The sequence below is a fragment of the Hymenobacter pini genome, assembly GCF_020421205.1.
Taxonomy (GTDB): Bacteria; Bacteroidota; Bacteroidia; order Cytophagales; family Hymenobacteraceae; genus Hymenobacter; species Hymenobacter pini.
The window spans coordinates 225810-280818 of record NZ_JAIZZH010000002.1; the positions used below are offsets into that span (position 1 = coordinate 225810).

The following is a 55009-nucleotide window of genomic DNA, read 5'->3' on the forward strand; positions in this document are numbered from 1 at the left end:
AGCAGGTCGTGCTCGGCGGGGCGGCGGGTGAGGAACTGGCGGTGGTAGAAACGGTTGGCGTAGCTGAGCAGCACCTCCAGCTGAGCTACCAGCACATCCTGGCTAAACTCGTCGATGGGTTGGGCGTGCTCCCGCCGCAGCACGTCCAGCACACCATCCAACAGCTGCTCCTCCCGCTCCGAGAGGTGTAGGGCCTCGTGTACCTGGTAGGAAAAGAACCCGTAGCCGGCAATTTTGCTACCCAGCGGGTACTTGTGCAGCAAATCGGGGTGAAATACCAGCATCCAGCCGCTCAGCTCCGATACGTCGATGGACTCGTTGTTTTCGCAGAGCTGCCCTGGCGCGTAAAACGCCAGCACGCCCTCATTGAAATCGTACGAGCGGTGCCCGTATTGAATCCGGCCCTTCAGGTTCTTCTTGAGGGCAATGATGTAGAGCTGCCGCAGGGCCGGCCCCACCACCGGCGGGTGGCGGTGCTGCGCCAAGTCGATAACCGTGAGCAGCGGATGCGCCGGGGCCGGAAACCCAAAATGGTCGGTAAAGTCACTGACCGAGGCCAGGAGGCGGAAAGGCGGGGCGGCAGGTTTCATGGGCTAATAACAAAACTGTTTAGAAATTCGTCAAAAGTATTAGCACGTCATGCAGAGCGCAGCGAAGCATCTCGCGTGCTGACGTTGCCAAACTATGTGTCACGCTTCATCTGTCGTCCGCTTGTCGAAGCATCTTTACCGCTTCGTCCGGATTAGCCTGCAACCTCAGCACGCGAGACTCCTCGACTTCGCTCGGAATGACGTTCGATTACACTTTGCACAGCTTAACAGCTGAGTCAGATGGTTTGCCGGATGAACCGGAGAATTTCCGGATACAGCTCTTCGTGAAACTGGCTTCGATTGAAACCAGGCGGGTCCTGAGACGGCGGGAAGGCCGGACTGGTGCGCGCCGCCGGAAACGGGCTGAGAAAAGAGAAATGCCCGGCATCTTTGACTACTCGGTAGGTTACCTGGCCGGCGTCGGGCACCCCGCGTAGCACGGTTTCCACGTGCTGAGGCGGGATAAACTCGTCCTTCTCCCCGGCCAGCAGCAACACCGGCACCCGCACCTGTGCCAAGGAGCCAGCAACCCCAAACCACGGCACGGCCGGGGCCAGCAGCACCAGCGCCTTCACCCGGGCATCGGCCGGGGGCACCGGAATAAGCTGGGGCGGCGCGGCAGTAGGCTCCCGGGAAACCGACCAGGGCTGCCCCCCAACGGCGGCCAGCGCCGTGTAGCCGCCCAGGGAGTGGCCAATCAGCACCACGCTTTCCGGCTGTAAAACCGACGACACGCGCGCATCCTGGAGCAGGGCATCAAGCGCCAGCTGCAGGTGTCGGGGCCGGGCCGGGAGGTTTTGCGGGGTGTGGGCCCACGTGTCATCAGCGCGGTTATTGTGCGGGTGCTCCGGCAGGGCTACCACCACGCCGTGGCGGGCCAGGTAGTGCGCCAGGTTGCGGTGGGTAAGCCCCGAGCCCCCGGTGCCGTGCGAAATGAGCACCACCGGAAACCGGCCGGCCCGCACGGGCGCATCCGGGGCTACTTCCAGCTCATACAAGCCCACGGGGTGCAGCCGGGCGGGCGTATCGGTGGGGTACAGAACGGTCAACGGAAAGGTCAGGTCCAGCTCCGGGTCGGCCACTTCCGCCGCGCAATAGCCTACAAAATCGGGCATACAGGTCAGGGGGTTGAGGCCCGAAGTACGTCATTGCGCGGGGGAGTTGAGCCCGGCGCTGCCTTTAAAATCCTTCGGGGTACGCCGCGCCCACGGGGCCGCCCACGGGCACAATGGCGTCCAGCTCGGCTAACTCCTGCGGGCTGAGCGTGATGCTGGCGGCGGCTACATTCTGCTCCAGATACTTGCGGCGCTTGGTACCCGGAATGGCCACCACGCCCTGGGCCAGCACCCAGGCCAAAGCCAGCTGCGCCGACGTTACGCCTTTGGCAGCGGCCAGGGTTTCCAGCTTCCGCACCAGCTCCAGGTTCTTGTAGAAATTCTCGCCCTGGTAACGCGGAAAAAACCGGCGGGAATCGTTGGCCTCGAAGTCGTCGGGGCTCTTGATGTCGCCCGACAGAAAGCCCCGGCCCAGCGGCGAATAGGCCACGAAGCCAATGCCCAGCTCCCGGGCCGTTTGCAGCGCGCCGGTTTCTTCCACGCCCCTGTCGAACAGCGAATACTCGGTTTGCAGGGCAGTAAGGGGGTGCACGGCGTGGGCCCGGCGCAGCACGTCGGCCGGCGTTTCCGATACGCCCAGGTAGCGCACTTTGCCTTCCTCCACGAAGCGGCTCATCTCCCCGATGCTGTCCTCGATGGGCACCTGCGGGTCTTGGCGGTGCAGGTAATAGAGGTCCACGTACTCGGTGCGGAGGTTGCGCAGGGAGCGTTCCAGGCACTTGCGGGCGTAGGCCGGGTGGCCGTTGAGCTGGCCGGTAAACGTGCCGTTGTCGTCTACTTCAAAACCGAATTTAGTGGCCAGGATAACCTCCTGGCGGCGGCCGGCAATGGCCAGGCCCACCAGCTGCTCGTTCAGCAAGGGGCCGTAGAGGTCGGCAGTGTCCAGCAGGTTCACGCCCAGCTCCAGGGCCCGGTGCAGGGTGGCCAGGCTTTCCTGCTCGTCGGCCTCGCCGTACACGCTCATACCACCTACGCCGCTGGTCATGCCCATGCAGCCCAGACCTTCTACCGGAACTTCCAGACCCTGGCTGCCCAGGGGTACTCGTTTGAGGTTTGTCATGGTGCTGTATATCAGATAAGTGATTGAACAGCACAAAGGTGTGGCCCGGCTGGCCCGGCAGAGCTACACAAACCCGCGCATCTGCAATACAAACCGCCGGAAACTCACTGGTAGTAGCTGCTTGCTACCCCATTCCTTGTTTCTTTGCTACAGTGTTCCTCCTATCCTATTTACACATGTTCCTTTCCACCTCATTCCACCGTTTATCAGTTGGAGTAGTTCTACTCTCGCTCGGTACACTTTCCGCTTGCTCCGAAAAACCCGACGAACCCGCTCCGCTGCCGGGCCGCTGGAACCTGGTAACCCAACACAGCATCAACACCGACGTAACCACGGGTCAGGTAGTGGCTGAGCAGCACTTGGCCGGTACGGCAGCTGACTATCTGGTCATTTCCATCACCTCTTTCGACGAGTACCGGGACAACCAACTGCACTTCACGGCCCCCTACACCTACGCCGGCTCCACCATCAGCATGCAAAGCACCAACCCGCGCACCGATTTGTCGCGGGAAGTTCGGGAGTTGACCAGCAACAAGCTCGTGCTACACTACAAGCTTCCCGTTATCGTCAATAACCAGCAGGTTACGATTGACGCCACGTATTCGCGCTGATTGGCAGCTGCCTAACTTTCTACGCCCTAACTGATGATACTATCCATCTGTTAGGGCGTTCTTTATTATGAGGAACTCTGCATTTCCTCCACCGCCCCCCGCAACTCCGGCCAGAACTCCGCGAAATCCGCCTCGTAGGCGAGTAACTCCGCCAGGAACGCGGCGGCTCCGGTAGCCAGCACCCCGGCGGCGGGTACGCGGCGGCTCAGGCCCAGCAGGGCGCGGTGCAGGCCTTCGGGGCGGGCGTAACCGGTTAGCCAGTCGTGCTGGCGCATGTAGTGCAGCATGTGCTGCAGGCGCTCCGGCAACTCGTGGCGGCGCTGGTGCAGCAGCTGGTACTGGCGCTGGGCGAACTGCGGCAGCGGCTCCTCGGGGTGGTACTGGGCAAAGTCGCGGGCCAGCAGGTGGTCGAACCCCACATCCGACACCACCCCGGCCCACTTGCCCAGGCCGGCCTCCCGCAGACGGGCGGTGGTGCGGCGCACGGCTGGGTGCTGGTCGGTGAAGGAATCAATGAAGCGGTGCAGCCGGATGCCGCGCTGCACGGGCTCGGGGTAAGCCAGCAGGCCGGCGCGGCCCCGCACGGCCTCGGCCGCGAAGTTGCCTACCACCACATCGGCGTAATGGGGGTTGGTGGGAGAACCGGAAAGCAGCAGGTGGGCGAGAAAATTCATAGGGTGCGGAAGGTCGGCAAAATACGGCCGGCGGCCCGGTTGAGCTCAACCCGGGGCCGGGCCCGGCCGTACAGGCAACAGGCCAAGCCGGTTTTCGGCTGCCTTTCCGTTGATTTTCTATTCTTTCCCCACACTCGCTTCCCATGTCCACGCAACCCAACGTCACCAACGACCTCTCTACCCTGCTCGATAAAATCAAGGACGTGCGCATTGCCATGCTCACTACCCAGGACGAGGATGGCAGCCTGCGCAGCCGCCCCATGTTCACCCAAAAGCCCGATGGCAGCAGCGCCTTGGTGTTCCTGACCGATAAGGATTCGGCCAAAGTATACGAGGTAAAAAAAGACAGCCACGTAAACCTGAGCTACGGCAAACCCGACGACAACGTGTACGTGTCGGTATCGGGCCGCGCCAACGCCTACCGCGACCAGGCCGAAATCGACAAGCTCTGGAGTGAGCCCATGCGCGCCTGGTTCCCCAAAGGCAAAGACGACGAGAGCATCTACATCCTGAAAGTGGAGATTGAGAAAGGCGAATACTGGGACACGCCCAGCAGCCTCCTCACCCAAGCCGTAGCCTACGTGAAAGCCCTGGCCACCGGCGAGCGGAGCACCTCCGACGATGTGAATGAGCACGCCAAAGTAGAAGTGAAGTAAGTTTACCTCACTGAACCCGCAAGAAGGGCCGGAAGCAGTTCCGGCCCTTTTTTGTTTTCTTGAAGCCTCAGCAACTCTCACTGTGCCACTCACTACCCTTTCCATCCTTACTCTCCTTCCTAACCAGCGGCGCTGGGGCTTTGCGCAGATGGGCACGGCCCAGCGGCCGTTGCAGCACGTACCGGGCCTGCGGTTTCAGAAGCTGCTGGGCAGTGGTGCGGATGGCTTTGGGGCTTTGCCCAACCTGCGACGCTACGGGTTTATGGCCGTGTGGGACTCGGAAGAAGCCGCTCAGGAGTTCTTTACCAAGCACCCGCTGTGGCAGCAGTACCAGCAGCGCACCTGGGAAATCTGGACGGCCCGGCTGGCGCCTGTCAAGTCGCACGGATTATGGGACGGGGTAAATCCGTTTGACTACGAAACTGAGACGCAAGCAGCGGATGGGCCGATGCTGGTGCTTACCCGGGCTTCTATCCGCTGGCAGAAAACGCCCCGGTTCTGGCGCTACGTGGCTCCGGTAAGTGCCACCGTAGCCGATGCCCCCGGAGTACGGGCCGCCATTGGGCTGGGCGAGCTGCCCATTGTGCGCCAGGCCACCGTCAGCCTCTGGGAATCCCAGCAGGCCATGCAGGACTACGCCTACCGCAGCCCCAAACACAAAGAGGTGATTCGCCTCACCCGCCAGGAAAACTGGTATGGCGAGGAACTGTTTGCCCGGTTCCGCGTGCTGGATGCGGAAGGCACCTGGGACGGCCACAATCCCGCCGCGCAGTAGCCAGCAACAGGTATATCAAACAACGAGCTACTAGCCCGTCATTCCGAGCGAAGTCGAGGAATCTCGCGTGCTGACGTTGAATTACTAGCACCACATCAGCACGCGAGATTCCTCGACTTCGCTCGGAATGACGTTCAAAAAGTTACGCAAGAACCCGCCAACATACTTCAACCCTACCGCAACACCGGCTGCACCAGCAGCTGCACCCGGGGCTGATTGGTGCGCACGCGCAGCCACTCGCCTACCCGCTGCCGCTCGAGCCGGAGCAGGGAGTCGCGCACATCTAAGCTCACTACTAACACCGTGTCAGCTGGTAAGGAGTCGGCCAAAGCCGGGCGGGGCAGGCGCGTGAGAGCCAAGCGGCGCACGGCGGGGTGCTCTACCTGCACCTCGCGCAAGAGAGTGGAGGCAGCCGGCAGTCCGACCCCGGCAGTGGCGGCCAGCTGTTGCAAACGGGCCACTTCGGCAGCGGCTGGTGCCGGCTGCGGCGTCTGTCGGGCGCGCACGTCGTTTAGCAGGCTGCGGCGGAATGCTTCTGCATCCAGCGAATCATAGGCCTGTAGCCCTTGGCGCACTACCAGCGTGGTGGGTGCCAGGCGGTAGCGGCCCAGCTGCCGGCGCACCTGGCCCAGCCGGGCCGTGTCTACGGGGCGCCCCACCAGCAGCAGATTGATGCGGCGCTGGCGGGCGTCAATCTGGCGGGTAGCCACGTAGGCCCCCGGAAAGCTGAGCTGCTCCTCCACAAACTGCTGGGCCTGGTGCTCGTACACGGAGCGCTGCACAATGCCGTAACCCAGCCACACGCTGGGCGCGGCCACTACCACGGCGGCGGCCAGCATCAGGCGGCGCACCCGTCGGGCCCGGCTCTCATCCTCGAACTGGTGCGCGGGCAGCCGCAGAAACCGCATCACCAGAAACGCCGCCAGCGTGATAAACACGCAGTTGATGGCAAACAAGTAGAACGCCCCGGCCGCGTAGCGCCACTGGCCCGAGGCCAGCCCGTAGCCCACCGTGCACAGCGGCGGCATGAGGGCCGTGGCAATGGCTACGCCGGGAATCACGTTACTTTTCTCGCGGCGCGTGAGGCCCACGGCCCCGGCCAGCCCCCCAAACAGGGCAATGAGCACGTCCCAGATGGTGGGCTCGGTACGGGCCAGCAGCTCCGACTGTGCCTCGTTCAGGGGCGTGAGCCAGAAGTACAGGCCCGAGGTGAGCAGGCTGATGCCTACGGCCAGCAGCAGGCTCTTTAGGGCCCGGCGCAGCAGACCGGGGTGGTTGGTAGCCGCGCTGTAGCCCAGCGTCACCAGCGGCCCCATCAAGGGTGAAATCAGCATGGCCCCAATGATGACGGCCGTGGAGTTGACGTTGAGCCCCACCGAGGCAATGAGAATGGCGAAGATGAGCACCCACAGATTGGTACCCCGAAAGGTGGTGCTGGACTCCACGCTTTCGGCAATATCCTCGGGCGCGGCCATGTCATCCCGCAAATCAAAGCGCTGGCGCAGCCAGCGCAGCAGCAGGGCCGGGTACTCAGATAAAGGCATACTGTTCAGATTTAGCTCTTCTCCTACGGCTCAGCTGGCGGGGCGTTCGGCCGGCCCCAATGGCAGTTGGCATAAAAAAGCCGCCCCGCCCCCGTTTTTCCGTAATTTCGCCCGTTCCGATTAACCGTACCCCGACTGCCCATGCCCGGCTACCATCCCCAGGATATTGAGAAGAAGTGGCAAGCCCACTGGAAAGAGCACAATACCTTCAAGGCTGACAATCAGTCCGAAAAGCCCAAATACTACGTGCTGGATATGTTCCCGTACCCCTCGGGCGCGGGCCTGCACGTAGGGCACCCGCTGGGCTACATTGCCTCCGATATTGTGGCCCGCTACAAGCGCCTGCAGGGCTATAACGTGCTGCACCCCATGGGCTTCGACTCGTTTGGCCTGCCCGCCGAGCAGTACGCCATCCAGACCGGCCAGCACCCGGCCATTACCACGGAGCAGAACATCAGCACCTACATCAAGCAGCTGTCTTCCCTGGGTTTCAGCTACGACTGGAGCCGGGAAGTGCGCACCTCCGACCCGGAGTACTACAAGTGGACGCAGTGGATTTTCCTGAAGCTGTTCAACTCCTGGTACAACCTCGACACCGACCGGGCTGAGCCCCTCAAAACCCTGCTGGAGAAGTTCGAGCAGAACGGCAGTGAAGGCATCCGCGCGGCCGGTGACGAGGAGGAGCGCCACGCCTTCACGGCCGGCCAGTGGAAGATGTTCACGGAAAAGCAGAAGCTGCAGGCCGTGCACCCCTACCGCCTGGCCTACCAGCAGGATACCTACGTGAACTGGTGCCCCGGCCTGGGCACAGTGCTCAGCAACGATGAAGTAAAAGACGGCCTCTCGGAGCGGGGTGGATTCCCCGTGGAGCGCCGCCTGATGCCCCAGTGGAACCTGCGCATCACCGCCTACGCCGACCGCCTCCTCCAAGGCCTCGATACCATCGACTGGCCCGATGCGGTGAAGGAAATGCAGCGCAACTGGATTGGCAAGAGCATCGGAGCCGAGGTAACCTTCCAAGTACAGGGCCACGAGCAGGCGCACATCAAGGTGTACACCACCCGCGTGGACACCATTTACGGCGCTACCTTCTTAGTGCTGGCACCCGAGCACGAGCTGGTGCAGGAGTTGACCACGCCCGCGCAGCAGCAGGCCGTGCAGGACTACCAGGACGCCACCAAGCGCCGCTCGGAGCGGGACCGGATGGCTGATACTAAAACCGTATCGGGCGCTTTCACCGGGGCCTATGCTATCAACCCCTTCACCAACGAGCCCATCCAGATTTGGATTGCCGATTACGTGCTGGCCGGCTACGGTACCGGCGCCGTAATGGCCGTACCCTCCGGCGACCAGCGTGACTACGTGTTTGCCAAGCACTTCAACCTGCCCATCGTGCAGGTAGTGGATCAGCAGCAGATTGACGAGCAGGCCGACCCCACCAAGGAAGGCACCTACCTCCACGGCCTCATCCAGGGCCAGAACTACAAGCAGGCCACCCAAACCCTGATTCAGGAGCTGGAGCAGCGCGGCATTGGCAAGGGCAAAACCAACTTCCGCATCCGCGACGCCATCTTCGGCCGCCAGCGGTACTGGGGTGAGCCCATTCCGATTTATTACAAGGACGGCGTGGCCTACGGCGTGGCCGAAGCCGACCTGCCCCTAGTGCTGCCGGAAATCGACGAGTACAAGCCCACTGAAACCGGCGAGCCACCCCTAGGCCGCGCCAAGAACTGGAAATACAAGGGCCAGTACGAGTACGAGCTGAGCACCATGCCCGGCTGGGCCGGCTCCAGCTGGTACTACCTCCGCTACATGGACCCACACAACGCCGAGCGTTTCGTGGGCGAAGAGGCCGAGCAATATTGGCAGAACGTAGATTTATATCTCGGTGGCGCAGAGCATGCTACGGGCCACTTGCTCTACTCCCGCTTCTGGCACCTGTTCCTAAAAGACCTGGGCCTGGTAACCGCCAACGAGCCCTTCCAGAAGCTCATCAACCAAGGCATGATTCTGGGCCGCTCGAACTTTGTGTACCGCATCAACGGCACTAACACGTTCGTGACGCTGGGCAAGAAAGACCAATACGAAACCACCGCTTTGCACGTGGACGTGAACATCGTCAACAACGATGTGCTCGACACTGAGGCTTTCAAGAAGTGGCGGCCGGATTACAACTCGGCCGAATTCGTCTTAGAAGATAATGGCACCTATGTGTGCGGCTGGGAAGTTGAGAAAATGTCGAAAGGCAAATTCAACGTAGTGAGCCCCGACACGCTAGTGAGCCAATACGGCGCGGATGCGCTGCGCCTGTACGAAATGTTCTTGGGGCCGCTTGAGCAGTACAAGCCCTGGAATACCAACGGAATGAGCGGCGTGGCCGGCTTCCTCAAGAAGCTCTGGCGCCTCTACCACCCCCAGGATGGCGACTTCGCCGTGACGGATGAGGCTGCCAAACCCGCCGAGCTGAAGGCCCTGCACAAGGCCATCCGCAAGGTCGAAGAAGACATTGAGAAGTTCTCGTTCAACACCACCGTCAGCGCCCTGATGATTACCGTGAACGAGCTGACCGCCCTCGACTGCCACAAGCGCGCCATTCTGGAGCCGCTGGTGGTGCTGTTGTCGCCCTACGCCCCGCACCTCTCGGAGGAGCTGTGGCAGAAGCTGGGTCACGCGCCCGGCTCCATCAGCCAGGCCACCTACCCCGAGTTCCGGGAAGAATACCTGGTGGAAGACACCGTGAACTACCCGGTGGCCATCAACGGCAAGGTTCGCGAGCAGCTGCAGTTCCCGGCCACGGCTACGTCCCAGGAAATCGAGGCCGCCGTGCGCGCCACCGATATTCTGGCCCGCTTCGCCGAGGGCAAAGAAGCCAAGAAGGTGATTGTGGTGCCCGGCCGCATGGTGAACATTGTAGTGTAGAGAATTTGAGCTGTTAGCTGCTGGCTAGTAGCTGTTAGCGAAAAGGCCCGCCGGTTTATCCGTCGGGCCTTTTTCATTGTACGTCTTTCGTATCGAGCAGCACTTGTACAGACTGACACGCTGGACCTACCAGGGACTGATACCGGTTTCCGGGGCGTTATCGTCGCTGAAGAACTGGCTGGTGGGGCCATCGGGACCTAGTAGAGCGGCTTTCACTACGCGGGCAGCAGCATCGTGCACGGTGCCGGGGCCGCTGTGGTGGTTGAAGTCGGTGGCGGTGTAGCCGGGGTCCACGGCGTTTACTTTGAAGGGCGTGTCGCGCAGCTCGTAGGCCAGCATGATGGTGTAGGCGTTCAGGGCGGCTTTGGAGGGCTGGTAGGCAGCTCCTTTCACCGGGTAGTATTTCCAGGAAGGGTCGTTGTGCAGCGTGAGGGAGCCCAGGCCCGAGGTGACGTTCACAACGCGGGGCTCGGTGGAGGCTCGTAGCAGGTCGATAAACGCCTGGGTTACCTCAATTACCCCAAATACATTGGTTTCGAACACTTCCTTAATCACGCGTACATCGGTGCCCAGCGCCGGCTGCGACATGCCGCCCAGGATACCGGCATTGTTAATGAGCACATCCAGCACCGGCGTTTTCTGGCCCAGAGTCTGGCGGGCGGCAGCAATGGAGGCGCGGTCAGTTACATCAAGCTGCAGCGGCTCCACATGCAGGAAACCTTCGGCGTGAAGTTGGGCGGCGGCCTCCTGGCCTTTTTGTAAGTCGCGGCTGCCCAGGTACACGTAGTAGCCGTTTTGCAGGAGCTGGCGGGCGGCTTCAAAGCCAATGCTTTTATTGGCCCCGGTGATAAGTACGGTTTTCATGGTAGTGAAGTATCTGTAAGTGAACAGCACAAAACTACCGGGCCCCGTTTGCGCCGCTGGCACCCATTCCGCGGTATTACTGGTACATTTCCCGGATGGTGGTGCGGTAGGCGGCCGGCGTTACGCCGGTTTCGCGCTTAAAAAACCGGTTGAAGTACGAAGCGTCGGCAAAGCCCAGGTCGTAGGCAATTTCCTTGAGCGAGTGGTGCGAGTAGAACAACAGCCGCCGGGCCTCCAGCACCCGCCGCTCGTGGATGTGCTTAATGGCCGATTTACCGCTTTGCTCCTTCACTACCTCGCTCAGGTGGCCCGCCGAAATGTTCAGCAAAGCCGCGTAAGCACCCACCTCGTGCAGCTCCCGGAAGTTCTCCTCGATTTTGGCTTGGTACGCATTCAGCAAAAACTTGTCTACCGAAACCTCCTGGGCCGCAAACTGCTCGGTGTAGAGGCGGCTCAGGTAGGTCAGCAGCACGGCCAAATGGGCGCTGAGCATGCGGTGCTGCCACTCGCCGGGGCTGGCGTACTCGGCCTCAATCTTCCGCAGGGTTTCTTCCACAAAGGCCGCATCCGTGGCAGATAGCCGCAGCTCGTGCCCATTGTGCGGGTTCTGAATAAGCGGCAATTCCAGCAGTGCCGCGTTCTGCTGCAGGGCCAGAAACTCGGGAGTGAAGGAGAAATGGGTTCCCCAGAAAGGGGTAGGGTCCTCTTTCACCAGCACCTGCTGAGGCGTACTGAAGTAAAAGCTGTTGGGTGCGTGCTCGTAGGGAATCGTATCTACCCAGTGCCGCCCCACGTTGCGCTGCACAAACACCAGCAGGTAGAAATCCTTGCGGTGCGGCTGCAGCAAATCCGCCTCATACACAATGTCTCCCTCTGAGCGCGTAAGGCTGAAGAACTTGTTGCCGGGTTTGGCTCTCTGCTCAAATGCATGAACAGGAACGGATAGCGCACTGTATAGCGTGTACATAATTCCAAACAACCGTTTCCGACAAACAGCCCGCGTGCACCAGGGTAGTAGCGGCGGGTATGGCCCCTCTACCCCCATGATGAGCTGGCCCCTATCCTCGGGCAGTGCTTTCCCTTACAAACTTATTGCTCGGCTTCGGCCAGCTCCTCGCGCAGTTTCTTGGGCAAGGAGGCGCGCACCAGTTCATAGGAATGGTCGATGAGCTCCCGCAGTTGGCCGTTGGGCACGCCGGTGCCAATGAGCACGGTGTTCCAGTGCTTTTTGTTCATGTGGTAGCCGGGCAGCACGTAGTCGTGGGCCTCGCGCAGCTCCACGGCCCGCTCCGGGTCACACTTGAGGTTGATACTGCCGAACGTGTCGATATCGGTGAGGGCAAACACTTTGCCGCCCACCTTAAACACCAGCGTACTGGGTCCGAAAGGCGTTTCTTCGGTCACGCCGGCTTTCAGCAGGCAGTAGTCGCGGAAATCTTCAATGTTCATGGCAGCAACAACATTATGGCCAATCCAAGCTCAACAGTAACCGGCTGGTAACGGAGTAGGTATAGCAATTTATCTATTCTTCTTTTTCTCTTTTTCGCATGACTCGCCCCACCATTACCAAAACCCGTCTTCCGCTGGCTCTGCTGGGCCTTTTGCTTATCCTAGGGCTCAGCCGCTGCGGTATTTCCGAGCAGGTACAACAGGCCAAAGCCTTTAAAAACGCGCAGTTCCGACTGGCTTCCGTGCAACAGGCTACCGTGGCCGGCATTGATGTAACCGGCGTGCGCCAACCCGGCGACCTGAGCACCCTCGACAAAGCCCGGCTGGCTTCGGCCTACGCCACCGGCAACCTGCCCCTGCGCATGCTGGTGAACCTGGAAATCCGCAACCCCAACGACGAAACGGCCGCCCTCAACGAGCTGGACTACATTGCCCTCATCGACGGCAAGCAGGTAGCCACTGGCCGCACCACCCAGCGTATTGAGGTAGCCCCCAACGGCACCACCATTGCCCCCATAACTGTGGAAAGCAACCTGCGCGAAGCCATGGGCGAACGGTCGGCGGAAGCGTTGGCCGACCTAGTACTGGGCCTGGCCGATCGGGACCGGGAACCGCTGCGCCTGACCATGCGGGTGCGCCCCACCTTCATCACCAGCAACGGCCGCCGTATTGCGCCCGCCGGCTACGTTGACGTAAACAAGGAGTTTACCGCCGGGGAGGTGCTGGATGCCATTGACCGCCGCCGCGACTCCGTTAACGCCCGCCCCTAGCGCCAATTCCGCTTTCAGCCAAAAACGGCCCCGCATCTGTTACACGTCAGGTGCGGGGCCGTTTTTGGCTGAGCACGGGCTTAGCGCAGAAACCAGCGGTAGAGCAGCACCAACAGGGCCACCAGAAACATGGCCATGCTCAGCTTATTGATGAAGTGCATGGTGCGCAGGTTGAAATTGGTATGGCGCGCGGGGTCGTTTTTCCGAAAGAAATAGCCGAGGGCCGGGCCGAAATTAAACAGGTCTTTCCGCATGAGGCAAAGGAGCTTGGAGTTGTAAAAGTAACACCGTCGGCGGCAGAAAGATTTACGCGGCGCGCTATTTACCTTGGGGCCGCAACCCGCGCTCTGGGTGGCCGTCTTTTTTGCTCACCCTTCACTTCCTGCCCCTATGTCCAAATGCTACGCTCTGCTCGCGGCTACGCTCCTCTTCACGGCTGCCACAGCCCAAGCCCAAACCACCGCCTCCGAAACGGCCGCCGTGCAGGCTACTATCAACCGCTTTTTTGAGGGCATGCGCAAGGGCGACAGCACCGTAGTACGGTCTACGCTGGCTCCCGGCGCAGTGTTCCACGTAATTTCGGCCCGCCCCGGTCAGCCGGTCCGGCTGCTGCCCGAAAGCCCAGCGGCCTTTTTGAAGGCCGTGGGCACGCCGCACAAGGAAGTTTTTGATGAGCGCATCACCTTCGACAAGGTGCTGATTGATGCCAACCTGGCCAGCATGTGGACACCCTACGAGTTTTACCTGGGCAGCACCTTCAGCCACTGCGGCTACAACTCGTTTCAGCTGGTAAAGCTGGCCGAGGGCTGGCGCATTGCCCACATCATTGATACGCGGCGCAAGGAGAAGTGTAAGTAAGAACGGTGTAGAGACGCGAATACGCGTCTCGTCGTTGACCGACTGTAAGCGCAGCCGGTAAACAACATCAGCAACAACGCGACGCGAATACACGTCTCTACTCCTTTGCCGCTGCCACAACATCCGGCACTTCCAGTACCGGCTTGGAGTAGCCGCGTTGCGCTACGTGCAGCATGGCCTGGCCCAACTCCTTTAAGGTAGAAGCAAACTTGGGCGCTACGCCCCGCAGCACCGGGTACAGCCAGCCGAAATACTTGTAGTAGGACAGCACGTGCCGCTGGCCAGGAGTAGCGCGCAGAAAGCCCGGCCGGAACATAAACGCCTGCCGGAAACCCAGCTGCCGCAGCTCATTTTCGGTTTCGCCCTTCACGCGGGCCCACATCTGCCGGCTGCGTAGCGTGTCGTCGGTGCCGGAGCCCGACACGTAGCAGAACGTGAGGTCGGGGCCGTTGTGGGCCAGCAAGGTGCGGGCGAAGTGCAGCGTGAGGTCGTAGGTGAGGCGGCGGTATTCCGGCTCCTGCATCCCCACCGACGATACACCCAGGCAGAAAAAGCAGGCATTGTAGCCCGTAAGCTGATCGGCAATGGGCCCCAGGTTCTGAAAATCCTCGTGCAACAGCTCCCGCAGCTTGGGATGCTGGTGCCCACTAGGCCGCCGGCTGATGCTGAGCACCTGCTCCACCTCGGGGTTTTGCAAACATTCCAGCAGCACTCCTTCCCCCACCATGCCGGTCGTGCCGGTTAATATCACGCGTAGTTTCATGCTGGGGAGGACGGATGAGCGGCGCGGATGTTTTAACACTTAAAATTCAGCGGCGGATAGTCTAAACGTTGAATGTCGCACTTGCCGCACTCTATTCTTATCGACGGCAAATGGTCAATAGACAAAGTAACTGCCATTGCGCATCCCTGTTGAGAGGACGACTGTTTCACACACTTAAATTCATCTATCCGAAAACCCAAGCTATGCCGTGATGCTTTGGCAAGAGCCGCATTCACCGAATCTTGTATCCACTGGACCTTACTACCATTACTGATGCCGGATATAATTAACTGCCACCATGATATCCGCCTATCATCATTTTTCCAAATGACCACTTGAAGCCGGGCACGCCCAGGATGAAACAGAAACTGATCCACCACTGCGTCATGCAATGATGGATCAGTTTCTGAATTACGGAAGTCACGCATAGCACTACCTGGTGATAGTCAGAAAAACATCTTCTTCCAACTCGAAACCGTAACGCTGGATTTCATGAAGACTTGTGCTTTTTCGCTCAGTTGGGAGTTGCCATTGATTACCAGCCCAGCAGGTATGAAGCTCTACTGTGTCCTCCTGTGAGAGTGCAGAATCAATGAAGGCCAGCAAGGCATTTACTGAACTGGAATTCTTCGCGACTAACTCAGCATCTTCGAAATCAATGTCGTTGGCAAATCCGCAGGAGCATCCTTGCCAGGAGCCCAGATGGTATATGTTCTTTTTAGTGAAGTGCGGGGCTACTGCCGCATCAGAAGCAGCAATTGGCTGCACGCTAAAAACAGGTTCTTTAGCATCTAACGCCACCAAAGGCAAATCAGCATCTGCTCCGAGGTAAACGTAGTAGCACATATTAAAACGGTAATCAAGCCGCCTACCCCACCACTGGCTCTTCCAGCAGCACAGGCTCAATCCAGCGGCCGTCTTCGCGCATGAGCTCGATAAGTTCGTCCACGGCGCGTTCTTCGGGGACGGATTTCTTGATGACTTCCTGGCCGCGGTAGAGGGCAATTTTGCCTTTGCCCACGCCCACGTAGCCGTAGTCGGCGTCGGCCATTTCGCCGGGGCCGTTCACTATGCAGCCCATGATGCCGATTTTCACGCCCTTCAGGTGGTCGGTGCGCTTGCGGATCATGGCGGTGGTTTCCTGCAGGTCAAACAGGGTACGGCCGCAGCTGGGGCAGCTGATGTACTCGGTTTTGCTCATGCGGGTGCGGGCCGCCTGCAGAATGCCGAAGCTGAGTTGGTTGAGTTGGTCCAGCGTGGTCAGCCACTCCTCCTTGCTACGCTCGGGCAGCAGCTCGGTGCTCAGCACCACCCCGTCGCCGAGGCCGTCGAGCAAGAGGCCGCCCACGTCGGTGGCGGCGTAGAGCTGGGTTTGCTCGGGTGTGAGCTCCGGATACTGGCGGTTGACGATGACGGGGTTGGGCACGCCGTGGTTCAACAGCTCGAAAAACGCGCGCCGGATTTCGGGCATGGCGTGGGCGTTATCGGTATAGAGGATAATAACGGCCGTGGTATCCTCGCGCAACTGGGCCAGCGCGGAGGGCGTGAGGGAAGCCAGGTTCTGGAACACGAAGTTCAGCTCTGGGTGGCGGGGGCCAGCCGTGGCGTACTCCGTCGGGGTGAGCACCGGAAAGTGGTCGGGGCGCTGGCCGGCATCCAGCCAGGCGGTGTAGTCCACGGCTTCCTTGAGGCCGTTGGGCAGCATAAACGGAATGGGGCGCTGGCCCGAGTACACGTAGTCGGCCCCCAGGTCGTTCATCTGAAACTTGTCCAGGAACGCCGAGTACAGATGCCCCACGGCGCGCAAATCGGCGTATTCCAGACTGGGCAGCCGCGAGAGGTCGGCCATTACGCGGGGCACGTTCTGCCCGCCCAGGTTCAGCACCTCCCGCGTACTGCGGCGGTGGTACTGGAACGGGTCGATGGGGATACCTGCGGAGCTGTTAGCTGATGGCTGTTGGCTGTTGGCTTCGTTCGACGGAGAGCTATCAGCTAACAGCTCTGAGCTAATAGCTGAAATGGGGCTAATAGCTTTAATAGGCTTGGCCTCGGCGGCGCGGTTTGTATATCTATCAATCAACGCCTTGGCAACCGGCGCTTCGGCTTCGGGGGCTTCGGTGAGGGATACGCGCACGGTGTCGCCGAGGCCGTCTTCGAGCAGCGTGCCAATGCCCACGGCCGACTTGATGCGGCCGTCTTCGGCCTCGCCGGCTTCGGTTACGCCCAGGTGCAGCGGGTAGGGCTGCAGGCCTTCTTCATCGAGCTTCTGCACCAGCAGGCGGTAGGCCTGCACCATCACCTGGGTGTTGCTGGCCTTCATGCTCAACACCACGTCGTAGTAGTTTTCCTCTTCGCAGAGACGCAGGAATTCCAGCGCCGACTCCACCATGCCCAGGGGCGTATCCCCGTACCGGCTCAAAATCCGGTCGGACAGGGAGCCGTGGTTGGTGCCGATGCGCATGGCCGTGCCGTACTGCTTGCAGATTTGCACCAGCGGGCGGAACCGCTCCCGGATGCGCTCCACCTCGGCGGCGTAGCTGCTGTCGGTGTACTCGATAACGTCGAACTTCTTTTTGTCGGCGTAGTTGCCGGGGTTCACGCGCACCTTCTCCACGATTCGGGCGGCCAGTTCGGCAGCGTTGGGCGTGAAGTGGATGTCGGCAATGAGGGGCACGTTGCAGCCCCGCTTTCGCAGCTCCTTTTTGATTTCGAGCAGGTTCTGGGCCTCCTTCACGCTGGGGGCCGTGATGCGCACGTACTCGCAGCCGGCCTCCACCATGCGCAACGTCTGCTCCACCGAGCCCAGCGTGTCCATCGTGTCCACGGTAGTCATGCTCTGCACCCGGATGGGGTTGAGCCCGCCCACGGGCACGTCGCCGATTTTCACTTCACGGGAGAGGCGGCGCTTGTATTCGGTGAGGCTGGGGCAATAGATTTTGTTCATAACCCGGTTGGGAGGCGTTTTTCTAGAGGATAACAAAGGTACGCAAGGTTTGTGCTCTACGAAGTAGCGGCCGGAACGGTCCGGTTTCGCAACTTCGGGCGGCGTTCCGCTGTCTTATGCTGCATACCCCCTTTTCTGTTAACATGAAGTACCCCAAATTCATTGCCCTGCTGGTGGGCCTGTTGCTGGCCACTGCCGCCCAAGCTCAACAGGTACAGGTAATTAAGCTACCCGAGCTGCAGAAGCGCCTCGCCCGCCCCACCGATACTACCTACGTGGTGAACTTCTGGGCTACCTGGTGCGGACCCTGCGTGAAGGAGCTGCCCCACTTCGATAAGCTGACCACCACCTATAAAAATCAGAAAGTGAAAGTGCTGCTGGTGAGCATGGACTACGCCTCCCAGCTGGATAAAAAGGTGAAGCCCTTCGTTGCCAAAAATGCGCTAAAATCGGACGTGGTGCTGCTCAACGAAACCGACCCCAACCTGTACCTGGCCAAAATTGACCCCAAGTGGACCGGCTCCCTGCCCTTCACCCTGCTACTCAACAACGCCCGCCACAAACGCCAAACCTTCGAGCAGGAATTCACCGCCGAGGAGCTGCAGAAACAGCTGCAGGCGTTTATGCAATAATCGTCTGTTATTCCGACCGAAGTGAGGAATCTGAGTTTACTACCTGAATAGCTTAACCCAGATTCCTCTCGCTGCTCGGAATGACAAATTCCACTCACCTCTTTTCCTCTTCAATCCCATGAAAAAGCTACTTCCCTTGCTGGCGGCCTGCCTGGTGCTGGCTCTCAGCAGCTTCGTGTTTCTGCGCCCTGTGGCCGAGGCCGGTTACAAAATAGGCGACACAGCCGCCGACTTCAAGCTCAAAAACGTGGATGGCAAGCTCCTGTCCCTGGCCGATAACAAGGCCGCCAAGGGCTACATTGTGGTGTTCACCTGCAACACTTGCCCCTACGCTCAGGCCTACGAGCAGCGCATCATTGACCTGCACACCAAGTACGCGCCCCAGGGTTACCCGGTAGTGGCCATCAACCCCAACGACGCGGCCACCGTGCCCGGCGACTCCTTTGACGAGATGCAGAAGCGGGCCAAGGCGAAAAAGTACGCCTTCCCCTACCTCCAGGACGAGACCCAGCAGGTAGCCCGGCAGTTTGGCGCCACCCGCACGCCCCACCTCTACGTGCTTACCCGCCAGGGCAACAGCTTTGTGGTGAGCTACATCGGGGCCATCGACGACAACTCGGAAGATGCCAAGCTGGTAAAGACCAAGTACCTGGAAAACGCCATGACGGAACTTGTGGCGGGCAAGCCGGCCACCGTGAGCACCACTAAAGCCATTGGCTGCACCATCAAGTGGAAGAAGGCCTAGTATAAGGCCAAAGTAAGCTGCGCAATTAGGTAGCGTCTACCGTTGAGGTAGGCGCTTTTTTGTTGCCCGAAGTTTGGCAGCCCATGAGCAGAATCCGTACTTGCTCAGATAAAGAAATGCGCAAACTGAACAGTAAGCCTACTTTTTGCGCGGCCGTCCCGGATCTACCCGGCCAAAATTCATGCACCTGGCAGCCCCCTCGCGCATCTCTTTTTGCCCCCTTTTCTGCTGCCCGATGCTCCAAACTACCCCCCTTCCCGGCACTGCCTTTTCGGCTGCGCCTCCTCCCGAACTGCTGGCCGCGCTAACGGACGCCGCGCCCCTGGGCCTGGTACTGGTGCGCAGCGTGCGGAATGCGCAAGGCCAGATTATCGACTTTGAGTACCGCTGGCTGAATGCGCACAGCCAGCAGTTGGCCGGCGCCAACATCGTGGGCCAGCGGATGCTGGAACTGTACCCGCACGTGCAAGCCATTGGCTTGTTTGATGACTTTGTGGCGGGTGTGGAGCACGGCCAGGCCGTGGATGTAGAAGAAAACTACGCGGTGGCCGGGCGCTGGTTCCGCTGGCAGGCCAGCCGGTACGAGGATGGCCTGCTGATAGCCGTAGAGGAAATTACCGCCGGCAAGCTGGCCCAGCAGGAAGCTCTCCGGCAGGAAAGCCAGCAACCCCGCAACCAATACCGCGCCCTGTTCAACACGATGGAAGAGGGTTTTGCGGTTTGCGAAGTGGTACGCAATGAAGCCGGCGCGGTGACGGACTGGCGCTTTCTGGAAGTCAACCCCGCCACTGAAAAGCACGCTGGCATCCGCCCGGAGCAGGTATTGGGACGCCTATGCGGCGAGGTGCTGCCCGGCCTGAGTGCGGAGTGGTTTGAGCAGGTAGCGCGCGTTGTGGACACGCAGCAGGCCGAGCACATTGAGCAGTACGACAACGTATCGGACCGGTGGCACGAGCTGACAATGTTCCCGTTTGGGCCCGAGCGGTTTGCCGTGCTCTACCACGACATTACGGAGCGGCGGCGCAACGAGGCCCGGCAGGCATTCCGGCTGGGGCTGCGAGTGGCCCTGAGTACCGTGGTGCGGCCCGTGGAGGTAGAGGATGCCGTTACCCACGCTGCCCGCCTCCATTTCGAGGCCGACCGGTGCTACTACTGCGAAATTGAAGGCCCGGAGGCTATTATCCGCCGCGACGCTTCCGGCCCGGGCCTACCTTCCGTGGCGGGGGTGTACCCGCTCGAGCAGTTTACGGTGCTGAAAGCGGTTATTGAGGCCGGCCGGCCGTTTATTGTGCCCGATGTGCGCACCACCAATACTGTGGACGAGGAGCTTCGGCAAATCTGCCTGGCGTTGCAGGTCATATCTTACCTGAATGTGCCCGTGGTGCGTGCCGGGCAGGCCGTGGGCGTGTTGTGCCTGGTGCAGAGCACCCCGCGTGAGTGGACTACCGCCGAGGTAGAGCTGGCCCAGGAAACCGCCGAGCTGACCTGGACGGCCGTAGAGCGGGCCAAGGCGGAGGCCACCCTGCTAGAGAGCGAGGAGCGCCAACGGTTTTTGCTGCAGCTCTCCGACGCCCTCAAACCCCTGGCCTCGCCCGATGCCATTGCCAACTGCGTGTGCCAGCTGCTGGTGAGCCATTTACAGGCCAGCCGCGCGCAGTACACGCAGGTAGAGGGCGAGCCCGGAGACGAATTTGGTGTAGTCAGCGGAGAATTTATTCAAACGGGCCAGCCCATGCCGCGGCGGCACCGCTTTGCCGACTACGGCGAGTCGGTAGTGGCCGTGTTGCGGGCTGGTAAGTCGCTCGTTATTACGGATGTTGCCCAGGACGCCCGCCTGACCGCCGCGCAGCGGGCCGCGCACGTTGCCGTTGAATCATCGGCAGCCATTGCCATTCCCCTCCTGAAAGAGGGACGCCTAAGTGCCGTTTTCACCGTGCACCATGACGCTGCACGCCCGTGGACGCCCGCCGAGGTAACTACTGTAGAAGAGGTAGCTGAGCGCACCTGGGCCGCCGTGGAGCGGGCGAAGGCAGAAACTGCCCTGCGTGCCTCGGAGGAAAAGTACCGTACCCTGTTCAACTCCATAGATGAGGGCTATTGCATTATCCAGGTGCTGTTTGATGCCACTGATCAGCCCTATGACTGGCGCTTTCTAGAAGTCAACCCGGCGTTTGAGCAGAACAACGGGTTGCACAACGCGGCCGGCAAAACCATTCTGGAGCTTACGCCCGACATCGAGCCTAAATGGTTTATGCACTACGGACAAGTAGCCCGCACCGGCAAGCCAATCCGTTTTGAAGAACATTCATCCGCTCTTGGCCGGTGGTTTTCACTCTACGCCTTTCGGGTTGGAGCACCAGGAGACAACAGAGTAGCCGTCATCTTTACCGACATCAGCCTCCGGAAGCAGACGGAACAGTCGTTGCTGGAAAGCGAGGATAGATTCCGGAACCTGGTTGAGGCCAATGCCCAGGCGGTTTGGGAAACCTCCGCCGATGGTTTGATAGAGCAGGACAGTCCGAGCTGGCGGGCCTACACCGGCCAAACGCTGGCGGAATTTATGGGCCATGGCTGGATTACAGCCGTGCACCCCGACGACCGAGCCCGCGTGATGCAGTACTGGCGACAGGCGGTGGCGGCGGGCCATAATGCCAATACCGAGTTCCGCATGCGGCATGCCCTCACGGGCTACCGCTGGACGCACGTGCTGGCCACTCCCATCCGGGATGCGGCGGGCCACATTCGCAGGTGGGCCGGTATGAATATCGATATTGACGACCGGAAACAGGCCGAGCAAGCCTTGCGCACCTCCGAGCAGCAGCTACGCATTGCCCTGGATGCCGCCAAGCTGGGTACCTGGGACTGGGACCTGCCTACCAACACCATCCGCTGGAACGCCCGCCACTACGAGCAACTCGGCCTGGAGCCCAGCTCTGAACTGCGCCGCCCCGAAGACTTTCTCCAGTATATACACCCCGACCACCAGGCCGACGTGCAGCAACGCCTGCAGGCGGCCGTGGAGGTCCCACAGTTGTTTGAGGCCGAATTTCGGATTGTCACGGCCCAGGGCGAAGAGCGGTGGATGAGCGGGCACGGCCAGGCCACGGCCTCCGCCCCCGATGGCCGCACCCTGCGCATGAGCGGCGTGATGCTGGATATTACCGAGCAAAAACAAGTAGAGCAGCAACTCCAGGACCTGGCCAAAGCCCTGGAGCGCAAAGTAGAGCGCCGCACCCAGGCCCTGCAGCAAAGCCGCGACCTGCTGCAGTCGGTGTACGACACCAGCCTGGTGGGTATGAGCGTGCTGCACGCCGTGTGCAACGAGGCCGGCACCATCCAGGATTTCACCTTCGTATCCGTCAATCAGGAGCTTACCCGCATCATGGGCCGCCCCAACGTGGCCGGCCGGCGCTACCTGGAGGTTTTTCCGGAACTGCGGGGTTCGGCCCTGCTTGAAGCCATGCAACGCACCGTGGATACGGGCGTGCCGGAGCAGTTGGAGTACCTGTACCCGGGCGGGCCTACCCCGCTCTGGCTGGCCTGCATGTACGTGCGCCTCGATGATGGGCTGGTAGCCACGGTATTGGACGTTACGGCCCGTAAGCTGGCCGAGGAAGAGCGGCAAAAACACTTGGCACTGCTGCTGCAGGCCGAAGACGTGGCCGGGCTAGGTAGCTGGGAGTATAATCCCGCTACCGATACCTTCACCTGGTCGGCGGGGATGTACCAGCTTTTCAGCCGCCCCCCCCACAGCGCCGTGCCACCTGCCGTGTACCTGGAGCACGTGCTGACCGACGACCACGCCGTGGCCGAGCGCCTGACCGAGCAACTGCGCGCCGGTACTACGCACGTAGAGGAAACATTGCGCATCCGGGCTGGCAGCGCCGTAAAAACGCTGCGGGTGAAGGCCATCCGCCAGCCCAGCGTGGCCAGCCTGCCCGGCTTGCTCCTGGGCGTGGATCTGGATATCAGCCAGGTACGGCAGCTGGAAGAAGACAATCTGCAGCTTCGGCTGGCGCAGCAGCGGGCGTTGTTTGAAGCCGTGCAGCAAACCCAGGAAGCCGAGCGGCAACGGATTGCCGAGGCCCTGCACAACGGTGTGGGCCAGCTGCTGTACGCCATCAAGCTGCGCCTGAGTCAAGTGCAATCATCTCCCAATCAGCTGGCGCCGGTGGCTTATACCGAAGCCAGCCGGCTGATTACGGAGGCCATTGCCCAGACCCGCGCCCTCTCCCACGAGCTGGTGCCCTTGGTGCTTAAGGAATTCGGGTTGGAAGCCGCCCTGCAGGACATCTGCCGCAAGCTTAGCAGCCGGCAGATGTACATTCGTTGCCATGTTCAGCTGGATGACCCAAGGCCAACGCCTGCACTTCAGCTGGCGCTCTACCGTATGGCTCAGGAGCTGTGCCAGAACGTAGTAAAGCACGCCCCTACCGCCACAGAGGCGTATCTGGAAGTTGAAACTATGCCCGGATTTGTGCTGCTGCGGGTGGAAGACAACGGCCCCGGTTTTCCCGATAATCCGGGCGGCATACCCGGTTCGGGCCTGGGGTTGCGCACCATTCGTGACCGGGTTGCGTTACTGGGCGGAACACTGGAAACGGGCAACTCGCCCGAGTTCGGTGCTTACGTTCGAATCCGTATTCCCCTTATCTCCTCCCACCTATGATTCGAGTTGTTTTAGTTGATGATCATGCCGTGCTGCGCGACGGATTGCGGGCACTGCTAGCAAGTGAGCCCCTGCTGGAAGTGGTGGGCGAAGCCGAAAACGGCGAGAAGCTGCTGGAGCTGCTGCCCTCTGCCCCGGCCGATGTGGTGCTGCTGGATATGAACATGCCCGTGCTGGACGGCCTAGCCACGGCCCTGCGCCTGCGCGAGGAGTTCCCCACGGTTCGGGTCATTATGCTGTCGATGGTGGACAACGAGTTCAGTATTGGGCAGGCCCTAGACGCCGGGGTGGCCGGATACGTGCTGAAGAACGCCGACAAAGCCGAAATTCTGGTGGCTATTCAGATGGTTGCGGCCGGCAAGCGGTTCCTGTGCTCAGAACTGGGGCTGGTCATGCTGCAAAAGGTGCTGAGCGGCAACATGACCAGTACCCCTAAAGCCCCGGATGAACTCTCGCCCCGGGAGCGGCAAGTGCTGCGCCTGGTGGGCGAAGGCCTCACCACCGCCCAGATAGCCGACAAGCTGTTCACCAGCCCCCGCACTGTGGAAACCCACCGCCAGAACATCATGGAGAAAACCGGCGCCAAAAACACGGCGGCCCTGGTGCGCTACGCCATGGAGCGGGGCTGGCTAGACTAGGCAATACGCCTGCAGCCCACCAGGCAACTCACGGTAGCCACCTGGTTGCCTGCCGCTGTGGCCGCGCCTCAGGCCCCGGCCCGGGTAAATACGTCTTCCAGCGTATCGGTTTGCACACCGGGTGTTTCGTCGAGGGCGGCGTTTATCATGGCCTGGGCCACGGTACGGCCGTGAATGGGCCGGTACTGGTGCAACAACGGCAATGCCCCCGCAACGGTAGCCAGCAGAATGCCGGCCTTCTCGCCGAGCCGGGGCTCCTGCCGGTTGCCGGCCAGGATGCCAGGCTGGATAATGCGGATACGCTGAAACGGCAGCCGCTTCACGTCGCGCTCCAGTTCGCCCTTCATGCGGCTGTAAAATACCAGCGCATCGGCATCGGCTCCGGCTGAGGAAACCAGCACGTACACGGGCACGCCGTTTTCGGCCGCCGCTTTGGCCGCCTGGAACTGGTAGGTATAATCAACCTGGTACTGGGCCTGCTGGCCTCCCGCCTGCCGCAGCGTGGTGCCCAGCGACGAGAACAGCACGTCGCCGGTGAGTAGGTGGCTCCACCTACGGGGCTGGTCAAAATCGACAATGTGCTCCTCCAGCTTGGGGTTCTGGTAGCCGGTGGGCCGGCGCGTAAAAACTTTCAGGTGCGTAAATCGGTCGTCGAGCAGCAATTGGCCGAGCAGGTAGTTACCTACCAGGCCAGTGGCGCCCACTAGAAGTGCCGTATACATACGTTGAGCAGAACAAGAGAAAGGAAGGAACAGACCTCAGAACCGGCAGGAGCTGCCGCCTCCGAGGATGGCTGGGCTTTATAACCAAGCAAGACGTATTTCGTTACCAGAAATTGTACAGTCCTGCCGGAATATTCTGATAATGACCAAGATTAAGCCATTTCAGAAAACGCACAACTGACCTGACACCTCTGGTTTAGCCCACAGTAAGTACCAGCTTGCCAATGTGGGCGCTGCTTTCCAGCAGCTCGTGCGTCTCGCGGGCCTGGGCCAGCGGCAGCGTGGCGTGCACCACCGGGCGCACGGCCCCGCTGGCCAGCAACGGCCACACGTGCTGCTCCACGGCCCGAGCCAGCGCGGCTTTGAACTCGGCGGAGCGGGGCCGCAATGTGCTACCCGTAATGGTCAGGCGGCGGCTCATCACCTCCAGGGCATTAAACTCGGCCGGGCCGCCCAGCATGGCATTGATGAACACTAGGCGGCCATCCTCGCGCAGCAGGCGCAGGTTTTTAAGGGTGTAGGGGCCACCCACCATATCCAGTATCACATCTACCCCACCGCTGGCCTGCAGTACGGCCTCAAAGTCCTCGGTGCGGTAGTTGATAACGGGCTCAGCCCCCAGGGCGCGTACGGCGGCGGCCTTTTCCTCGGAGCCTACGGTGGCGGCCACGGTGCTGCCCAAGGCCCGAGCCAGCTGCACGGCCAGCACCCCAATGCCACTGCTGCCCCCGTGCACCAGCAGCCGCTCCTGGGGCTGCAGCTGCCCCCGCTGAAACACGTTGTGCCACACGGTAAAGGCCGTTTCGGGGAGGCTAGCCGCTTCCGCCATGCTCAGGCCCGCCGGTTTGGGCAGGCAGTGCCGGGCATCTACGGCCACATACTCGGCATAGCCGCCCTGGCTGAGCAGGGCGCACACTACGTCGCCGGGGTGCCAGCGCACTACCTCGGCCCCGCACTTCACCACGGTACCGGCTATTTCCAGCCCCGGCACCAAACCGGTTACGTCGCCGCTGCCGCGGTATTTGCCCTGGCGCAGCAGCACATCGGGGCGGTTTACGCCGGCGGCGGCTACCTGAATGAGCACTTCGTGCGCGGCGGGCTCCGGGGTGGCCAGCTGGCGCAGCTCCAGCACTTCGGGGCCGCCGGGCTGGCGTATAGTAATGGCGTTCATGTGGTAGAGAGGAAAAGAAGTACTGTTCAGCAACAAAGGGCCCTACCCAAGCGTAGAGCGCAACAGAACCATACGCACAGGTTTCGCAAAAGTATAGCGCTCCGCGTACTGCGTTGGTTGCCCTCTATCATGAAGTCCCTGTCCCGCCTACCTCGCTTTCTTCGTACCGCTGGCCAGCTCACGGGCCTAGCGGCCTGGCAAACCGGGCGCCTGTTTCGGCAAGCGGCCCGCGCCGCCCTGGACTCAGTGCAGGATGTACTGCGCGCGGAGGTAGAAAAGGGCAACCTGCGGCAGGTGCGGGAGTTTCTGGCCGATAAGGCGCTGCCCGCCGCCCGGGCTCTGTTGCTGGAGCGCATGGCCGCCCGCTTGCTGGTTCGCCTGGGCCTGCGTGGCGCGCTGGCCAGCAACGTGGTGGGCTGGGTGCTGCCCGTTGTGCTGGAGCAGGTGCTGAAAGCTGCCCACAAATCGGGGCTGCTCGATAAAATCCGTACTCACGCCACGGTGCAGGATACCCTGCAGCGCCTCGATGAGCTAAAACTGGCCGCTTGGAAGCGGCTGGCACCCGACCACGGCACCGGGGCCGAGGTGCTGCCCGACGATACCCAACTGCCCCCGCAGCTTTCGGCCTAAACTGGCGGTAAACCCACTTTTCTTCGTAAAAATTCCCGTTTCACCCGTTCATTTTTTTTATTGTTTGTGCGGTACCGCTTCACAATCCAACCATTAAAAAGGCCACGTACATGGGGCCAATGAAACAAACCCCTGAGCGGCCGTTGGGCGAAAATCCTGCTTTCCCACCGGCCCGAACCGCTTTGCGCGACCTGTACCGCTCGGTTCGTTGCTTGTCTTCCACCGACCCCTACGCCCCGGCCCGTTTGGCCCGGGTTGCCGACCAAGCCGAGTATTTCCTGCTGGCCTGGCCGGCCGAGGAGTGGCCCGCTTCGCTTCACTCCAGCCAGCCCTTACCTACCCGTCAGACCTTACTCACGTGGGTACTCACGGCCCGTCACGAAATCAGCCAGTTGGGTACTACGCCCACCGTTGCCTGGACGTACCCCTCCTGGCACCGGATTTTTACCTTGCTGCTGGCAGCCCTGGTGCATTTTGCCTGACGCGTATTTCCGGCTCCTTTCTTTACCTGCGCCCTGCCCACCCGGTAGGGCGCTCTTTTTTAGTCCGCGCTGATACCGGATGATTGGGAGCTACCGTTTATTTCCCGCATCTTCCTCCGCTCCACTCCATTTCCTAGCCGCAATATGTACGCCCCCCGCCCCGATGCCCGCGCGCTGGCTCAGCAGCGCCAAGCCGCTGAGTACGCCCGCATGGCTGCTATGGCTCAGAAAGGCCGCTGGCTAAACCGCGCGGCCGTGCTTTTTTGCTTGGTACTGGCGCTGGACTGGGCCCTGCCGCTGCAGCAGTTTGTGGATGAGCCAGTACTGGAGCGGCGGCCCGTATCGGTGGGTGCTTACCTCTCCAACCCGCAGATGGCGTACCGAATCCGCACGCCGCACACCACGTTTGAACTCCACACCAGCCAGGCCTACAAAATCCAGGACGCCCCGCGCGTGACGGTGTGGCGCACTCCCCTGCTTCACGTGGTGCGGCTGGTGAAGGCCCCCACGGTGCTGGAGGGCCGGGAGCCGTTTGCACCCTACGGGGGCGGGGTGTACAAACCTACCACGGCCATCTTCCCAATTGCGCTGTTACTGGTGGCGGGCGTGGGCCTGCTACTGCCCTTCGAGCCCGAAACCCGCCTGAACACGTCCATTGTCAGCGGGCTGCTCTGGCTGATTACGCTGGTTATTATGGTGCTGTTCTAACCCAAGGCAGCTGTAATGAATAGTCTGTGTACTGATAGCTCAGGCTAGTGGGCATGTACCCAGGGCAAATCTGCCCACTGCGTGGTATACGCCGGGGTGCGCCAACGGCAGCGGCCCGCCCAGGGTGGCGTAGCCACCTGCGGGGCCGACACAGCGGCGGCAAAGCGAATCATACCGGCCCCGTAGCGCCCGTTCAGGCGGTCTAGCTCCTGCATCAGTCGGGTCCGGCGGGCCGTGTCCTGCGGCGGGGGCGCAAACAGATGCTGCTGTTGCTGGCCCGCCGGCTCCAGCCCGCTAAGCACCACACCCGCTTTTTTGTACACGCCACCGGCCGTCATCATTGGTTGCAGCGCGGCCAGGGCCTGCAGCAGCAGCACCGTGGTATCGGCCGTGGCCATAAGCAGGGTGTGCGTGGCGGATTGCGTGTGCGGCGGCGGGGCCACCCCGTACCGGTCCTGGCTGATAAACACCGTTAGCACGTTGGCCACCTGGCCCTGCTGCCGCAACTTCTCGGCTGCCCGCGAAACAAAGTGCGCCACCGCTACCTGCAAATCGGCCAGCGTGGTGAGCGGCTGCCCAAAACTGCGCGAGTACGTAATGCTTTTTCGGGCATTTTCCTCCCCCAGCTCGCTAATGGACAAGCACGGTATGCCCCGCAACTCCCGCACCAGCCGCACCCCCGTTACGCCGCCCAGGTAGCGCCGGGCCCAGGCCTCGCTCTGGGCCGCCAACTCGGCGGCCGTGGTAATGCCCAGTTCAGCCAGCTTTTGCCCGTAGCGCCGCCCGATGCCCCATACCTCATTTACGGGCGTGTTCTTAAGAGCCCACTGCTGTTGGGCATCGGTATCCAGCAGCAGCACACCCGAGGGCACACCTAGTTGCTTGCTGAGGCGGTTGGCCAGCTTAGCCAGTGTTTTGGTAGGGCCTAGCCCAATAGTTACCGGAATGTGAGTACGCTTCCTGATGGTATCCCGCCAGTGGGCCGCCAGCTCCGGCAAGCTCTGCCCGGGCTTGTAATAGGGTTTGAGGCCGTGCAAATCCAGGAAGCACTCATCAATGGAATACACCTCTACGGCGGGTGCCACCGAGGCCAGGTAGCGCATCACCCGCCCCGACATGTCGCCGTACAGGGCGTAGTTGCTGGAAAACACCCGCACATGGTGGCGCTCCAGCTCCTGCCGTACCTGAAAGTGCGCCGCCCCCATGCGTATGCCCAAGGCCTTGGCCTCGGCAGACCGGGAAATAATGCAGCCGTCGTTGTTGCTGAGCACTACCACGGGCTGCTTTTCCAGATCGGGCCGAAAAACCCGCTCGCAGCTCACGTAGAAGTTGTTGCAATCAACTAACGCGTACATGGCTGGAGAGGCGGCTGCGCCGCGTTTCGGTTACCACGTGCGTTACCACGCCCCACACGCTGAACAAATCCGGCTCGTCAATGGCCAGCTCCGGAAAGCAGGGGTTATCGGGTACCAGAAACCAACGGTCACCGGCGCGCTTCACGAGGCGCTTCACCGTAAATTGCCCCTCCACCACGGCAATAACTACGTCGTTGTGGTCGGCGCGCAACTGGCAGTCAACGGCCAGCAGGGCCCCGTCCCGAATGCCCGACTCCCCGCCCGTCATGGAGTCGCCCATCACCCGCACCAGGTAGCTGGAATCGGGGTTAGGCAGCAGCAGCTTGTTCAGGTCCAGCTTCATACCGCGGTGATCTTCCGCGGGCGAAGGAAAGCCCGCTGGCACGCACGAATCAAAGAAAGTCAGCCAGATTGGCTCCCGCACCACTGGCACAAATAGCACTTCACACATAGCCCGTCAGGTTTGGTATACGTGCAAGTATACGATTTACTAATTTATTTAGTTAGTATATCTAAATAAATTAGTAGTTAATATTCGCTATAAAATTATGCAGGCATCAACTCCTAGCACTACCCCTGCAAACCAACTAATGGTGTACTGTACGTAGCTATATCTGTACCTGAATTATCTAGCAGCAGAACTATAGAAGCTTCTGGCCGTACGTGTACGGCTGTAGCATCAGGAGTTGTCACCCCGTCAAGCTACCAGTTTATCCTATTTCTAGTCCGATCTTATAGGCGCCTTTGCCCTCTGCCCCGATGGTACATCTTGCCTCTTTCCCGTTTGTTACCTTCTACCTGCACGATATTGGCTGCAAGGCCCTGGAAGCCGTGTGGAACGATTACGTGAGCAGCGCCTTCTTTCGTGAGGCCGTGCTGCAGGCCGTCGCGTTTGTGCAGCAGCATCAGGTCACGGCCTGGATAGCCGACGACCGACGCCTGGGTCCCATGGAACGCGACGACCTGGCCTGGATTGGCACCACTATTCTGCCGACGCTGGCGGCTAGTGGCCTACGTCGGCTGGCCTTGGTTGAGTCAGATGATTGGCTGAACCGCGCCCTGATTCAGGAGGAATACACTTTCCCCGTGTCGAGCCTCACGCTTGAACTCCGGCATTTTGCCGATGTGCCGACCGCCCGCGCCTGGGCCTGCAGCCCACTGGGCATCCAGGAGTGAACACCAAAGCTACCTCCAATAGACCGTCAGCTATAACCTTCACACAAAAGCCCCGTTGCCAGGGGCAACGGGGCTTGTACGCACACGCAAATTACCTGTGCAGGAGCTTATTTGCAGAAGCCGGAGTAGTTCCAAGTCAGGTTCCGGGAGTTGAGTTCATTGCCCCAGAATTCAGAGTACATTCCCCCCTTAATCTGTACGTAGTTGATGCAGTCTGCTGGCAGGTAGACGTTGCTTACCAGCGTGTTATTGCCCCAGGTGGTTTTGTAGGTGCCGAAGTTGGCCTGGCCGGGACCACCACTGCCGAAAACAGTGAAGGAGCTGCGCCAGGAAATGCTCATGGGAGCCATTTCCTTGTAGCAGTTCGTACTCTCAATTTCCCAGGTATCCGGACCGAAGGTGCGCTTCTTCAGGTACTCAAACTTGTTGCGGGCTTCCACCACCAGGAACCACCGGTCCTGCCAGCCTATCACTTCATGAACCAGCTTGCGGTTGCGGCCCTGGTAGGAGAATTGCTTTTGCACATTGTAGTTGCCGCGCTGCTGCACGGTAGGGTCTGACTCATAACCCTCGCCTTCCGGCTGGAACGGAGCGGCGACCAGTTCCATGCTGGGCAAGCCCTCTACCTTGCCCGAGTAACGAATCTCCTCGTATTCGTTGGCATTAGCAACGAACTCGCGGCCTTTCTGGTAAATGGCTACTTCGTCACCAACCTGGAAGGCACCCTCCTTATTGAGCACGCGGTTGTAGGCCAGCGGCAACTCAAAGGTTGAATCCTGGATTACGTAGCTGGTAAACTCTCCGCCGCTAACAGATTTCAACCAGCCCTGGAATTCCTCCTCATTCATCTCGCCGATTTGACTCAACGCTTTAGCGGCGGATTCACGGTTTTCAAAAATGAAGCGGCCGTTGTCTACTTTGACACCTTCGATGGAACCGATTTCCTCATTGTTACTTTTCTGCTGGGCGGCTGAGGCACTGCCGGGCTGGATAGATGCTTCCTTCTCGCAGGAGGCCAGCAGTACAAGGGCACTGAGAGCGGAAAGCACGAGTTGCTTTTTCATAAACGGGGTACTGAAAGGGATGTAGGATTGTGGTGAATACTGCTGCAAACCTACCAGCCCCTTTGAGCTGGTCACAAGCCCTAACTGCTGAGCTTTGTGACATGTGTTTAACCCATATTCCCTTGTCTTTCCAGCCCTGCACCGATGGTTGCTATTGAGCTATGTAAATGCTCTAAGCTGCTGCCTGAGGCCTTCATTTCGCACCAGATCTTTACTCTTGTGCCCATAAATCAGCCGGGTAGGTTTAGCTAAATGCGGTGGATCATTCTGTAACAGCATTACGCAGTAACGCCTTATTCACCTCATGATAATTAGAGTGTTATACAGCGCTGAATTATTCGTCCAACTAGGCCATTGCTTACACAGCCATTGGAAACACTACCACTCTTTGAAGAGTACACTTCGATTTATCCTGCTAATCCGGTGACGTGCTAATCGAAAACTGCAGTGTTTGCATACTAGGGTTGCCTAGCACCTTCGGTAATTCGGTTTCAGTATGGAAAGCCCGTTTTGTGACGAGTCAGTAACGTTACCATTCTGTTATCAGCCATTCGCACCAACCAAAATCAGTAATTGACTTTCCTTAGTACACAACTACTTGTTACGCCATATTGCTGGATGCAGGGATGCACCTACCTCCTTGCCCAATGCCGCAATACAGAATTGGTGGCTACACAGGGCACGAGAAGGCCTTTATATGCTGCCCCTGAGTCAGATGAAGGCCCGCCGTTTTATTACAAAGCCCTGACGCATGGGCTATATGTTCAAAACAACAGCCCGGTTACAGGAGAGAAAAAGCGCAGGACCTTTTCTCTCCTGTAATCGGGCTGTTGCCTACGAATAAGAAATACTTACAGGGGTAGGCGCACTCGAAACGTAGTGCCAACGCCCAAGGTACTCTCCACCTGGATAGTCCCGCCTTGATTTTCAATCAGGCGCTTGATGGAGTACAACCCGACGCCTGAGCCCTCCACGTGGTCGTGCAGGCGGGTGAACAGCCCGAAGAGCTTTTTCTGCTGGCTGCCGGACAGGCCCAGCCCGTTATCCTCAACGCGTAACTCCACCCACTGCGCGTCGCAGGTGGCGGTAAGCCTCACCCGCGCCGGCCGGTCGGGAGCCCGGTATTTGATGGCGTTGCTCAGCAGGTTGAAGAGAATACTGCGGATGTCTTTGGGCGTGCCGCGCACCACGGGGCAGGTAGCCACGTCAATCAGTAATTCTACCGGGCCGTTGGCCAGCAGCGGGGCCAAATCCAGCCGCACATCTTCCACCAGCGCCGCCAGTTCTATCGGTTGGCGGCCTTCACCGGTGCGCTGCTCTAGACGTACAATGTTGGTCAGGTGCGAAATGGTTGTCTGGAAACGCTTGACAGCCTGGTCAATCAGACTGAGCATGTACTCCACATCCGCCTTGGCCACTGGCTCATCGAACAGCTCCTGCCGCAAGGCTGCCACCAACCCCTCGATGTTCAGCACAGGGGCGCGCAAATCGTGCGAGGCGGTGTAGATGAACGTGTCCAGGTCCACATTCACGCGGGTGAGCTGCGCATTCACCTCGGTGAGTTCCTGATTGGAGCGCAGCAGCTCCTGGTTCACAGCGGCCAGGGCGTCGTTCAGCTTCTGCACCTGCTGCCGGCTTACCACGGAGGCCGTCACGTCAAAGCCAAACACCACAATCCCATCAATGGTGCCCGCGGCATCGTAGCGGGCCTGGTACACGAAATCAAAGTAGCGGTTGTGCTCCCGCCCATCTGGCCCCATGAAGGGAATCGGGTACTCGCGCCCCTCAAATGAAATGCCCGTCCGGTACACGTCCTGCAGAATGCCCACCAGCGGCGTTTGCCGCAGTTCGGGCACCGCGTCCAGCATTGACCGGCCCAGCAGCTCCCGTTCCGGAAACAGGGCCTGGTAGCTGGCATTCAGCAGCTCGAATACAAAGTTGGGGCCATTCAGCAGGGCAATGGCCGCGGGAGCTTGCTCCACCAAGCGCAGCAGGCGCTGGCTTTGCTGCCACACCTCCTGCGTACGCTGCTGCACGCGCGCTTCCAACTCCTGGTTCAGCTGCTCCAGCTGCCGGCGGGCCAGTACCTGGGCGGTTACTTCGTTGGCCACCACCATTGCCCCGTTGATAATGCCGTCCTCGGCGTACATGGGCACGTACACGAAGTCCCAGTACACCGTCTCGCGCCGGCCGTTCCGGTCATGCTGGGCTTCCATTGCGTGGGCTATGTGCGGCTCCCCAGTGGCCATCACGTGGTCCAGCAGTTGCTCGTAGCCCATGCCGGCTACTTCGGGTAGCGCCTCAAACAGCCCTTTCCCGAGCAATTGCTCCTGGGTGCGCCCCCACAGGCGGGCCACCGTGGCGTTGGCCAGCTCAATAACGTAGTGGGGCCCCCGGTACACGGCAATAGCCGCCGGGGCTTGTTCAAAAACGCGCTGCAGCTCGCCGCGCTGCCGTTCGGCTTCGGCGCGGGCCGCTTCCAGCTCACGGGTGCGGCGCTCCACCCGTGCTTCCAGGCCCTCGTTCAGCTGGGCCAGCTGCCGGGTGCGCTGCTCCACCCGCGCTTCCAGCTGTTGGTTCAGCTCCTGCAGGGCCTGCCGGGCCCGAACTTGCTCACTCACGTCCACGGCCACATCAATAACGCCCAGCACGGTTCCCTGGGCATCCACCAGGGGCTGATACACAAAGTTGTAGTAGGTGGTCTGCAGCCGACCGTCGCGCAGCAGGGTAGCCGGCGTTTCCGTGCCCGTTACCGGCACCTTCGTTTCCCGCACGTGCTGGAGCATGTGGTCAAATCCCTGGCCTTGCAATTCAGGTACCGCCTCCAGCAGAGGCCGGGCAAAGACCTGTTCCGGGGTGCGCCCCCACATGGTGGCCATTTGCTCGTTGGCCGCGGTTATACGCAGCTCTTCGCCCTGAAACAAGGCCAGGGCAACCGGTGCCTGCGCAAGTAAGGCCTGCAGCAGGCTGCGTTCCTGCTCGGCCTCGGCGCGGGCCTGCCGCTCCCGGGCCTGGCTTTCCCGCAGCATTTGCTCCACGGGGGTGCGGGGCTGCTCGTTGGTATCGGTAAAATTGACAACCAGCAGGTTTTCGTGGCGCTGGGCTACGAGCAGAAAATAGCCATCCAGCCCATCGGCCTGATAGTTGGTCTGATGGCGCTGCTGCTCACCGGTTTTGTAGGCGGCGCAACATTTGGCAAACACACCATCTTGCTGGGCCGTGGGAAACAACGACAGCAGCGAAAGAGGTGGCTGCTCCGGCTGCTGCAGCATACGCTGGCCCGCCGGATTAAGGTACACCCAGGCAAAATCCCGAATATGGATCTGATCCGCATCAAAGAGCGGTTTCAGAACAGCCACTGCCGTTAGCGACATGGTGAGCAGCGTGTCCAACAGTTCCGCTGGCGGACCTAGCTCGGCCGGCAATACGGGTTCAGAAGCAGTAGACATGCAAAATGTGGAACGGAGCAAGCGTGTAATTCCCCCGCAAGATAGTCTCTTCCAGGTGCGCTGTCTCCTACGGCTGCCGTACCAGGATGTTCAGGAAAGAATGCACAGCCTCCCGCCGGCCCGCCCGAAGTTTACGAGGCGCTTATGGCTTCGCAATAACCCCGGTACACTTCTTATACGCAAAGCACTGACCATAATAACCTTCGCATAGCGCGTGAGCGGCATAGAGAAGGTCACAAGGCCCAAATCAAAACATTTTAGGAGCTGGACCGTTCAGGCGCTAGCAATGGCATTCCCGTACCAATTGCGCATCATTCAGCGCCAGCAGCAGCTGGTGAGTACCATTACCCAGGGCTCGGAGCTGGAAAGGCGGGCGCTGGGCATGTATGTACGCGAGTGGCAGCAACATCTGCAGGAGGTCTGCTGGCAACGCACCGGCCTGAGCCGGCACCAGCTACCCCGGATAGAGCAGGCGCTGGCCCAGTTGGAGGGCCTGCGCCAGGAAGCCCACCTGCTGGCTTGGCAACAGGTGCAGGCGCGGCTCCTGACCGCCGCCGCACTGCTAGGCTAACTCAGGCAGCAGGCAGCCTTTGATAACCACGCCCAGCAGTTGGCTCAGGCGGACTCACCCACCCCGCCAAGGACGTTCTGGCTTACAGTGAAGTACCGCAATGCCTTGCAAATCAACATCTTTAGGACTGTATTCTTGTTTTTATGGCATGCTCCCAAGGAGTAGATTTAAGGCAAATAAACATTTCCTCGTCCGATGGTAGCCCCTGCCCTTCTTCTTGAACTTCAGACCTTGGGACAACGCCTGGCCGAAGCCACGGAAGCAGAAGAACTCGGCGGCCAGGGGCCCTTGGATGCGGCGCAGCGGTTTTTATTTACTTATCTGCCACAGGAACCGGCAGTACCGCACCGCGCCGATGAGCTGCTGGAACTGCTGGCCCCCTCACCCCACGTGTACCACTCGTGGGCGGGGCAGCGGCAGCTGGTACTGGAGGGGCTCACGCTGCTGCAGCAGGTGTGGCTGCGGTAAGCTGCCTCTGCTTCTTCCCGTCTGTTTCCCCCGTAAACCTACCAGAGCCGCTTCTGCCTGACATCATCCACCTGGATGAGCACTATCTCATCCCGCCTTATTCTTGCCCAACATGTCAGAGCGGCTCTCTTTGCCAGGATATAGAAAAACCAGAATATGGAAGAATAGTGTTTGCGCCAAGCCTGATTCCTAAATACACCAGAAGCCCTTAGGATGGCACGTGCTGGCCCCCTGCCCGAAATCGGGCGCATATTTTTCCGGGGCTTTCCCGTAGTCGGCAGAGCTTGCGCAGTAAATTGATAGTACAGCAGAGGCTTCTTATTCGGAACAGTTTTTCTACTTTAAGAAGCTCCGCTTAGAACTCGGTTAGTTAGGCTTTCTACGTAGTGGCAGGTCCAACGGTCCTGAATTTTATTGCTATACTTTTACATTCTAGCCAACACTGCAGTAAAAATTATTACAAAATAATCTATATTTGTTGCACTTTTTTTTAAATCATCTCCCAAGAATTTCTTGAGTCATTCTTGGTTCCTCTCTGTTTTTTGTGATTGAAGTCACTACTAGTTTTTTGCCTCCGCTTGAGGAATATACGGAATGGCTTTCGGCTATCTGGAATAGCAATCGAATAACCAACAACGGCCCTCTTGTTCAACAACTGGAACGGGAGTTGTCTGCCACTCTGGACGGATTGTACGTGCAGTTAACCACGAACGGCACTACAGCCCTGCAGCTGGCCTTGCAGGCCCTGCAGATTACGGGGGAAGTTATTACCACTCCGTTCTCGTTTGTTGCTACTACTACCTCAATATTGTGGGAGGCCTGTACTCCTGTATTCGTCGATATTGATCCGGATACACTTTGTATTGATGCCCGGTTGATTGAGGCGGCCATCACCCCACGCACCCAGGCTATTCTTGCCACGCATGTGTATGGTTATCCGTGCGATGTAGAGACCATTGCGGCCGTTGCCCGGCGGTATAACCTGAAGGTGTTGTATGACGGCGCACATGCTTTTGGAGCCAGGTACAACGGCCGTTCACTTCTCAGCTACGGTGACCTGACGGCCTGCAGTTTTCACGCTACCAAGCTCTTTCACATGGGAGAAGGCGGGGCCGTGGTCACGCAATATTCGGAACTTGCGGAAAAAATCGGGCTCCTGAAGTCGTTTGGCTACAATCAGGACGAACATCACCTTGCCGGCATCAATGGCAAGGCTTCTGAGATTCATGCAGCGCTGGGCCTGTGCCTGCTGCCACGAGTTCCGGCCTTTATACATGCCCGGTCCCACTTGTATGCTCTCTACCGGGAAGAATTAGCCGGCTTGCCGCTGGCCTACCCTCACTTACCCGATTCGCTGGCGTATAACTACGCGTATTTCCCCGTCATCTTTGCCACGCATGAGATGCTCGTACACACGCAGCAGGCGCTTGCCCGGCAGGATATCGAAACCCGACGCTATTTTTTCCCCTCCCTCAATACTTTACCCTATTTGCCCAACTATACTCCGTGCCCGGTATCCGAAGCCATGTCGATGCGGGTGCTGTGCTTACCCTTCTACCAACAGTTGCAGCCTGAGCAGGTGCGTTTAATAACCACGTGTATACGGTTGGCACTTTCTGAGCAACCTACCACTGCCGCCTGAGATGCCCCACCTGCCGTTGGTGAGCGTGCTCATGCTCACCTATAACCACGCCGCTTTTATCGAGCAGGCAATTGAGAGCGTGCTCACGCAGCAGACCGACTTTGCGTACGAGTTGATTATTGGGGAAGATTGCTCCACCGATCAAACCCGTCGCATCATCGAGTCGTATGCGCGCAAGTATCCCGACCGGATTTTACCGCTATACCACGCTCATAACCAAGGCATGGGCCTTAATTTAAAGGCCTGCCTGGCCGTTGCGAAAGGTCGGTTTGTGGCTCCACTGGAAGGCGATGATTATTGGCTTGATCCGCGCAAGCTGCAAAAGCAGGTGGATTATTTGCTTGCCCATCCTGAGGTGGCGTTGTGCTTTCACGAAGTGCAGATTGTAGAAGGAGCCCATGCTCACATTCTGCGCGTTACCAGCAACCGGGAAAACTATACTATGCAGGAGCTGGTTACCTACGGCCGAACTATTCCGATGACCTGCTCCATGCTGCTACGCCGTGAGCAATTGCAGTTGCCCGAGTGGCTGTTTACCGTAGCGCTGCTTGACTACCCGATTGTTATCATGCAGGCAGCCCACGGTGTAATCAGCAGGCTGCCAGAAGTTATGGCTGCGTACCGCCGCCATGCCGGTGGGGTGTGGTCAGGTGCATCACCCACTACCAACCAGCGCCGCTTTATTCACATGTTTGAGCAGTTGGCCAAGCATTTTGCACCAACCGCTCACGCTGCTCTGGTTCGCCAAGCGCTGTACACACATGCCCTCTCTCTGGCCGATGGCCTAGTACGTGAAGGCTCTCCACGGGAGGCTACCTATTTTCTGGTACGGGCGTTGCGTGCGCGGCCTGGAGTGCGCTTCCAGAACCTAAAGAGCCTGGTTGGTGTGGTCAGCCGTTGGGCCGGCAGCCAGGTACTCGCCCGCAAGAAGCGCCCTGTTCTCACTTCATATTCCGATTGGTAAATCACAGATCATGAACATTGTCATCTATGGTACTGGTACGCAGGCAGAGCTTGCGTATTACTTTCTCGCTCAGGACACGGAGCACGAAGTAGTAGCGTTTTGTGTGGATGCTGCCTACATCGACCCACATAAGCCTACCTTATTCCACTTACCTATCATCAGCGTGGAGGACCTGCCCTCGTTATTTCCGCCTCTGGCATACCAGGTTCACATTGCCCTAGGGCATAACCTGCGGCGTGCTCAGGCCTTTTCCCTTATTAAAACATTCGGCTATACGTGCTTCACCTACATCGGCTCCAGGGCATTAACCTGGCCCAATGTGGTGATTGGCGAGAATGTGTTCATTGACCCTTCTACCGAGCTTCATCCATTTGTGCAGATTGGAGATAATTCGATTATCGGCGGCACGCAAATTGGTCATCACGCACGGGTTGGCTCTAATATTATGGCAACCAGCTGCCTTGTCGGAGCCAAATGCACAATCGGTGATGGCACCTATCTGGGCCTGAACTGCGTTATTCGGGAGGGTGTCACTATTGGCAAAAACAACCTGATTGGTGCCTGTGCCTACATAGACCATGATACGGAGGATGATGCCGTATACTCTGGGCCCAAAAGCACGAAAAGAGCTGTTCCCTCAAGCAGGGTATCATTTTTTAATGTTTAACGCGGCAATGAACTCATAACTCCCGGACATCAATACCTGCCCAGTTAACACACTGAAAAGCCCCTGAAATCAATAGCTCGGGGGCTTTTTCAGTGCAGGTAAAGGTAAGCGCGCATCGTCCGACTTCTGCACAGGTAACCTGCATCCTCTGCTGCCCGAAGCCGAATGAATAGGCCACCGAAAGCTCAAAGGTATGGCTGTAGCAAGTGGGTAGTTCCAAGTTTGTGCGACCAGGCGCGTACTTGGAGCCAGAATAATCAGCATCCTGCTTAGCTATCAGCAAGGAGGACATCCTATGTAGAAACTGAAAAGCAGGCACAAAAAAAGCCGTCCCCACCCGGACTTTTAATAGAGCAGTAAAACCCGCTTCAAAATCATTTGAGGCGGGTTTTAATAAAAAGTGGTGGCGGATACGGTGTCGGCAACGCCCTAGTGCCTATACCCTTTTCTCTACCTAATATCGAGGCTCATCGCTCGCCTTTTCGGTAAGTAAAGTAATACCAGCGGCCATGCACACGACGCCATCTTTGGTAGAAACGCGGCCGGGGTACTTCGACTCCAGTGTTTGGCGTGGCTACCTGCGTCACGCGCACCTGCTCAGGAGCAGGTGCTTCGGCAGAATGATCCACCGGTGAGAACTTGCGCTCCTGGTAGAAGTAGTCCACCGGTGCCGGCACCACTGGGGGCGGCGCTGGCCCGCCACAGACCGTAGCCAGGATAAAGCAAAGGCTGCCGAACAGCAGAACGATGTAACATCTCATAAGCTGAGGGTTTGGTTTTGGGTTGATTGAGGCCCAAAACTGCCACCCCCTGCCTCGGTCAAAAAGGACAGTAAACCTGATGTATTTTCTACAGATGTGCTAACTGATCTGATAGCTTTGCTAGTGTAGTTTCCCCCTGTGCATAGGATTCAAGCAAGGCTGTTTGCTGCTCCGTAACGGGTTCAGCATATTGACCGGATAGGGTTATCAGGAGTGCTACAAACTCGATACGAGCTTGTTCTGTAGTAGGAGGAAATGGATGCTCCGCTGCCCAAGTAGAGAGATGGTTATTCATCCTACTAAAATATCGCAGGGTGAAAACGGAAGCTATCCTGATAAAATGGTATTTGACTCAAATAAATACTGAAACTCAACTCGTAATAGTACTGACCTGAATCACGAGCAAGGCTCTGATAGCAGCTTGCCTACAGTGGTCGGTGAAAGCCCCAGGGCGGTGGCAATGGCCCGATTGCTTATACCGGTGGCCTTGAGCCGCAGCACGTGCTCACGATGACCATCAGCTGATGGCCGGCCCAGCACTTTGCCATTGGCCACTGCTTTGGCTAGGCCTGTTTTTGTTCGCTCCCCCTGCCGCACCCGTTCCTGCTTGGCAATCGTGGCCAAGATACCGATGATGGCATCCTTGAAAATGCCGGTGCTGTCCAGATACTGCTCGGTAAAGGATAGAAATTGTACGCCGGCAGCCGAGAGCTTCTGCAGGTAGTTGAGTGTCTCGACCACGCCCTCACGGCTGAAGCGGTCCAGAGCCCAGAATATCACCACGTCGAAGCGGCGCTGGTGCGCATCCAGGAAGAGCCGCTGAAACTGCGGCCGTTCCGCTTTGCCACCCGACTCCTGGTCGGTGTACTCCTTGTAGATAGTGTAACCCTTGCGCTCCGCGAAGGCCCGCAGCTCACGTAGCTGGTTCTCGTTATCCTGACCTTTGTCCCGAGTGCTCACCCGGGCGTAGATAGCGGCTGTCATATCCCAAATCTACCAAACATCTAGTCAGCAACTGGCTACTTACTCGCATCTCCCTCCAACTTTCACACACCAAAATGTGTAGTTTTGTTAGTCAATCATTTCTAGTATCGTTCAAAGTATGAGGCTTTTTACTTATTGGTTATCGTGTGTTGTTGCTATACTACTGCTCAGCTGTACCAGTGTGGCATTCGGGCAAAGCTGGCAATGGGTTGCGGCAGCACCCGCAACAGATACCCGTGGCAGTTCCGTGCGGGTGACGGCCTTGGATAGAGACGGCAACATTGTAGTTGCCGGTACGTTTTCGGGTACGCTTACGCTGGGCAGCAGCACCCTCACCTCAACGGGGGAGGTAGAAGGATTTGTGGCCCGTATGAGCCCGGCGGGCGCGTGGCTGCAGGCCAATGTCATCCACGCCCAAAAAGGTGGATCAGTCTTTCCGCGAGCTATAGCGGTGGATGCCAGTAATACAGTTGTGGTGGGGGGAGACTTCAGCGGGCCATCCATCACCTTTGATACTCGTAAGCTTTCCAACACGGATCTGGCCATCGGCTCCGTTTCCACGGATATTTTTGTCGCCCGACTGAGCCCCGCTGGAGTCTGGACGCAAGTAGTGCAAGCCGGCGGAGTTAAGGCAGATTACCTTACTGAGCTCACTTTGGATAGAGCCGGAAACGTGGCCGTGGCGGGAAACTTCTTTAGTATTCCCTGCCGGTTTGGTTCCCTAAGCGTCACGAACATTGACGATTCCAAGTACCCTACAGGGGATTTCTACGTGGCCCGGTTAAACGCGGCTGGCACATGGACGCAAGCAGTCAGCGCCGGCAGTAGTGGCTCAGAATTAGCAGTCGGTCTTACTGTTGAACCAGATGGAACCCTGAATGTACTCGGCTATTTTACTAGCTATTACCTGCAGCTGGGAAACACCAACATGATGTCTAATATCGGCACCTTCTTTGGCAGCCCGGGTACGTTTCCTACCCCGTTTATGGCAAAACTAAGTACAGCGGGAACGTGGACCCAATCCTTTGCCGTACTGGGCACGAATAGCATCGTACCCACTGCCATGGTGGCGGATACTAACGGAGACCTGCTAATTACGGGCCTTTTCTACGGTACGGCCCGCTTTATGGAACCGCCCCTGTCCAATGTAAATGCTCCGTACGGCACATCTACTACGGCTGACGTGTTTGTCGCACGTTACAGCAAATCGGAGGGCTGGAATATGGCCGTACGGGGCGGCGGCCGTGGACATGAAAGTGCTAGCAGCATTGCGCTGGATGCCCAGGGCAACATTCTCATCGCCGGTACTTTTCAGGGAGCTACGACAACTTTTGGGGCTTTCACCCTCACGAATTCAATGGCCCCGGCTGGGACAGACCTGAGCGGTTCGGCTGATATCTACGTGGCCCGCCTCAGCCGAGCCGGTCAATGGACGCAGGTATTAGCGGCCGGTGGGCAAGGTTCGGACACAAATTCAAGCATCCTGACTGATCCTACTGGTGCGGTAGTCATTGTTGGAGGTGATTTTGCCCCTCCGGCCTCGTTTGGCTCACTTATCCTTACTTCCGCCTCATCTGTTTCGGGCGTGGGCTACGTTGCCCGCGTAGGCGGACTCCCACTCCGGTCTTCAGGCCAGCAGGCTACGGCATCGGTACGCCTTGCCCCAAACCCAACACAGCGGTACACGACGCTCACTTTACCAGCCGCAGCAACCACCCAGCGCATCGAGGTATTGGATGCCCTGGGCCGGTTGGTACGCACCCAAACAGTGCCTGCCCTGGAAACAAGCACGCAGCTGGATGTGCTGGGCCTGAAAGTAGGCGTGTACTTCGTACGCTCTGGTAGCTCCACTGCCAGATTGCTGGTAGAGTAAATGGCTTGTGCTAATGCGTCCGCGTAGTCCTGCCCGAATAGTGGCCGTTTTCCAAAAAAGGCTCGGCTTCTGAGTACGAATGACTGTCCAGAAAAGGGTATCAAAAACGCCCCCGAAAAACCGCGTTTTCGGGGGCGTTTTCATGTCCGGTCAGACTGTCCGTAAACCGTCCGTTTTCTGGACATGTTGACTGAACCCTCATATAGGTAGTAAATGATGTCACAATTTGGCAGACAGTAGCCTTGCTCTTCCTTTCAGTTGCGTGGATCTTGGATTGCTCATCCACCTCTTTTCCACTGCTATGAAAAAGCTTTCTTTCTCAGTCCTGGCCGCCTTGCTTCTGCTTGGAGCAACTACTCACCTGCAGGCCGCTGAAGCCACTGGCCGCACGGAGCAGGCCGCAAGCAATGCCGACTATCATCGTGGGGTGATTTATGGTGGGTACGTGCGGTCCGCCGCCGTTACCAACGATGATTTGATCGGTCCCTATGAAACGGCGCAAGCCGAACGTACGGCAGCCGCTCAGGCTGGGGATTGGAATGCATTTGACTACTGGAGCGGTTACATTGATGGCCTAGGCCCGGTACTGCTACCCTAACGCAGCAGCCGCCTACTCACCAAAAAGCCCCCTGCCCCGGTTATCTACTCCGGGCAGGGGACTTTTTGGCGGATAGTGACACCTAGAGGGATGCACGCCCCTAGGATGAGCACTTCTTCAACAATCGCCACAGGTGATATACTGGAACTACCTACGTAGCACTGGCAAAGGCTAAACATCGCCCCCGCTTTGTGGCAGCAGCACGGCAGCTGGCGAAGAACACCTCGTTGTACGAGCAGCCAGACTGCGTCAGCCTGGCTCACTTGTGTTTCCGAATTGTTATCATCCCATAGCCCGTTCTGGCGCAACTGCAAAATCTAGCTAGCTTTAAGGCTGCGAAACACTTGTTCTTCGCTAAGTTCTTTCCTTTCAGTCTAGTTGATGCACTCCTCTACGCTCCCCCGGGCCCTCGGCATCCCCCTGCTGCTGGCCTTGACCGGATGGCTGGCCCCGAACGCCCGGGCCCAGACGACCACCACGGAATCATTTGATTCCGGCACGAAAACCACCTACCCGGCCGCCGCCGTCACGCTGGGCACCGGCTCCTGGATCTTCGACGACGCCGTACTCGGTGCCGAAGCTCAGGACCACCGGGCCGGCACCCAGGCGGCCCGCCTCCAGCAGCGCGGTACGCTTACGATGGACTTTTTCCTGCCCGATGGGGCTAGTACCGTCACCGTGCAGCACGCCGCCTACGGCACGGATGCCACCGCCGCCTTTGAGCTCTGGTACCAGACGCAGGGCTGTCCCGACTGGGTGCGGGTAGGCCAGCCGGTGGTGGCCACCGGCTACGCCCTGCAGACGGCTTCCTTCGCCGTGGATGTGCCCGGTAGCTTACGCTTCCAGTTGCGAAAAGTCAGTGGGGGAGCCGCCCGCCTCAACCTGGACAACTTTACGGTCGCCGGCTACGCGACTTCGCCCCCGCCCGTGGCCACGGGGGATGATCAGCACCTGACCATGGGCAACCCCAGCGGGGCCGTAGCGGATGTGAACCAGCCGACCAACTACCTGTTGGAAAAGCCCCAGTACGCGCTCAGCTATCACCGCGACCAGGGCAAGCCCAACTGGGTCAGCTGGTACCTAGCCCCCAAGTGGATTGGCTCCACTGCCCGCCAAGACAACTTCCGCAACGACCCGACGCTGCCCGCCGGTTGGTACCAGGTCGGGGGCAGCAGCTATTCGGGCTCCGGTTTCGACCGGGGCCACAACTGCCCCTCGGCTGACCGTACCAGTTCCGTGGCGGACAACTCGGCCACGTTCCTAATGACCAACATGATTCCCCAATCGCCCACTAACAACCAGCAGACCTGGGCGGCGCTGGAAAACTACGGCCGCACGCTCATCAACGCCGGCAATGAGCTCTACATCATTATGGGCTCCTACGGCAAGGGGGGCAGCGGCGTCATCCGCGTGAGCGGCCAGCCGGACCGGCCGGTGTACGCCGAAACCATCGACCAGGGCCGCATTCAGGTGCCCAAGCGCGTCTGGAAAGTGATTGTGGTGCTGCCCATGGGTACCAACGACATCAGCCGGGTAAACGCCGGCACCCGCATCATTGCCATTGACACGCCCAACGATAACGGCATGACTTCCAACTGGGGCCAGTACCGCACCACGGTCGATGCCATCGAGGCGGCCACCGGCCTTGACCTGCTTTCGGCCCTGCCCGTGAGTGTGCAGCAGGCAGTGGAGGCCCAGGTTGATAATGGTCCCACCAACTAAGGCCGCGGCTATTTCCCGTCCCGTTTTTCTGACTTTCCCATGCGGTCTTCTACCTTTCGCTTTCTCTTCCTGACCCTCTGGCTGCTGGGGCAGCTGGGCCTGAGTGCCCGCGCCCAGACGCCCTACGCGCTAAGTAACGGCGCGTACTCCGAAAACTTCGACCAGATCGGCAACTGGACCACCAATTTTGCTTCCGGCACCGGGGCGGCCACGTTCGGCGTGGCCACCCCCAGCCCGACGCTACCCAACCAGAACACCGTCTTTAGCACCGGCAACGGCGGCGGCGTGCAGAAACTCACCGGCTCCATCGTGCTGCTGGCCACCGGCTCCACCGACAATAGCGCCGCGGCGGCGTTCGATCTGAGCCTGGACTTTAGCAACACCACCGCTGGCACGCTGACTGTGGACTGGGCCAGCGTGGCCAACTCAACCGGTAACCGCCAGTCCACTTTCAAGCTCCAGACCAACACCGGCACCAGCGGGGCCTGGGTGGATCTGCCCGGCTCCAGCGTGGTGCTCACCAACAATGTGGCCACCAACGGGCAGCTTACGGCCCTGGCCCTGCCGGCGGCCTTTGACAACAAGCCCACGGCCAAAATTCGCTTCTATCTGCAGAACACGGCCGGCGGCACGGGTACCATTACCGGCTCCCGTCCCAAGGTCAGCCTGGATAACCTTAAGATTACGGCCACCGCAACTGGCATCCCGGCCGCGCCCACCATCACGACCGGTACCATCGCCGGCAGCCCCTTCTGCGTGAGCGGCAGCGGCGCAGCCGTTTCCGTACCATTCACCGTTACCGGCGGGCTCACCGGCTCGTTTGCCGCCCAGCTTTCCGATGCCAGCGGCGCCTTTTCCGCCGACCTGACTCGGAACCTGCTCGGCACTGGCTCGGCCTCCCCCATCGCGGCGACCATCCCGGCCGGCACGGCCGCGGGTACGGGCTACCGCATCCGCGTGGTGCACGCGGCCTCTTCTACCCTGGGTACCGCCAACACCACGGACCTGATCCTGACGGCCCCGCCCGCCAGCATTACCGTTACGCTACAGCCGGACGGGCCGCAGAGCCTGACTACTACCGGCGCGGGCACAAGCATTGATGCTTCGGCCACTGCGGCCTCCACCTTTACCTGGGCGTACAGCACTAGCAGCACGGGTCCCTTTACCACCACGATCAGCGGGGCCACCGCGGCCAGCTATACGCCCAAGGGCGCGGACTTCGGCGCGGTGGCCGGCACCTATTACCTCGTCGCCCGGGCCACGAGCACCTGCGGGAGCGTGACCGGCACCAGCACCCCGGTTACCATTACCGTAAGCGCGCCCCCACCCACAGTTTCCGCTACGCCTAACCCGGTACCGGACTTCGGCAACGTAGCCGTGGGCGCCGCTTCGCCCCCCAAGACCATAACCTTGACGGGCAGCAACCTATCCGGCAGTGTAACGCTGAGCCCACCCGCCGGCTTCCAGCTGCGTGCCGGCTCGACCGCCTTCAGCTGTGCCACCCTCTCGCTCGCACCCACCGGCGGCAGCCTCTCGGCCACGGTTGAAGTGCGGTTCGTGCCGGCGCTGGCGCAGGCCACCACCGGCAGCATCACCGTCGCAACGTCGGGGGCCAGCTCCCTGCCCGGTATTCAGGTATCCGGGACGGGCATTGCCCCGGTTTATCCGCCCAGCCTGCGCACCGCAGCGACTACCGCCGTGACGGCGACCACCGCCACCAGCGGCGGGGAAGTGCTCGAAGACGGTGGCAGTCCGGTTACCGTGCGCGGGGTGGTGTACGCCACCACCGAAGCCCCCACTACCCAGGACGAGTTCACCCAGGAGGGTAGCGGAACGGGTTCCTTTACCAGCCAGCTGACCGGCCTGCAGCCCAGTACCACTTACTACCTGCGCGCCTACGCCACCAATGCCCAGGGCACCAGCTACGGCGAACAGGTCAGCGTGACCACGCCGGCCGTGGTCCTGGCCGTGGAGCCGACCCAGGCCAGCACGCTCACGGCCACTACCGTGGCGCCCACCAGCGTGACGCTCAGCATCAGCGGGGGCAACGGGGCCAAGCAGCTGCTGGTGGTCACGCCCGGCCCAGCCCTGTCGTTCCAGCCCACGGACGGGACCACCTACGCCGCCGATCCCGCTTTCGGTCAGGGGGACCAGCCTACGCCCGGTACCTACGTCGTGCTGGCCGGCAACGCCTCCACGCTAACGGTGACCGGCCTTGCGGCCGATACGGAATACACGTTTGCCGTCTTCGACTACAACGATAACGCGACCAGCGGGGCGGAGAATTACCTACTCACTCCTCACGGCGAGCTGACGCTCTCCACCCCGGCCCCGCCGGCCGGCCTGCTCCTGGCCGACAACTTTGACTACCCGGCCGGGGACCGGCTGACCGACCATGGCTGGACGGCCCACAGCGTCCCGGGCACCAATGCCATCCTGGTTGCCGCACCGGGTCTGAGCCAGACCAGTTACACGTCGACGGCCGCCAACCGTCCCGCCGCCGCCAATGCCGCCGCTGCCCTAACGGCTTCGGGTGAGGACGTGAACCGGACCTTTGCCAGCCAGGGGGCTGGCACGGCCGTGTACGCCTCCGTCCTGGTCAACGTGAGCAGCGCCTCCACTGCGGACTATTTCCTGCACCTGAGCCCCGACCCGGTGGCCAGCACCTTCCGGGCCCGGTTGTTTGTGCGCGCGGCGACTGGGGGCAAGGTCCAGTTCGGCGTATCCGGCAGCGGCACTACGACCCAGTGGGACCCGGCCTTCTACGAGCTGGGCACTACTTACCTGCTGACCTTGCGCTACACGTTCGGGCCCTCTGGCACTGAAACCCGCCTGTACGTGAATCCCGGGCAGAGCGAGCCCGCGACTGCCAACGCTACCAGCACGGAAGCGGCCAGCTCGGCTCCGGCCAGCATCGGGGCTGTCGCCCTGCGCCAGGGCTCCAACACGTCGCCTCTGCAGCTGGACGGCCTGCGCGTGGCCAACAGCTACGCAGCGGCCCGGGCCTTTGTGGCCCCCGCCGGCCCGCTACCCGTCACCCTGACCCGCTTCGACGTCCAGCGGCAGGCCGGGGGAACCGTGCAGGTAACGTGGGCGACGGCCCAGGAGGTGGGTGCCCAAAGCTTCCAGGTGCAGCGCAGCCTGGACGGCCGCACTTTCTCGACCGTCCTGACCCGGGCGGCAGCCGGCACCAGCAGCCAGGCCCGCCAGTACCAGGCCCTGGACGCATCGGCCCCAGTGAGCCAGCTTTATTACCGCTTGGAGCAGCAGGACCAGGATGGCAGCCGGCACTACAGCCGCGTTGTTGCCGTGGGCCCGCTGGGTAGCAGCGCGACGGCCGCGCTTACCGTAGCTCCCAATCCCGCGAGTCCGGACCAGCCCCTGACGCTAACTGTTACCGGCCGCGCTGGACAACGCCTGGCCCTGCAGGTGCTAGACAATGCGGGCCGGCAGCTCGCTACCCAGCCGCTGCTTCCCGCTACAGATCAGGCGCAGCTACCCGTGCGGCTGCCTGTTACCCTGCCCGCGGGCACGTATGTGCTGCGCCTAATCGGCCCCGGTGCTACCCCGCTGCACACCCGCCTGGTACTGGTCCGGTAGGCTGACAGGAAATCCGCTTTCACGAGAACGGCTACCCAGATTGGGTAGCCGTTCTACGTTTTGCGCTAACCCGAAACTCGCCCGGATGCCATTAAGGCTAAAAGCCGGGCAAAGACCCGTCCTTGCACTTGCTCCCCTGGCATCCTTCAGAGAATGCCTGCGCCATCGGTCTGCCGTCATCCATTGCCATTGAAAAGGCACAGTAGCGAACTCAAACGTCTGAGCAGCGCATCCACATTCGCTCCGCCGAATTCCTTTATTGCCTAACGGCCTCGTCCTCCCCGTTACCGGCGCCGGTAACGGGGAGGACGAGGCCGTTAGGCAGAGAGGCTGCCCAGTCCTCTGTTTCGGACAGATACCAGCTATCTACTTGCCTTTTCTAGCCTACTGGTTCGCCTGCTACACGTAGGCTGGCAGAATCGGCGTAGTGGTGGGGGGCGCAAAGGGCATTGTCTTCGATTGCTTGACCGTGTTCCACAGCGTAGTGCCCGAATTCAGTAAGCCCGTCGCGACACTACCCGCCGCTAGCAGCTTCTCCCACACGGACCCCGACGAGGACGCCGGGGCTGGACTGGGCTGATACACGACTTGGGGGGCCGGCACGTAGCGGGGCGGAGCCGGTGCGGCGCTCCGGGCGGGCGTCGCTGTCTGGCGAAGGGCGGCGTAGAGAATCAGGCCGATGCCGCCCATGAGAAGCAGGTCTTTTTGCTGCATATAAGAGGAAGAAAAGAATGAAAAGCCAGCGTAACTTCCGTGGTGGCCAATGCCAAGCCCTACTCCACGGGCTGCTGGTAGAGGCCCGGCAAGCCGAAGTGCTGATAGAACTGCGTGACCTGCCCCACCGAGAGGCGGCTGCGTCCGTGAATGCCCACCTGCTCGCACCACACGCGCAGGGTATTGCGGTGCAAACCGTATTCGCGGGCTAGTTCATACTTGAATTTGGCGCGTACTGGCAGACTTGCCGGGGCCACAGAGCAGATCATAGAGCAGAAATAAGGCGGACGTAACACTGGAAGCGGCCGCCAGTACCGGCCCCGTTACTGGGCCGATACTGGCGGTTCCCTTCACCCTGTGCTGGACCCGGCAAGCGCCGATCTAGTAGCCGGCGGGTGGCCGCAGGCCCCCGCTGCCTGGCGCTACATGTTCTTCTGGTACGCGCCTCGCGGAAAGCAGGAAAGTGGGCCGGGACCACACAGGGGTTCACCGGGCCCCGACGCGAAAGAAGAGGCGCGCAGAAGGACTCGGCCAGCAGTGGCAGCCGCTACCGCTCGACTCGCCGCGCTTGCCTAGCACAGTGCCCGAAAGGTGGCGGGTGCGGCTTCGGCGCTGTGCGAAAATGCTGGATAATGCCTGGAAATAGTCTAGTATTCTGGTAAAAATGCTAGTATCTTGCATAACGTGCGCCGCACCCCCACCCGGCCGTCTCGTGTCATTTTGCCACTTTCTCTTCCCATTACTCGTGCAGCAACTCACTAGCCAGACCACCATGGGGGTGCGCCCCAAATCCAAGAAAGAACTCGCCCAAGAGTACGACATCCATACCGGCACCATTGCCCGCTGGTGCCAGAAACTTGGCATTCACACCCACGGCCGGCTTACCGTACACCAAGTATTAGCTTTCTACCAGCATTACGGCCTCCCGGGCCAGTACGAGATGAAAATTCAGCTCTCCTAACTGGTTGATGGGCTGTCGTAGTAGCCAGTAGCGGCCAGTAGCGGTACCACAACGGCCGCTACTGGCCGTTACGCTATTGTAGAAGTACTGGAGGGCTGCGAGCCCTCGGCCGTAGGGATATGTATCCCTACAGCCCACCACGCGGTACAGCACTGATCTGCCAGCAGAACCTTTCGGTCCCCACCTACTTGGTTGGTTCTGACCAGACAGAAAAAGATGCGCAAGGAGGTAGCTAAGCAGCCGTTTACCGGGCCACTACTGGCCCGCTACCGGGGGCTGCAGCTGGCAATACCCTGCCAGGCCATAGCGCTTTCCGGTGCAGTTTGCCCTACACTGTGTTCAGGAGGCCGCGCGCTTCGGCCGTGACTGCCCGTAGTTCTTCCTGTGCCAGGGACGGTGGTAAGGCCTTCACGCAGGTGGTACATGTGCCGGGCTTTGCCGAGTGCGTGCGCCTCGTCGTCGTGCAGGGCCACTATCTGGTCCAGCTGCGGCACGCTCATCGGGTCCAGGTTCCGTTTTCCTTCCGGCAGTACTCGGGCCGGCCGGCCGTGAGGTTTTCGTAAATCACGCAGCGGGCCACTTTCGCTCCCAGCTTGTCCACCAGTTTGCGCAGCCCTGCCAGGCCATAGCGCGCGGGGTCGGCTACGGCAAAGCGGCCACTGCTGTCGAAACTGTAAAAGTCCATCTGCCCGGCCTGGCCTGGGTTCACGTGGCTCCAGTACACGCGAGCCTTCCAGAGCGCGGTGTTTTTGAGGTGTGCGGGCCCGGTAGTCGGGCAAGCGGTTGTGGGTACCATGGAGAAGATTGGAAGAGTAAAGCGGCTGGCCTTAGAGCAGCGCCAGCACACGTTTGTTGAGTTTATCGGTGCCCAACTGGCCAGCCAGCTGATCGAGTCGAGCAATGTGCTGCTGATAAAGTGCGGCGAAGCTGGTGGCCTTGATGCGGGCCGCGAGGCGTAGGGGCGTTTTCTGCCCCCGATCCAGCTTGCGGCGCAGCGTAAGCTCCCGAATAGCCTCGGCTACCGCTTTGTTAAGCTGGCTGAGCTGGTAGGCTTTACGGTCAGCGACCAGCCAGGCGATGGTACCCCGGAAGCCTTTCGCGTTTTCCGCGTCGAAATAGCCCTTTCCCTTGATCATCTCGGCCCAGGGCATGCCGGCTTTGTAGCGGCCCTGGTGGCGGGCGAAGTGCAGCTCGACTAGCTCCAGACGGCGCAGCACGCCCCGGTGGTAGGCATCGTAGTTAAAGTGCGGGTCCTGAAAGCCAGCGTACACCCCACGCAGTATTGCCTGCTGGGCCAGCTGCTGCTGCTGCTCGTTGAAGCGAATGCCCGGGTAGACGCAGGCCTGAGCCTTGAGCCAGGCCTCGGTGAGGTACCCGGCGTATTTGGCCTGGTTTTCCCCCACTGCGGGCCACTTATCCACCGCCGGCGGCAGCGCCGGTTGCCGGCCGCCGCCGCCGCCAGTGCCCCATTCCGACGCGTGGGGCCCTTTTCTGCCCGCCTGGCGACCCTCCGTTTCCGGAAAGGGTCTTTCGGCCTCATCGTCCGAGGCATTTTTTCCACACCCACCGATTTCATATTTCTGCGTTTCTGGAAGGTCAGGAAGCTCATTAACCGGAAATTTTGTACCGGTTGTGGCATCTTCCGCGCAGCTTGTTGCCTGCCCAACAGCCGGCTCATCGAGCATTTCTGGGGGATTCTGGGCGGGTTTCAGAATGAAGTCGGGGTTGATCCACAATTCAAAGCTGCGCTGGCGGCCATGCCACTTTTTGCGCACGATAAAGCCAATGTCGATAAGCTGGGCCAGGTGGGTGCGCATCGTGCGCTCCGTAAGGCTGCGCTTCTGCATGAGCTGGCGAGCATCCACCAGGATGCTGGGCAGCAGCAGTTGGCCGGTATCGGTGCGGTGCGCCTGCAGCAGCAGCGGCTGCGCAAGCAGTCGCTCCACGGTGCGCCGGTACTGCTTGAGCAAGGCCTCGCCAGTGGCTTTGCCGCCATCGGTCACGGTGCGCCGGCCCCGGCGCACAATGGTTTCTTGCACCCCAGCCCGGGGTCCTCGCGTGATGCAGCGCTCGACCTGGATGCGTGGCGTTTGATGCCAGAGGGCGTCGACGCGACGGTGCCAGTACAACAGGCAATTACCCAGAGAAAGAAGTTGAACGGACATAGAAAAAATAGAGAGCAGAACGCGGGGTAAAAGTGGCCGTAGCGGGCACCGGGGGGCGGGTATTCCCGTCCAGGCCGCTACGAGCCGGGCTGCTAGCTGGCAGACCCTCCGTGCCCCCAGCCAGCGCGAGCTGGCCCGGTTTCCATCGTTCGTTCCCACCCGCTGGGGAACGGTCGGCTTCGCTCGCCCCGGTCAAAAACAGGCCGGGGCGCGCCGATGGAGGCAGTGTACAACTAGGTGTGGGCGGGGGAAATGGTCGACTTAGCCTCGTTCGTGGATCTGCAGGTACAGCCCATAGCGGCCGGGAATCGGCTGGCGCGTATCCTTTGTTTGTAGCTGGCTGCAGCTCACCCCTAACCGGGTTGTGCGGCTATCCTCGAAACGTAGTAGCCAGTTGTTGCGCGAGAGGAAATCCTTGATTTCGGGCATAGCCCCACTCACGCGAATGCTAAAATGCTCGATGGCGGAACCCCGGTTGCCGTAGGGAATGGGCTGAATGCTGCCCGAGCGATTTTCCGGCAACTCCTCCCACATCTTCAGCACATCGCGCTTGGCAATGCTTCCCGAAGCCGTCACATCCAGGCCGATGGGCTTGCGGCCGGTAGCACCTGGTTGTACTGGGGGTGCTTTACCGGCCGCTACGGGCATTCGACGGGTTCTGGGGGCCTTGGACCGGTCTGGCGAGTCCCGTACCGGGCACTGGCCTGAGGGACATATACCCTCCCCGCCGCAGTGCGGGCAGGCGGCAAACCAATTAGTAGTCGTCTTAGCCATTACGCGGCCCTCCTTCCTGGACGCTGCGCATACGTGCATAGGCCTGTTCCTCCCCGGCTTGATGCGCAAGTCCCAGCAACGTTTCTATCACTTGGTACCCAATGCCGATTTCTGGAGTACCCGCACTATCACGACGGAAGAAGAGCACCTGCAGAAAAGCAGCGTACTTGAGCAGCCCTGCTTTATAGAACGGCCAAGCAAAGGATGAAATAGAAAACTTCACTCGTTGGATGGGCAGCCACGAGGACTGACGGGACTTTAGAAAGCTGCGCAAATCGAAGGTGAGGTACGCTTGAACGTCGGCTTCTTCGCGCTCCAGCGTCTCATCGTTGATTTCCCCTTCCACCTCTAGGTCTTCGCTGGTATATAGGCCCGCCTCGTAGTACACAAGTAGGGCCGCCCCCAGCGCAGCGTAATCGCAGAACATGGTTTCCACCAGCTGCTCCTGCTCGCAGCCGCCCACGTTGTGGATGGCCGCGGGATTTTCCCGCACCTCGGCTATATCCCTCTCCCAGAGCTGAAAGATGCCGGGCGTTTCGCGGTCTGCTCCCTCAGCCATTCGACATCCCTCCTTCCCGTAGTAAGCCGGTAACGGACTCCAGGCGCTCCGTGAGCCGCTGCTCACTGGCAAGCAGTACCTGCTCCTGCTCTAGGAAGCGGCCGGGGTGCTGGCGAGCCACCGAAAGCAGAAAGCGCACGGAGTCCAGCTGCTCACTGAGCTGGCCTTGCTCGACAAGCAGTTGGGGGCGGCGCACGCTGGTACGCGGGCGCAGGTGCTCCAGGCCGAGCAAGTGTATGGGCTGCTGGTATTCGGCCAGCAGAAAGTCGCGGAAAGAGCGCGGAGGGCCGGCGGCAGGCCGGGCCGTGTAAAGGGCGTAAGTAGCGGGCATGGGTAAGAAAGGGGCGTGACAGATAGATCAGTTACGCGAGCGGGTCGCCCGGGCCGGCGCGGGCGCGGGGGCGGCCGCGCCCAGATTCAGGGAACTCAGGTCGAAGTCCAGGCCCTGGCCGAAGGCGGCCAGCGCCGGCCAGGGAATGCTGGGCTGAGTGGGGCTAAACCAGTAGGCCTGCAGCGTGATGGTAGCGCCTTGCCGGCCGGCCTTGCCCTTGTGCAGCCAGCGCTGCACGGTGGCCCGGCTCACGCCGCAGTGCTCCATGACCTGCTCAATGCTCAGCAGGCGGGGCAGCGGCGTGCCGCCGGTGGGCAGCGCCTGCTGCAGCTGCTCCAGGCGGGCGAGCAGGGCCTGAAAGTGCTCGGCAATGAAGCCGGTAGAGGCAATGTCCGTGAGGTGCATGAAGTGGTGGAAAATAAGGGTCGTACCAGCGGCGGCCGGCCGCCGCGCGCCCGTGATAAAACCCGTGATAAGAGAGGTAGCAACACGCGTGCGTGCTCTGTCGTAGGGAGGATACTTTGCCCCCGCCTTGCTATGGATCTATCGCTACTGCCGCGCCTTCAACAGCTGCACGCTGAGCTGGAAGCTCTTGCCTGCTCGCCCACCAGCACCAGCGTGC

General features: G+C 60.2%; 53 protein-coding genes (2 of these 53 only partly in view). 25 read left to right on the forward strand and 28 right to left on the reverse strand.

Annotation, left to right across the window (positions count from 1 at the left end; all coding sequences use genetic code 11):
• The 3 genes from LF252_RS07375 to LF252_RS07385 all read right to left on the reverse strand — a co-directional run.
• Window positions 1-590 carry the 5' portion of a helix-turn-helix domain-containing protein gene (locus LF252_RS07375; protein ID WP_226268935.1) on the reverse strand. 322 nt of this gene lie to the left of the window's left edge, so 590 of the gene's 912 nt are visible here — the first part of the coding sequence; it begins with the start codon at window positions 588-590; its stop codon lies off the left edge, out of view.
• A 236-nt stretch (window positions 591-826) separates the two neighbouring features.
• A complete protein-coding gene (locus tag LF252_RS07380; RefSeq protein WP_226268936.1) occupies window positions 827-1705 on the reverse strand; it encodes an alpha/beta hydrolase family protein in 879 nt (292 codons plus the stop codon).
• 64 nt (window positions 1706-1769) lie between these two features.
• Entirely contained in the window at window positions 1770-2765 is a 996-nt protein-coding gene (locus LF252_RS07385; protein WP_226268937.1) for an aldo/keto reductase, read from the reverse strand.
• Window positions 2766-2941: 176 nt separating this feature from the next.
• Here LF252_RS07385 and LF252_RS07390 point away from each other — a divergent pair, with 176 nt between their 5' ends.
• A complete protein-coding gene (locus LF252_RS07390; protein ID WP_226268938.1) occupies window positions 2942-3376 on the forward strand; it encodes a hypothetical protein in 435 nt (144 codons plus the stop codon).
• Window positions 3377-3441: 65 nt separating this feature from the next.
• On the opposite strand, the gene LF252_RS07395 is transcribed toward LF252_RS07390, so the two are convergent.
• The gene (locus LF252_RS07395; protein ID WP_226268939.1) at window positions 3442-4050 is read right to left on the reverse strand and encodes an acyl carrier protein phosphodiesterase; all 609 of its coding nucleotides are present in this window, start codon (window positions 4048-4050) and stop codon (window positions 3442-3444) included.
• Window positions 4051-4193: 143 nt separating this feature from the next.
• On the opposite strand from LF252_RS07395, the gene LF252_RS07400 reads away from it, so the two are divergent.
• The gene (locus LF252_RS07400; protein WP_226268940.1) at window positions 4194-4706 is read left to right on the forward strand and encodes a pyridoxamine 5'-phosphate oxidase family protein; all 513 of its coding nucleotides are present in this window, start codon (window positions 4194-4196) and stop codon (window positions 4704-4706) included.
• An 82-nt stretch (window positions 4707-4788) separates the two neighbouring features.
• Window positions 4789-5481 carry a spheroidene monooxygenase gene (locus LF252_RS07405; RefSeq protein WP_226268941.1) on the forward strand — a complete coding sequence of 231 codons (693 nt, stop codon included), beginning with the start codon at window positions 4789-4791 and terminating at the stop codon, window positions 5479-5481.
• A gap of 173 nt (window positions 5482-5654) precedes the next feature.
• On the opposite strand, the gene LF252_RS07410 is transcribed toward LF252_RS07405, so the two are convergent.
• The gene (locus LF252_RS07410) at window positions 5655-7025 is read right to left on the reverse strand and encodes a DUF389 domain-containing protein (RefSeq protein WP_226268942.1); all 1371 of its coding nucleotides are present in this window, start codon (window positions 7023-7025) and stop codon (window positions 5655-5657) included.
• 141 nt (window positions 7026-7166) lie between these two features.
• Between LF252_RS07410 and leuS the strand changes: the two genes are divergently transcribed.
• Window positions 7167-9944, forward strand: coding sequence for a leucine--tRNA ligase (leuS, locus tag LF252_RS07415; RefSeq protein WP_226268943.1), 2778 nt, complete (start codon window positions 7167-7169; stop codon window positions 9942-9944).
• A gap of 126 nt (window positions 9945-10070) precedes the next feature.
• Here the strand turns inward: leuS and LF252_RS07420 are convergent, their stop codons facing one another.
• The 3 genes from LF252_RS07420 to LF252_RS07430 all read right to left on the reverse strand — a co-directional run bounded on the left by LF252_RS07420 (window position 10071) and on the right by LF252_RS07430 (window position 12257).
• On the reverse strand, window positions 10071-10808 hold the full coding sequence (locus LF252_RS07420) for an SDR family oxidoreductase (RefSeq protein WP_226268944.1): 738 nt from the start codon (window positions 10806-10808) through the stop codon (window positions 10071-10073).
• A 76-nt stretch (window positions 10809-10884) separates the two neighbouring features.
• Window positions 10885-11775, reverse strand: a complete 891-nt coding sequence (locus LF252_RS07425; RefSeq protein WP_226268945.1) for an AraC family transcriptional regulator — start codon at window positions 11773-11775, stop codon at window positions 10885-10887.
• 122 nt (window positions 11776-11897) lie between these two features.
• Complete coding sequence (locus LF252_RS07430) at window positions 11898-12257, reverse strand: MmcQ/YjbR family DNA-binding protein (RefSeq protein ID WP_226268946.1); 360 nt, start codon at window positions 12255-12257, stop codon at window positions 11898-11900.
• A gap of 98 nt (window positions 12258-12355) precedes the next feature.
• Here LF252_RS07430 and LF252_RS07435 point away from each other — a divergent pair, with 98 nt between their 5' ends.
• Window positions 12356-13027, forward strand: coding sequence for an NDR1/HIN1-like protein (locus LF252_RS07435; RefSeq protein WP_226268947.1), 672 nt, complete (start codon window positions 12356-12358; stop codon window positions 13025-13027).
• An 80-nt stretch (window positions 13028-13107) separates the two neighbouring features.
• Here LF252_RS07435 and LF252_RS07440 read toward each other — a convergent pair whose 3' ends face one another.
• Window positions 13108-13281 (reverse strand): DUF6728 family protein, encoded by a 174-nt coding sequence (locus tag LF252_RS07440; protein WP_226268948.1) that lies wholly within the window; start codon window positions 13279-13281, stop codon window positions 13108-13110.
• A 136-nt stretch (window positions 13282-13417) separates the two neighbouring features.
• Here LF252_RS07440 and LF252_RS07445 point away from each other — a divergent pair, with 136 nt between their 5' ends.
• The gene (locus LF252_RS07445) at window positions 13418-13885 is read left to right on the forward strand and encodes a nuclear transport factor 2 family protein (protein ID WP_226268949.1); all 468 of its coding nucleotides are present in this window, start codon (window positions 13418-13420) and stop codon (window positions 13883-13885) included.
• A 97-nt stretch (window positions 13886-13982) separates the two neighbouring features.
• On the opposite strand, the gene LF252_RS07450 is transcribed toward LF252_RS07445, so the two are convergent.
• From LF252_RS07450 to ispG, 4 genes are read right to left on the reverse strand one after another with little or no spacing between them, the layout of a single operon-like run.
• Entirely contained in the window at window positions 13983-14648 is a 666-nt protein-coding gene (locus LF252_RS07450) for a Rossmann-fold NAD(P)-binding domain-containing protein (protein WP_226268950.1), read from the reverse strand.
• A 32-nt stretch (window positions 14649-14680) separates the two neighbouring features.
• Entirely contained in the window at window positions 14681-15076 is a 396-nt protein-coding gene (locus LF252_RS07455; RefSeq protein WP_226268951.1) for a hypothetical protein, read from the reverse strand.
• Window positions 15077-15080: 4 nt separating this feature from the next.
• Entirely contained in the window at window positions 15081-15494 is a 414-nt protein-coding gene (locus LF252_RS07460) for a hypothetical protein (protein WP_226268952.1), read from the reverse strand.
• A 22-nt stretch (window positions 15495-15516) separates the two neighbouring features.
• Window positions 15517-17592 carry a (E)-4-hydroxy-3-methylbut-2-enyl-diphosphate synthase gene (ispG, locus tag LF252_RS07465; RefSeq protein WP_226268953.1) on the reverse strand — a complete coding sequence of 692 codons (2076 nt, stop codon included), beginning with the start codon at window positions 17590-17592 and terminating at the stop codon, window positions 15517-15519.
• Between the two features lie 143 nt (window positions 17593-17735).
• Here ispG and LF252_RS07470 point away from each other — a divergent pair, with 143 nt between their 5' ends.
• From LF252_RS07470 to LF252_RS07485, 4 genes are all read left to right on the forward strand, one after another.
• Window positions 17736-18224 carry a TlpA disulfide reductase family protein gene (locus LF252_RS07470; RefSeq protein ID WP_226268954.1) on the forward strand — a complete coding sequence of 163 codons (489 nt, stop codon included), beginning with the start codon at window positions 17736-17738 and terminating at the stop codon, window positions 18222-18224.
• A gap of 118 nt (window positions 18225-18342) precedes the next feature.
• Window positions 18343-18969: a thioredoxin family protein gene (locus tag LF252_RS07475; RefSeq protein WP_226268955.1), complete on the forward strand. Its 627-nt coding sequence runs from the start codon at window positions 18343-18345 to the stop codon at window positions 18967-18969.
• Window positions 18970-19204: 235 nt separating this feature from the next.
• The gene (locus tag LF252_RS07480) at window positions 19205-23638 is read left to right on the forward strand and encodes a PAS domain S-box protein (protein ID WP_226268956.1); all 4434 of its coding nucleotides are present in this window, start codon (window positions 19205-19207) and stop codon (window positions 23636-23638) included.
• Window positions 23635-24276 (forward strand): response regulator, encoded by a 642-nt coding sequence (locus LF252_RS07485; protein ID WP_226268957.1) that lies wholly within the window; start codon window positions 23635-23637, stop codon window positions 24274-24276. Before LF252_RS07480 ends, LF252_RS07485 begins: the two co-directional genes overlap by 4 nt.
• 68 nt (window positions 24277-24344) lie before the next feature.
• On the opposite strand, the gene LF252_RS07490 is transcribed toward LF252_RS07485, so the two are convergent.
• Entirely contained in the window at window positions 24345-24998 is a 654-nt protein-coding gene (locus LF252_RS07490) for an NAD(P)H-binding protein (RefSeq protein WP_226268958.1), read from the reverse strand.
• 196 nt (window positions 24999-25194) lie between these two features.
• A complete protein-coding gene (locus LF252_RS07495; protein ID WP_226268959.1) occupies window positions 25195-26169 on the reverse strand; it encodes an NAD(P)H-quinone oxidoreductase in 975 nt (324 codons plus the stop codon).
• Between the two features lie 129 nt (window positions 26170-26298).
• Here LF252_RS07495 and LF252_RS07500 point away from each other — a divergent pair, with 129 nt between their 5' ends.
• From LF252_RS07500 to LF252_RS07510, 3 genes are all read left to right on the forward strand, one after another.
• Window positions 26299-26799, forward strand: a complete 501-nt coding sequence (locus LF252_RS07500) for a hypothetical protein (protein WP_226268960.1) — start codon at window positions 26299-26301, stop codon at window positions 26797-26799.
• A gap of 119 nt (window positions 26800-26918) precedes the next feature.
• A complete protein-coding gene (locus LF252_RS07505) occupies window positions 26919-27281 on the forward strand; it encodes a hypothetical protein (protein ID WP_226268961.1) in 363 nt (120 codons plus the stop codon).
• Between the two features lie 144 nt (window positions 27282-27425).
• Complete coding sequence (locus tag LF252_RS07510; RefSeq protein WP_226268962.1) at window positions 27426-27989, forward strand: hypothetical protein; 564 nt, start codon at window positions 27426-27428, stop codon at window positions 27987-27989.
• Window positions 27990-28033: 44 nt separating this feature from the next.
• On the opposite strand, the gene LF252_RS07515 is transcribed toward LF252_RS07510, so the two are convergent.
• Together LF252_RS07515 and umuD are read right to left on the reverse strand one after the other, a co-directional pair.
• Entirely contained in the window at window positions 28034-29344 is a 1311-nt protein-coding gene (locus tag LF252_RS07515; RefSeq protein WP_226268963.1) for a Y-family DNA polymerase, read from the reverse strand.
• Complete coding sequence (gene umuD / locus LF252_RS07520; protein WP_226268964.1) at window positions 29328-29795, reverse strand: translesion error-prone DNA polymerase V autoproteolytic subunit; 468 nt, start codon at window positions 29793-29795, stop codon at window positions 29328-29330. Before umuD ends, LF252_RS07515 begins: the two co-directional genes overlap by 17 nt.
• Window positions 29796-30103: 308 nt before the next feature.
• On the opposite strand from umuD, the gene LF252_RS07525 reads away from it, so the two are divergent.
• On the forward strand, window positions 30104-30520 hold the full coding sequence (locus LF252_RS07525) for a hypothetical protein (RefSeq protein ID WP_226268965.1): 417 nt from the start codon (window positions 30104-30106) through the stop codon (window positions 30518-30520).
• A 107-nt stretch (window positions 30521-30627) separates the two neighbouring features.
• On the opposite strand, the gene LF252_RS07530 is transcribed toward LF252_RS07525, so the two are convergent.
• Together LF252_RS07530 and LF252_RS07535 are read right to left on the reverse strand one after the other, a co-directional pair.
• Window positions 30628-31584, reverse strand: a complete 957-nt coding sequence (locus tag LF252_RS07530) for a hypothetical protein (protein WP_226268966.1) — start codon at window positions 31582-31584, stop codon at window positions 30628-30630.
• Window positions 31585-32435: 851 nt separating this feature from the next.
• Window positions 32436-35033: a PAS domain-containing sensor histidine kinase gene (locus tag LF252_RS07535; protein ID WP_226268967.1), complete on the reverse strand. Its 2598-nt coding sequence runs from the start codon at window positions 35031-35033 to the stop codon at window positions 32436-32438.
• A gap of 286 nt (window positions 35034-35319) precedes the next feature.
• Here LF252_RS07535 and LF252_RS07540 point away from each other — a divergent pair, with 286 nt between their 5' ends.
• From LF252_RS07540 to LF252_RS07560, 5 genes are all read left to right on the forward strand, one after another.
• Entirely contained in the window at window positions 35320-35604 is a 285-nt protein-coding gene (locus tag LF252_RS07540) for a hypothetical protein (protein ID WP_226268968.1), read from the forward strand.
• 231 nt (window positions 35605-35835) lie between these two features.
• Entirely contained in the window at window positions 35836-36072 is a 237-nt protein-coding gene (locus LF252_RS07545; protein ID WP_226268969.1) for a hypothetical protein, read from the forward strand.
• Between the two features lie 544 nt (window positions 36073-36616).
• A complete protein-coding gene (locus LF252_RS07550; RefSeq protein WP_226268970.1) occupies window positions 36617-37714 on the forward strand; it encodes a DegT/DnrJ/EryC1/StrS family aminotransferase in 1098 nt (365 codons plus the stop codon).
• A gap of 31 nt (window positions 37715-37745) precedes the next feature.
• The gene (locus tag LF252_RS07555; protein WP_226268971.1) at window positions 37746-38678 is read left to right on the forward strand and encodes a glycosyltransferase; all 933 of its coding nucleotides are present in this window, start codon (window positions 37746-37748) and stop codon (window positions 38676-38678) included.
• A 10-nt stretch (window positions 38679-38688) separates the two neighbouring features.
• Window positions 38689-39345, forward strand: coding sequence for an acetyltransferase (locus LF252_RS07560; RefSeq protein ID WP_226268972.1), 657 nt, complete (start codon window positions 38689-38691; stop codon window positions 39343-39345).
• Window positions 39346-40502: 1157 nt separating this feature from the next.
• Here LF252_RS07560 and LF252_RS07565 read toward each other — a convergent pair.
• Window positions 40503-41090 carry a recombinase family protein gene (locus LF252_RS07565; protein ID WP_226268973.1) on the reverse strand — a complete coding sequence of 196 codons (588 nt, stop codon included), beginning with the start codon at window positions 41088-41090 and terminating at the stop codon, window positions 40503-40505.
• A 985-nt stretch (window positions 41091-42075) separates the two neighbouring features.
• Between LF252_RS07565 and LF252_RS07570 the strand changes: the two genes are divergently transcribed.
• From LF252_RS07570 to LF252_RS07585, 4 genes are all read left to right on the forward strand, one after another.
• On the forward strand, window positions 42076-42963 hold the full coding sequence (locus LF252_RS07570; protein ID WP_226268974.1) for a T9SS type A sorting domain-containing protein: 888 nt from the start codon (window positions 42076-42078) through the stop codon (window positions 42961-42963).
• A 301-nt stretch (window positions 42964-43264) separates the two neighbouring features.
• Window positions 43265-43561, forward strand: coding sequence for a hypothetical protein (locus LF252_RS07575; RefSeq protein ID WP_226268975.1), 297 nt, complete (start codon window positions 43265-43267; stop codon window positions 43559-43561).
• A 381-nt stretch (window positions 43562-43942) separates the two neighbouring features.
• A complete protein-coding gene (locus tag LF252_RS07580) occupies window positions 43943-45283 on the forward strand; it encodes a DNA/RNA non-specific endonuclease (RefSeq protein WP_226268976.1) in 1341 nt (446 codons plus the stop codon).
• Between the two features lie 39 nt (window positions 45284-45322).
• On the forward strand, window positions 45323-48883 hold the full coding sequence (locus tag LF252_RS07585; RefSeq protein ID WP_226268977.1) for a beta strand repeat-containing protein: 3561 nt from the start codon (window positions 45323-45325) through the stop codon (window positions 48881-48883).
• Between the two features lie 399 nt (window positions 48884-49282).
• Here LF252_RS07585 and LF252_RS07590 read toward each other — a convergent pair whose 3' ends face one another.
• Both LF252_RS07590 and LF252_RS07595 read right to left on the reverse strand, forming a co-directional pair.
• On the reverse strand, window positions 49283-49597 hold the full coding sequence (locus LF252_RS07590) for a hypothetical protein (protein ID WP_226268978.1): 315 nt from the start codon (window positions 49595-49597) through the stop codon (window positions 49283-49285).
• 59 nt (window positions 49598-49656) lie between these two features.
• Window positions 49657-49866 (reverse strand): hypothetical protein, encoded by a 210-nt coding sequence (locus LF252_RS07595; RefSeq protein ID WP_226268979.1) that lies wholly within the window; start codon window positions 49864-49866, stop codon window positions 49657-49659.
• Between the two features lie 476 nt (window positions 49867-50342).
• Between LF252_RS07595 and LF252_RS07600 the strand changes: the two genes are divergently transcribed.
• On the forward strand, window positions 50343-50558 hold the full coding sequence (locus LF252_RS07600) for a hypothetical protein (RefSeq protein ID WP_226268980.1): 216 nt from the start codon (window positions 50343-50345) through the stop codon (window positions 50556-50558).
• A gap of 496 nt (window positions 50559-51054) precedes the next feature.
• Here LF252_RS07600 and LF252_RS07605 read toward each other — a convergent pair whose 3' ends face one another.
• From LF252_RS07605 to LF252_RS07630, 6 genes are all read right to left on the reverse strand, one after another.
• Window positions 51055-51354, reverse strand: coding sequence for an SRR1 family protein (locus tag LF252_RS07605; protein ID WP_226268981.1), 300 nt, complete (start codon window positions 51352-51354; stop codon window positions 51055-51057).
• A 31-nt stretch (window positions 51355-51385) separates the two neighbouring features.
• Entirely contained in the window at window positions 51386-52723 is a 1338-nt protein-coding gene (locus tag LF252_RS07610; RefSeq protein ID WP_226268982.1) for a hypothetical protein, read from the reverse strand.
• Window positions 52724-52984: 261 nt separating this feature from the next.
• Entirely contained in the window at window positions 52985-53371 is a 387-nt protein-coding gene (locus LF252_RS07615) for a hypothetical protein (protein ID WP_226268983.1), read from the reverse strand.
• A 118-nt stretch (window positions 53372-53489) separates the two neighbouring features.
• Complete coding sequence (locus LF252_RS07620) at window positions 53490-54056, reverse strand: hypothetical protein (RefSeq protein WP_226268984.1); 567 nt, start codon at window positions 54054-54056, stop codon at window positions 53490-53492.
• Complete coding sequence (locus LF252_RS07625; protein ID WP_226268985.1) at window positions 54049-54387, reverse strand: hypothetical protein; 339 nt, start codon at window positions 54385-54387, stop codon at window positions 54049-54051. Before LF252_RS07625 ends, LF252_RS07620 begins: the two co-directional genes overlap by 8 nt.
• Window positions 54388-54414: 27 nt before the next feature.
• A complete protein-coding gene (locus tag LF252_RS07630) occupies window positions 54415-54792 on the reverse strand; it encodes a helix-turn-helix transcriptional regulator (RefSeq protein ID WP_226268986.1) in 378 nt (125 codons plus the stop codon).
• Window positions 54793-54924: 132 nt separating this feature from the next.
• On the opposite strand from LF252_RS07630, the gene LF252_RS07635 reads away from it, so the two are divergent.
• A protein-coding gene (locus LF252_RS07635; protein WP_226268987.1) for a hypothetical protein crosses the window boundary here: on the forward strand, window positions 54925-55009 show its start. The gene runs 272 nt beyond the window's last position; the window shows 85 of its 357 coding nt (coding positions 1-85); it begins with the start codon at window positions 54925-54927; its stop codon lies off the right edge, out of view.

What these genes read in the sequence shown, in the direction of transcription:
- LF252_RS07455 (WP_226268951.1), bottom strand. Translation starts at nt 15,076, where the DNA reads ATGCGTGACTTCCGTAATTCAGAAACTGATCCATCATTGCATGACGCA.
- LF252_RS07555 (WP_226268971.1), top strand. Translation starts at nt 37,746, where the DNA reads ATGCTCACCTATAACCACGCCGCTTTTATCGAGCAGGCAATTGAGAGC.
- LF252_RS07610 (WP_226268982.1), bottom strand. Translation starts at nt 52,723, where the DNA reads ATGTCCGTTCAACTTCTTTCTCTGGGTAATTGCCTGTTGTACTGGCAC.
- LF252_RS07500 (WP_226268960.1), top strand. Translation starts at nt 26,299, where the DNA reads ATGAAGTCCCTGTCCCGCCTACCTCGCTTTCTTCGTACCGCTGGCCAG.
- LF252_RS07535 (WP_226268967.1), bottom strand. Translation starts at nt 35,033, where the DNA reads ATGTCTACTGCTTCTGAACCCGTATTGCCGGCCGAGCTAGGTCCGCCA.
- LF252_RS07390 (WP_226268938.1), top strand. Translation starts at nt 2,942, where the DNA reads ATGTTCCTTTCCACCTCATTCCACCGTTTATCAGTTGGAGTAGTTCTA.
- LF252_RS07445 (WP_226268949.1), top strand. Translation starts at nt 13,418, where the DNA reads ATGTCCAAATGCTACGCTCTGCTCGCGGCTACGCTCCTCTTCACGGCT.
- umuD (WP_226268964.1), bottom strand. Translation starts at nt 29,795, where the DNA reads ATGTGTGAAGTGCTATTTGTGCCAGTGGTGCGGGAGCCAATCTGGCTG.
- LF252_RS07480 (WP_226268956.1), top strand. Translation starts at nt 19,205, where the DNA reads ATGCTCCAAACTACCCCCCTTCCCGGCACTGCCTTTTCGGCTGCGCCT.
- LF252_RS07510 (WP_226268962.1), top strand. Translation starts at nt 27,426, where the DNA reads ATGTACGCCCCCCGCCCCGATGCCCGCGCGCTGGCTCAGCAGCGCCAA.
- LF252_RS07615 (WP_226268983.1), bottom strand. Translation starts at nt 53,371, where the DNA reads ATGCCCGTAGCGGCCGGTAAAGCACCCCCAGTACAACCAGGTGCTACC.
- LF252_RS07560 (WP_226268972.1), top strand. Translation starts at nt 38,689, where the DNA reads ATGAACATTGTCATCTATGGTACTGGTACGCAGGCAGAGCTTGCGTAT.
- LF252_RS07570 (WP_226268974.1), top strand. Translation starts at nt 42,076, where the DNA reads ATGGCAAAACTAAGTACAGCGGGAACGTGGACCCAATCCTTTGCCGTA.
- LF252_RS07380 (WP_226268936.1), bottom strand. Translation starts at nt 1,705, where the DNA reads ATGCCCGATTTTGTAGGCTATTGCGCGGCGGAAGTGGCCGACCCGGAG.
- LF252_RS07515 (WP_226268963.1), bottom strand. Translation starts at nt 29,344, where the DNA reads ATGTACGCGTTAGTTGATTGCAACAACTTCTACGTGAGCTGCGAGCGG.
- LF252_RS07410 (WP_226268942.1), bottom strand. Translation starts at nt 7,025, where the DNA reads ATGCCTTTATCTGAGTACCCGGCCCTGCTGCTGCGCTGGCTGCGCCAG.
- LF252_RS07475 (WP_226268955.1), top strand. Translation starts at nt 18,343, where the DNA reads ATGAAAAAGCTACTTCCCTTGCTGGCGGCCTGCCTGGTGCTGGCTCTC.
- LF252_RS07565 (WP_226268973.1), bottom strand. Translation starts at nt 41,090, where the DNA reads ATGACAGCCGCTATCTACGCCCGGGTGAGCACTCGGGACAAAGGTCAG.
- LF252_RS07585 (WP_226268977.1), top strand. Translation starts at nt 45,323, where the DNA reads ATGCGGTCTTCTACCTTTCGCTTTCTCTTCCTGACCCTCTGGCTGCTG.
- LF252_RS07470 (WP_226268954.1), top strand. Translation starts at nt 17,736, where the DNA reads ATGAAGTACCCCAAATTCATTGCCCTGCTGGTGGGCCTGTTGCTGGCC.
- LF252_RS07395 (WP_226268939.1), bottom strand. Translation starts at nt 4,050, where the DNA reads ATGAATTTTCTCGCCCACCTGCTGCTTTCCGGTTCTCCCACCAACCCC.
- LF252_RS07450 (WP_226268950.1), bottom strand. Translation starts at nt 14,648, where the DNA reads ATGAAACTACGCGTGATATTAACCGGCACGACCGGCATGGTGGGGGAA.
- LF252_RS07590 (WP_226268978.1), bottom strand. Translation starts at nt 49,597, where the DNA reads ATGCAGCAAAAAGACCTGCTTCTCATGGGCGGCATCGGCCTGATTCTC.
- LF252_RS07420 (WP_226268944.1), bottom strand. Translation starts at nt 10,808, where the DNA reads ATGAAAACCGTACTTATCACCGGGGCCAATAAAAGCATTGGCTTTGAA.
- LF252_RS07525 (WP_226268965.1), top strand. Translation starts at nt 30,104, where the DNA reads ATGGTACATCTTGCCTCTTTCCCGTTTGTTACCTTCTACCTGCACGAT.
- LF252_RS07620 (WP_226268984.1), bottom strand. Translation starts at nt 54,056, where the DNA reads ATGGCTGAGGGAGCAGACCGCGAAACGCCCGGCATCTTTCAGCTCTGG.
- LF252_RS07490 (WP_226268958.1), bottom strand. Translation starts at nt 24,998, where the DNA reads ATGTATACGGCACTTCTAGTGGGCGCCACTGGCCTGGTAGGTAACTAC.
- ispG (WP_226268953.1), bottom strand. Translation starts at nt 17,592, where the DNA reads ATGAACAAAATCTATTGCCCCAGCCTCACCGAATACAAGCGCCGCCTC.
- LF252_RS07575 (WP_226268975.1), top strand. Translation starts at nt 43,265, where the DNA reads ATGAAAAAGCTTTCTTTCTCAGTCCTGGCCGCCTTGCTTCTGCTTGGA.
- LF252_RS07625 (WP_226268985.1), bottom strand. Translation starts at nt 54,387, where the DNA reads ATGCCCGCTACTTACGCCCTTTACACGGCCCGGCCTGCCGCCGGCCCT.
- LF252_RS07495 (WP_226268959.1), bottom strand. Translation starts at nt 26,169, where the DNA reads ATGAACGCCATTACTATACGCCAGCCCGGCGGCCCCGAAGTGCTGGAG.
- LF252_RS07430 (WP_226268946.1), bottom strand. Translation starts at nt 12,257, where the DNA reads ATGAACATTGAAGATTTCCGCGACTACTGCCTGCTGAAAGCCGGCGTG.
- LF252_RS07595 (WP_226268979.1), bottom strand. Translation starts at nt 49,866, where the DNA reads ATGATCTGCTCTGTGGCCCCGGCAAGTCTGCCAGTACGCGCCAAATTC.
- LF252_RS07435 (WP_226268947.1), top strand. Translation starts at nt 12,356, where the DNA reads ATGACTCGCCCCACCATTACCAAAACCCGTCTTCCGCTGGCTCTGCTG.
- LF252_RS07440 (WP_226268948.1), bottom strand. Translation starts at nt 13,281, where the DNA reads ATGCGGAAAGACCTGTTTAATTTCGGCCCGGCCCTCGGCTATTTCTTT.
- LF252_RS07485 (WP_226268957.1), top strand. Translation starts at nt 23,635, where the DNA reads ATGATTCGAGTTGTTTTAGTTGATGATCATGCCGTGCTGCGCGACGGA.
- LF252_RS07505 (WP_226268961.1), top strand. Translation starts at nt 26,919, where the DNA reads ATGAAACAAACCCCTGAGCGGCCGTTGGGCGAAAATCCTGCTTTCCCA.
- LF252_RS07605 (WP_226268981.1), bottom strand. Translation starts at nt 51,354, where the DNA reads ATGGTACCCACAACCGCTTGCCCGACTACCGGGCCCGCACACCTCAAA.
- LF252_RS07460 (WP_226268952.1), bottom strand. Translation starts at nt 15,494, where the DNA reads ATGTGCTACTACGTTTACCTCGGAGCAGATGCTGATTTGCCTTTGGTG.
- LF252_RS07580 (WP_226268976.1), top strand. Translation starts at nt 43,943, where the DNA reads ATGCACTCCTCTACGCTCCCCCGGGCCCTCGGCATCCCCCTGCTGCTG.
- LF252_RS07425 (WP_226268945.1), bottom strand. Translation starts at nt 11,775, where the DNA reads ATGTACACGCTATACAGTGCGCTATCCGTTCCTGTTCATGCATTTGAG.
- LF252_RS07630 (WP_226268986.1), bottom strand. Translation starts at nt 54,792, where the DNA reads ATGCACCTCACGGACATTGCCTCTACCGGCTTCATTGCCGAGCACTTT.
- LF252_RS07530 (WP_226268966.1), bottom strand. Translation starts at nt 31,584, where the DNA reads ATGAAAAAGCAACTCGTGCTTTCCGCTCTCAGTGCCCTTGTACTGCTG.
- leuS (WP_226268943.1), top strand. Translation starts at nt 7,167, where the DNA reads ATGCCCGGCTACCATCCCCAGGATATTGAGAAGAAGTGGCAAGCCCAC.
- LF252_RS07540 (WP_226268968.1), top strand. Translation starts at nt 35,320, where the DNA reads ATGGCATTCCCGTACCAATTGCGCATCATTCAGCGCCAGCAGCAGCTG.
- LF252_RS07385 (WP_226268937.1), bottom strand. Translation starts at nt 2,765, where the DNA reads ATGACAAACCTCAAACGAGTACCCCTGGGCAGCCAGGGTCTGGAAGTT.
- LF252_RS07400 (WP_226268940.1), top strand. Translation starts at nt 4,194, where the DNA reads ATGTCCACGCAACCCAACGTCACCAACGACCTCTCTACCCTGCTCGAT.